Here is a 57,671-nt window from a genome sequence, read left to right as displayed (position 1 = left end):
TTTGAAGTGTTAAACCCCGATTTGGTGATTTGTCATTTAGATGCCAAAGCTTCATTGCAGATTGATCTCACCATTAACAAAGGCAGAGGCTATGTGCCCGCCGACGAGAATCGTGAGTTCTGCACCGATGTGAATGTAATTCCTATCGATTCCATTTACACCCCAATCCGAAACGTACGTTATTCGGTTGAGCCATATCGTGTCGAGCAAAAGACCGACTACGACAAGCTTATCATTGACGTAACGACGGACGGCTCCATCAGTCCCAAAGACGCGCTGAAAGAGGCTGCTAAAATCCTCATTTACCACTTCATGCTCTTCTCCGACGAGAAAATCGCCGTTGAGAACCAAGACGTTGACACCAACGAGGAGTTTGATGAGGAAGTGCTGCACATGCGACAGCTGCTTAAGACCAAGCTCGTGGACATGAACCTCAGCGTTCGCGCCCTCAATTGTCTTAAAGCGGCCGATGTGGAAACACTGGGCGACCTTGTGCAATACAACAAGACCGACCTCTTGAAGTTCCGCAACTTTGGTAAGAAATCGCTCACAGAGCTTGATGATTTGCTCTTGGGTCTGAATCTGTCTTTTGGAACCGACATTTCAAAGTATAAACTGGACAGGGACTAAATCTCAGCATAAGCGGGTGAAGGCTATTGCCTCACCCGCCCAGCTGATACTCGTCCGCATTTAAAGAAAACAAAAAATGAGACATAATAAGAAATTCAACCACCTGGGTCGTACTGCACCTCATCGTAATGCCATGCTTGCTAACATGGCCATTTCGCTGATTATGCACAAAAGAATCACTACGACCCTCGCCAAGGCAAAAGCCTTGAAGAAATATGTAGAACCACTTATCACACGTTCTAAGGAAGACACCACCAACTCACGCCGTGTGGTTTTCCGCTACTTGCAAAACAAGTATGCTGTTACCGAACTGTTCAAAGTGGTTGCTGCTAAGGTGGGAGACCGTCCTGGTGGCTATACCCGCGTTATCCGTTTGGGTTTCCGTAAGGGTGATGCTGCTGAAATAGCATTCATCGAATTGGTAGACTTCGACGAGAACATGGCCAAGACGCCTAAGGCAGAGGCTAAGAAAACACGTCGTAGCCGTAGAACCACTAAGGCCGAAGGCGATAACGTCGCAGCTGCTGAAGTGGCTCAACCTGCTGCTGAAGAAGCACCTAAGGCCACAGAGCCCAAAGAAGCTCCTAAGGCAGAAACCGCCGAAGAAGCAAAGGCTGAATAATCAACAATTATCGATTAATAAATTAAACGTCTCTATCCGTGAGGGTAGGGGCGTTTTTTTGTTCCCCTCTGTCTCTTCCATTAAGCTTTCATCCGTGTTAGTTAACTTATCGTGAGCGGAGAGATATACCCTAGCTTGTGTTACCATTCCATTTATATAATGCTACGCACAGATGCAAAACACCCATTGTACCATCAACCACAGAGCGATATCTCGCACAACATTCCACCCTTTTACACCAACTATTTCCACTTATTTGTTATTCCTATTTGGCGCATCATCTTCCACCGCATACCTAAAATGCATTTGTATAGCCTCATCTTACATCATGTAGTGTAACCATTAAATGTCCTGATGTATATCTTGGCTGAAACACATCAGCTTGTCAAAAGCTGCGCGAGTTCGTGACAAAACACAATCGTTATGCCAACCTTTCATGTAGCACTAGTTGGCGAGATGCCTATTCATTTACCTGTTCGGCCTTGTTCTAAAGACATCATGTCATATCCCGAACTCACCAATGAACCATTCCGTCGTTCGCATTTTCATCCTTCTGGAAATGCGCCCACTAAGCCCCGATTATGCATTGTTAGATTAACCTGCGTGCTATATATGTTTTGGACGGCAGTTCCATGTTATTTGGAATGCTGTTCCAGTTGAATTGGACCCCTGTTCCAACTTATCTGGAACAGGGGTCCAACTTAGCTGTAACAAGGCAGGAACTTCAAAAGCTCACTGCAAGAGCTTATAGGATGGAGAATGAAAGATGGTGGTTTTTACCTCGACAATTATAATGGCTCCAAAGAAAGATAAACAGGAAGTAAAGAAAAAACTCAATTTTCAAACACCAAAATGCGAGTTCTACAAAAGAATATCATAATTTTGTACTTGCTGGTTGACGCTACGACAAATTGTACACACAATGTTATTGTATAGATAACCCATGATTTAGTAGTAGCAATGAATGCATAGACAAATAAGACTGATATATGAATACGTTGTTTGAAAAATTAAATCCACGAAGCGGAACCATACAAACTAATGTTCCGCAAGATGAAGCGCATGCGTACTTTGATATCAGGTGGAAAGGCGACTTTCATTTTATCGTGAAAGTTTGGACGCATTATGGTTTCTATTATGTTCAGAGAGATAACCAGGCGATATCACCACTTTATCGCTTTTCTACGAACGACGATAAGCTGGTTGTATCTATGCAGCATCTCATAGATGAAATAGAAAGCGGCAAGTATAAGAACAAGCAGACCGGAAAAGAGAAGATTAAGGCGATTGTTGAGCAAAGGCGGTTGGGCTCTTTTATGAACAATACCAAGTGGAAAGAGCTAGTAGATGCCATCAGTAATGAAGTGGAAGACATACCTATACAATATAAAACGCTTTTTGAGGATGAAGAACCCAACGTGTTTTGGATACTAAATGGAGACGAGCACGTCCTATATATGGATATGGCTGCCATTGAATGGTTTAAAATTGGAAGTGAAATACGAAAGGTTGAACATAGGGGCAGGCTGATCGATGATGTAGTTTCGGTTACTGATAAGAAACAAGTAGTGGAAAACATACTTAGTAGATTTAATATTCTCTATGAGTATGATGATACCGATAAATGTTTTACGGTGTTTGGGTATAGATAAATCGATCTTTGTTCTACGTTCTCTTATGCTTATATCTGTGAGGAACGTTAGTCTCGTTTTTTACAATGTAGCATAAGACCACTTTCTCCACTCAAGTTTATGAAGTATATAAAGTTTGCGCTAGTTTAGCATAACAATCAATTTATAACAGCTTATGTGCATGCTATTGGCGTTGCGCCAACTTCTGCGTGGTAGTAGAAGTTGGTAACTTTGTTAGTTAGCTTGCTATGATGCGCTGTTTTTTATGCCTGCCTTGCATCTTTATTTTATGATTTCTTTTAATATTTTTCAAGTTTGCATCTTTTTAGTTGGTGATGTAAAATAAAGCCACTACCTTTGCAGTAACACTAAATTGAACTATGCGAGACAAGCCTTCTTGACATGGACATACCAGTGAAACGTTTTAAATATTAACTAATCAAATAAACAAAATGACAAAAACATTTACTCTTAAACGTGTAGGCTTAACGCTTGCAGCCTTCTTATTGACGCTCGTTGCCTCTGCGCAAACCGTGGTTTTCGACTTTAATAGTGAGAAATGGGTGAACGACGCCAATGGCCATACCATGGAATTGCCCGAAGGAGCTGAACTCGAAGTGGATGGGGTGAAGATGGTTAACCACAAAGTTTTTTTCAAAAAGGTAACCAATAAGTTGAAGAATCAGCATCTCTTTGTTCCACGAGGTAACTCTTTCGACTTTATTGCCCCCGACGGGAAACAGATAACGAAGGTGGTGTTCGAGGCTGAGGAGGGGTATTTTGAAATCTCTGCCGATGGAGATAAGGTTTTGCCGATGGTCAACAATAACGAGAACACCCGCATGTGGGAAGGAAACGCACCCAAAATAACCTTCTTTGGCTTGAACACACCTCACATTCGCAAAGCTACGGTTACGCTAGTGCCCAACGGAACTACCGCCATTAATGAAGTGATGCAGCAGCGCGCAGCTGTCTATAGCGTGTTTAACCTCAATGGCGTTAAGGTTGGCACGACGGCCGATTTCAATCGTTTGCCTGCTGGTGTATATGTTGTTAACGGAAAGAAAATGGTTAAGTAAGAAGGATGGGTTACAAAGGGGCTAGGTAATGTCACTCGTGTATGCTTTTCTAACAGCATCTAAGGGTCAAACCTATCTCATAGCCCATGAACCATCTTACTCTCAAACGATAAGTAAGATAGTATAATTACGTTGCCATCCTGTGGCGATAAATAAAAGAAGAGGGTATGCTTACGAGCGTACCCTCTTCTTTTTTAGTGGCCAACTTTAATAAATAAGCCGTTCGCCTCACCAAAGGCCTAATGCCATATTGTGTATGATTGAATTCTACCAGTGCGTGATGCTAATGGCCTTTACTACTTCTGGTTTTTGGTGGACTTAGGAGATTATCCTATATTGTCTATTCCCATGGCCAGACTCTTTATCGCTTTTGGTCGAAAGCCACAAACTCTTCGTATGTGGGTGTGCGACCCATTGCCACCTCCATCACCTTGTTATAGATGGCGCGACGCGAAGGAGCGTTGAACTCGATATGGTCTATGTCTGTGGTGCGCATGATACTGTTCTCGGTGGGTCGCCATACACCAGTGGCATAACGTGCACCACCCCCTTCGAAAAAGCCTAGCCCTTGATTGGCGTAACGTGAGTCGGCTAGGAACTGGGCCCAAGGTGCCTGTGTGGCATCGTTGGTTGTCGATACGTTCATCAACCAACCCAAGGTGTGTCCGTAAGCGAAACGTTCTCGGCCAGCGTTGTCAAGGTCGAGGTTCTGCAGGTCGTATTCGTCGTCGAGTTTTCCGATGGCATGCCCAGCCGTTTCATGTATAATCGTGTGGCGGAAGTACGCGCCGTCTATACCGCCATAAAGTGTGGTGTAGGCACAGGCCAATGTAGAGTTCCAATCGTGCCAAAATGTAATGCCGCCAGATTTAGAGGTGTTCATCACCACGCTGATAACCGAGTTTTCTTCTTTAAAGCTCGGAACAGCCGATGCGTAAACCATTGTCTTGTAGTCTAGGTTGTCATCGTTGATGAATCCACAAACCTTACCGTTCTTTATGGCGCTTGCTAAGGCCGTAGATCCGCTTAGGTCGCTGCTAAGCGAAACCTTTTGAACGAAGTAAACATTGAAATAAGGCCGAAGCGACTTCATCGGTTCGAGCGCGAAAAGGTGTTCGGCCGACTTTTTCATCACTTCCTCGTAGGTTCCGTTTTTAATCATGTCTACCGTAAACCCATCGCCCATCAGGATGATGTTATAGCCCTTGCCCTGCGTTGCCGTTTGAAGTGTGATCACTTTGCCATCTAAGGCAACGATGTCATCGTTTTGTTTAACTAGCGTTGTTTCTTCGGTATCGTCGCCACTCTCGTTACATGCCGTGAAGGTTAGTGCGAAAACGGAAAGCAGGAGAATGGTTAAGTGCTTGTACTTAAAGTGCATAGGTGTTGTTTTAATAGTTAAAAAGGGAGAGGCCATTAAGCTATGGCCCCTCCATGATGGTTTATTTAAGTTGGAAATAAAGGTAAACCCAATCCTCTTCTTCGCCTGTGCTGTACTTGGCATGTTGGATATAGATTTTTCCCCAAGTGCCGTTTGAGCTGTAAGAAGAATAGTCGGGACCTCCGTATAGCGTCAATTCGTTAATCCAAGGCTTATCGCTGGCTTTGCCAAGCGGATAGAGCGGATAGGGTTTCAGCTGCTTGTCTACAAGCTTTTGGAAATAATATGAGTAGCTGCCTGGTGCAGAAGTGTCTGCCACAATACAGCTTTTTGTCCACGAATCGCTCTTAACTCCTAGCACGCCTGTTGAACTGGTTATGAGCCAGAGGTTCTCTCCAGAGTGCATAAAGTCTTTGATGTAGAAGTTATTGTTGCCTAAAACCATCACCGTTTCCGTCCAAGCGTTGAACAGCGCATAGGTTTTCGAACTAGGATCGGCATAAAATTCGGCCTTCTTCGATATGGGGAAGTTAAGCTGACCAGAGAAAACAACGCCACCGTCGAGCTTAGAATAGGGGTCGACATCGTTGCCTTCTAGTCGAAGTTCGTAGCTATACACAGCTTTCAAGGCCACCTTTTCTGGGGCTTTGATGGCGAGCGTAGCCAACGAGTCGCCAGCAGCGAACGTCACCTCGGTGGGTATTTCTAGCCCAGCCGACTGCGAAACAACCTTCACGGGTGTTGTCAGTGCCGCGCCCGTGTTGTTTCGTTTAAGTGTTATTGTTGCCGTGCGGTCGTTGGTGTTGGCCGAGTCTAGCACACAGATGGTATTGTTTGTGTCTGCAAAACGCACTTGTTGGCAGCCGCTGGGCACTTCGGCCCCGGGCGTGTAGTCGTCCTTATCAGAGCAGGCTGCCAGTAATGCCACTACAACCAACGCTCCAAACAGACCAATATGCTTAATTGTCTTCATGTCTAATTGTTGTTATTTGTTCTCAAAAACAATGCTTTACTTCTTTTCCTCATGAACGCCCGAGGGGTCGGGATTGTTAACGATGTTCGCGTTGTACTGCCTTTCGTAGTGGCTGATACAAATGTTCATGCGCGGTGCAACGAAACCCGCCTTGGTGTTCCATTGATAGTCGGTAGGATGATTAGAGCCTTCGTAGTGACGGATGACAGCTTTTTCGAGCCGTTTGTAGTCAAAGAAAACGATACCTTCACCCCAGAACTCGATCCGTTTTTGGCGTAATATCTCATCGTTAAAGCCATCCATGGTTGTGGCGGTGCACTGATAAGAGTTGTCGTCATAACGATAGGTGTTCAGGTAATTGGTCAATGCCTGCTTGCCAGCTGCCAATCCCTCGTAATGGGCTTTGGCTTCGGCTTCTATAAGGAACATTTCCTCGACGCGCATCAATGGAATGTCGACGGCTGCCCCCACCTTGTAGTCCTTCATTTCACCGCTGCGTGGGTGGAACTTTAAGCCAGTATAGGCTGGTAGTTTTACCCAATCTTCGGCCTTATAGAGTGTGGTGTACTTCGAATAAGCAGCAGCTTGGCCAGCGTCTGCAGGTGCAATCCACGTGTTTTTACGCCAATCGCCATTCTCGATGCCTTTATATAAGCCTGCGTCTATCATGCGGTAAGCCTTGTATTCGAGGTTGTTTAGGCCGAAAGTATTTTCAGGCGACATGTTGCCAACAAAGTTTTTCCAGTTCCAGTTAGACCCATTCGTCATGTCGTTCGAGTTGATTTGCACGGCTAGCAGCCATGCATCATTGGCCGTATTAAAGCCTGTTGTGCTGTTAAACCATTCTGCCTTGGTAAGTGGGCGATGGCCTTCGCTAATGGCCAAGCGTGCATATTGGGCCGCCTTTTTAAAGCAATCGTTGGCCGTTGTGATGCCCAGCTTGTTGTATTTGGCTAGTGCCTCGTCGTTTTCGTGTGCCAATTGTTCCTGTAAGTCGGCGTTGTACTTCTCGAATCTGCTACCCATTTGCAACCACAGTCGTGCCTTAATGCCAAAGATAGCACCTTGGTCCATCATGTTTGCACCACTTCTTTTATAGCCTTGCAGATATTTTTCGGCTCGGTCTAGGTCGGTCATGATAAAGCGATACATCACGTAGAAGGGCGCGCGCCTATCTGTTGTAGCTTCTTGTTGCGTGGTGCTCTCGGTACGGATAGGCACAGTAAGGCCGTAGATTTTATCGATTCCAGCCTTATCGTCCAGTTTGGCGTACCCCGTTTTCTTATACTCGTAGGCAAAAGCCATATCGTAATAGGCAAACGCGCGATAACCAAGTGCGTTGCCAACATGGGCAAGCTCTTCAGTACTTGTGTTCTCGTTGATGGCCACCGCTCCCACAGTGAGGTTGGCTTTCTTAATAAGCTCGTAGTAGAAAGGCCACCAATCTATTGCCACATAATACTCGGGGCTGTAATTGCGGTCGAATCCCTCGTCTTGATAGTAGTCGTACAGCATATCGTATACGGGTATCTCGGCACACATAGCTTCTCTGTCCATAAATAGCCCTGCATATCCGTAATGGCCGTTACCTTTGCCCATGCGTAGCATAGCACCAGGGATGGCCTTGCTTAGGGCGGCTGCGGAATTGTCGGTTTCAAACAATTGTTCTTGTGTGAAACCCCGTCCAGGGTACGCTTCTTCTAAGCAGGCGGTTAAAGTAGGCGCAGTTAGGCTGAGCAGTATGATGTGTTTAATGAACCGTTTCATAAATGTTGTTCCTTTCTTTATTGTTAGAATTTAACAGATATGCCAGCGGATGCTGTGCGCATGGGCGAGTATGAATCGTCGCTTACATTACCTGTGAGACTTGTTCGGGGGTCGAATCCCTTGCGTTTGCTCCAATAAGCCACGTTGTCGCACGAGAGGAAGACTCGCAAACTGCTTAATTGCAGTTTCTTGATAAGCTGTGCTGGGAAAGTGTAACCCAAGCTTATCGACTTGAATGTGAGTGTGCTAGCATCTATTAAGAACCTGTCTGAGAAGGCGGTTGTGTTGATGTCGCCATATTGGAAACGTGGAATGTTGCTATTAGGATTCTCACGTGTCCAGACATTGAGCAGGTCTTTGTGGTATGCCTGCGGTGCAATCGAAGGTTCAGGGTTACGCATCATGCCTTCATATCCATTGTCGTAGGCCTTGCCTCCGAGAGAGTAGATGAAGCTAATGTTTAGGTCGAAACCGTAGCCACGTACTGAAGTACCGAAGCCGCCATAAACGTCGGGATGCGGACTACCACCTAAATAGTAGTCGGCCGAACTGTAATCGGTTGTGGGTTTCAGCTTGCCTGTTGCCTGGTCTGTATAATACCATGTGCTCAACCCTTCTTCGTTTACGCCTGCAAACTTCTTGATGTACCACGTATTGATGGGTAATCCCTCGCCGATATAGCGTGAACCGTCTGAATAACCTGCGTGCCCTTCTTTCTCTAACGTTTTATTTTCTTTGGGAAGATAGCTTATCTTATTGCGGTTGTGGGTGATATTGAAGTTCATCGACCATGTTATGTCCTTCGTGCGGATGATTTCGCCGTCGAGGTTTACTTCGATACCGCGGTTCATCATGTCGCCAACGTTGTCGTAATAACCATCATATCCCAACGAAGGAGGCACCGAGAACCACAGCAACATGTCGGTGGTTTTGCGTTGATAGAGTTCTACGCTACCTGTAAGTCGGCGCTTAAAGAGCTCAAATTCAAAGCCGGCGTTTATGTTGGTGTTGGTTTCCCACGTGATGTCTTGCTTACCTTTGTTGCTGAAAGCCAATGAACCCTCGCCGTTTACAGCTAATAGGTCATAGAAGTCTGAGTAGTAGAAATCGCCAATGGCATCGTTACCTTGCTGTCCAAAGCTGGCTTTAAGCTTCAGCATGTCCACCCATTTAGGTTTGAACCACTTTTCTTTGGTCATTATCCAAGCACCGCCAAACGACCAGAAGTTACCCCAACGATGTTTGGGATGGAAGCGAGACGAGCCGTCGCGACGAAACGATGCCGATGCAAAGTATTTGCTATCGTAGTCGTATTGCCCGCGGAAGAAGAAACCTTCGATGTTATAGAGGTCCTTATAGCTATTTGCCGACACCAGCGTAAGGGCGCCCGATAGCTCGGTGTTCATCTTATAGGCAAAGATGTTGTTCTTTCTTCCCGTGAGCGTTGTGCTGATGTTGCGTGTGTATTCGTGGCCTAACAATGCCGAAACGGTATGCTTTCCGAACTCCTTATTATAGTTAAGCAGCTGCTGCGTGTTGAAAGCGAAGGTGCGATAGTGCGAAACACCAACCTGTCCGCCACGCGTTTTGTCGAATCCGTAGTAGGGGTTGGCGGCATCGTTGTCGCGGTTTTCGGTGTTATAGATGCTTACGTTGGTTGTCAACTTAAAGTCTTCGAGGAACGAAAAGTCTGCATACCCCTGCATGCCGTAAGCGTTGCTGCTGTTGGTCGATATGTTCAGCAGGTCGTTTTGCAGCGGTGCTTCGTTCAAGAAAATCTCTCTCGTTACGCCGTTAACCGCTCCGTTGCCATAGTCGTACATCTTTCCGTTGCGGTCGTACATGATATTGCCTTTGCCGTCACGAAGGTAGACGGGGTAGATAGGCGGTACCTGGTGGGCTGCACCAAATGCATTGCCCGACGAATTAGACTCGGAGTGCGTGTAACTGATGTTTCCGCCGAAGGTTAACCATGGGCGTGCCTGATACTCTGACTTTAAGCGAGCCGAGTAGCGCGTGTAGTCCGAACCGTAGCAGATACCATTATTCTTCATATAACCAATGCTGGCGTATGTCTTGAAGATGTCGGTTCCACCGTTAATACCAATGTTATATTCTTGGCGGAAGCCTCTGCGTAGTCCTTCTTTCTTCCAATCGTCGGGATAAAGCATGTATTCCTTGCCGTTGTGTTGTACCACATTGCCCAATGTAGCATGTGGGTTTAGCTTGCCGTTTTGTCCTATAAGGTATTCGCCTTGTGGCACACTGTACACTATACTGCCCAGTCCGCCCTGGCTTCCAGGCTTGTAAATGGTTTCGTTTGCTTTGAGGTAGGCCGAGTAAGCATCCATTCCGTCGCCGTAATGAAACTTGTTGTAGATGGCCTTATAAAACATCTCGTAGTACTGTCCAGGGCTGGTAACGTGGTCGTAGTCCACTTTGGCGTCTTCGTTAAAGCCCCATTTGGCGTCTACTGAAATAACGGCATTGCCGCGTTTGGCCGTCTTGGTGGTAATGAGAATTACGCCATTGGCACCGCGTGCACCGTAAAGTGAGTTCGAGGCAGCATCTTTCAGCACGCTGATACTTTCAACATCGGCGGGGTTGATGTCGCTGTAATATCCCGAATAGGGCAATCCGTCGACAACGATGAGCGGACCGTTGCCTGCGTTGAGCGAGCTAATACCACGGATTTGAATGGTTGGCGACGATGCCGGACCATTTCCTTCGATCATCTGCACACCCGAAACCTTGCCGTTAAGGGCCGACAAGGGGTTGTTCACTTGTCGTTCGGCAATTTTATCGGCATTAAGAACGCCAGCCGAACCAGTGAACGCTTCGCGCTTCTGTTTACCGAAAGCCACCACGATAACGTCGTCGATCTGTTTCGAGTCCGACTTCATTACGATGCGCATTTCAGGCTTGATGGTTGCTGTTACGGGTGTCATACCAATGTACGAAACGATCAACTCGCGTGCCGTTCTTGGTACGTTGTCGAGTGTAAACTTTCCTTCTAGGTTGGTAGCCACGCCCAGCGTTGTGTCTTTAACCTTTACCGAAGCACCGATAATAGGTTCGCCAGACTCGTCTACCACCGTTCCACTGACTTTCATTGTCTGAGCTGCGGCGAAGAAAGCTACCAGACAAAGAATCATTAATGTTGCAGTTCTTTTAATCATAGAGTGAAGCCAATTGTTAATAGTGTGTATTTAGTTAGGTTGGAGGCGTATTCTAAAAACTCTCTGATTAGGCATAGGAAACTCTCTTTAAGGGTTGCTCTTAAATGTCTTTTTGCATCTATCCAGTTGTTTTCGTTTACTCTCCCTATTGTATAGCGTATTATGCTCTTTTTATAAAGCAAGTGAGGTCTGTTCGGATATCGTTTAGTTGTCGTTGAAGGTGGCTTTTAAAACCACCTTGGGCTAAAACTTATGGTTCAATTCTTTCACTGGCAAATGTAATTAAATTCCATTAAAGGCACAAACTTTTCTAAGAGAAAAAGATAAATTGTGATAAACTGTTGCTGCTTGCTTGTGCGAACGATTTTTTGTAATTTGTTACATTTCAGGCATTTGCATAATTGTTAAGGCGCACAGAAAAAGTTGTTGCTCCGCTTCTTTTGTGCAAATAAGAGCAACGATAACGCTTATATGTACGCATGGTTTATGTGTTCGCTGCGTTACGGCGCACATCCCCTCTTCTCGTCCTCGAAATAGGTGTTCCTCGTATGCGTGTATATGTTGAACGTGTATGGCTGTTTCTCACGTAAAAAACATAATGTGGGGGAGGCGTTTGGGCGTGAAACGAAAAGTCATCTACGAGGAAACGAACTTCAATTACATACCTTTGAACATCAGCTTTTTGTGCTTTCATGGTGTTATAGTTGTTTTGTACTGTTGTTCCGGCTTATTTGGAATGGTGTTCCAACTTATATGGAACAATGTTCCATGTCGTTTGGAATCGCGTTCCATCTTATGTGGAACAAAACCGTTGACCAAAGAAAGCGGTACAATCGTTGAAAAGTGCTGATGCATTATCTGTTATATTGTTCTTCAAAAGAACTGAAAGCGTGTCCCCAATCGTAACCTTTGCTTGCGTGTGCGCAAAGTGCCAGCATGGTGAAAGAATCTCTTCGAGGTTGTTACGTGCTTGTTACGCGCATACATGAATACTTAAACCGCCACTTGTTGCAATACGTTTCTATATCTTGCAGTCACTTTCTGCCATTGATGTAATGTGTAAATCGCTGCAGAGGGAAGGAGACGAAGATTGATGATAACATCTAATTATTGTATGTAAGTGTTTTTTGTAAATAAATAATCGTACTTTTGCAGGTGTGCTGTATATAACGAATATGCCCAATTTTAGTAAATAACTTCACGTTGGAATGGAGAATATAAGGGAGAGGTCATTGAAGAAGTAAGCCCAAAAAGGAGAATGTTGCGTATGAAAAATATACTCTTAAAGATTTTGTTTATAATAAGTCCACTGCTTATTCTTGCTATATTGGGCACCATACAAGGGGCCTGGTTCGACGTAGAGGAATTTATTGAGATGGAAGATGCGGAAGTTCACCATCCCACAACCGTTCAATACACATTGTATTATTTGGTTAGTGCAATTCTCCTTGTGCTTTCTGCGTTGCTGTTGAAGTTGCAATACAAGGGTAGTTCCGCTGTTTTGGGCCAAATAGCATACGTCAGCCTTTGGACATTAGACCTCGTTATCGTATTGATATGCGCGCTTGCTCTTTAATGTATAAGTGAGTTTTGGGGAGAATTTCAATCGTTATCGCCATATCGGCGACGCTCTTCGGCAGCCATCAGGGGCTCTTCTTCGTTGGGTTGGGGTAGTACGTAACGTAGCTGATAGTCGGTTAATAAAATGTGGTTAAGGGTGTGGGCAATGGCTTGCAGTGTGGCTTGGCGATGCTGTGGACGTAATTGGCACTCCCAAACCACTAGGCAATGCCAGCCCATACGTGCTAGCTGGCGTTGCGTTTCGGCATCGCGCTGTTGGTTTCGTTTCACTTTCTTCTCCCAAAAGGGGGTGTTTGTTTTGGGTAAGGTCCATAGTTTGCAGCCCTCATGACCATGCCAAAAACAGCCGTTAACGAAAATGCAGGTGCGATATTTGCGTAAAACAAGGTCGGGATGCCCTGGCAGTCGGTCGGAATTAAGCCTATATCTGAACCCCTGCGCCCACAAAAACTTGCGTACGAGCAACTCTGGCTTAGTGCCTTTCGACTTAACCGAGGCCATGATGCGATGACGTTGTTGAGGCGTAAACTTGTCCATGAGGCAAAGTTAACGAAAAAAACGGGTAAAAACACTTGCTTATTTGTTATTTTAAGCGTAAAGTTGGTAAGTTGTCTGCATAGCTTGGAGATGCCAATTTACATATTTGCACTTTTTGCAAAAAGAGCTGCAATGAGCATCAAATTAAACAAAATTGCAACTGCTAAGAAAATAATTTGTCGTTTTGAATTGTTTTTATGAAAATATTGCATATATTTGCAGCGCAGTAATGCTCAATGGCTGATATGCTACAAGCACTAAAACAAAATAGCCTTTAATGCCGATGCGACCAACCTGACTAAACATACGGATGCGTAGGCTTATAGGAAAACTATAATCAACCTAAATAATTACATTTATGAAAGTAAGAATTTGGATGTTGACCCTTTGCTTGCTAACCGGATTGAGTACGGTTTTGGCGCAAACGATCACAGTGAAGGGAAACGTCGTAGATGAAAACGGGGAAGCCTTGCCTGGCGTAAGCATTGTCCCAAAGTCGGCCCCGAAGACGGGCACCGTGTCTAACATAGACGGTAAGTTTACTATCAGCGTGCGAAGCGGAGAGAAACTTACGTTTAGTTTCATGGGCTATAACAGTCAAGAGTTGGCTGCCGCACCCCAAATGAACGTGCGGATGGAACCCTCGGACCTGACTTTGAACGACGTTGTTGTGGTGGGTTACATGGAACGAAAGGTAACTAACACCTCGGCCTCTGTGGTGAAGGTGAGTGCCAAAGACCTAGCCATGAAGCCCGTAGCCAATCCGTTGGATGCCGTTCAGGGTAAAGTGAGTGGCTTGCAGGTGTTTTCTTCGTCGGGCGAACCTTCTTCGCGCCTGTCGATGGCTTTGCACGGACAAGGCTCGTTGGGAGCAGGCACGGGCTTGCTCATCATTCTCGACGGCATGCAGGTTAGCATGGCCGTGTTGCAATCTATGAATTCGAACGACATTGAGAGTGTGCAGTTCCTGAAAGATGCTGCTGCCACCTCTATATATGGTGCGCGTGCAGCCAACGGTGTTATGTACGTAACCACCAAACGCGGACGAACCGAAACGCGCCCAACTATCAATCTCAGGGCACAATATGCCGTTTCGTCGTTGGCCAACACCGATTATTTCGACCAACTGATGTCTGGCCCCGAACTGTTGCGCTATTATCAGGAGACAGGTATTTACACCCCCGACCAAATAGCAACGCTAAAAGACAAGTATTTCAAGGAAACCGACTTCCAATGGTATAAGTATGTGTACCAGCCTGCACCAATGTACACGGCCGACGTATCTGTATCGGGCGGCACATCGGCCGTAAGATACTACCTCTCGGGTGGTGCTTTGAGTCAAGACGGACTGCGTATGGGGTCGAGTTATAAGAAAGCTTTCGGGCGTATTAACCTTGATGCGAAGCTGGCCGAGTGGGCTCGTGCTGGCGTAAACACACAAATCGCTTACGACGATACCCGCGTTTCGCCCTTCGGCAGCAACAATGCGGTGGGCGGAGGCTTAGCGGCCATGAACGCACCCTTTGCATCGCCCTACGATCCTAATACCGGAAAGGAACTGGAACGTGTGCCACTGCTCGACATTACCACGCCTAGGCACGTTATCTCAACCAATCCCGCCAAGACCAACGCCTTTATCCTGTCGACCAATGGAAGCCTAACGCTCACCCCGATAAAAGACCTCACCCTGCGTTCGCTTGTAGGTTTGGAGTTGAATTACGGTGATAGCCGTTCGCGCACCTTACCTAGCTATTATCGCGCATACGGCAATGGTAGCGCGGAGCGTGGCTACTCGATGGTGTCGAACTTCACCATCACCAACACCGCAGCCTATAACATGGGCTTTGGCGACCATCATATCACGGCTTTGTTGGGTCACGAATACACCAATTACACAGACGATGGCTTCTCGGCATCGGGTTCGGGTATCTTAGACGACCGTCTTACCCTGCTTAATAACGCCACCCAAAAGAAGAATGTGGGTGAAGAAACCAACAGCTACGCTTTCCTTTCGTTCTTCACCCAGCTGTCTTACGACTTCTCCGAACGTTATTTCGTCGACTTGGTTTTACGTAACGACGCTTCTTCGCGCTTTGGACGCAACAAGCGCAACGGCCTATTTTGGTCGGTGGGACTGTTGTGGAAGGTTAAGCGCGAAAACTTCCTTAAAGACGTTTCGTGGATTAACGAACTAGACTTCAAGACCAGCTACGGTACGCAAGGTAACTCTTCGATACCCCCTTACAGCACTTCATCGTACGTAGGAAAGGTTGGACAGAAGAAAGGCGGCATGAGCTTGGGCTTCGTTAGTCTTGGAAACCCCGACCTAGGATGGGAACATCAGAGCAAATTTACTGTGGGCGTGAAAACTCGCTTGCTAAATAGACTGGACCTAAACTTAGAATATTACAACCGTATAACGAGCAACATGCTCTTCGAAGTTCCGTTGCCCTACACCTCGGGTATGCCTGTTGGCAAGGAGGGTTATGCCACTCGTTATGAGAATGTTGGTCGCTACCTGAACCACGGTATTGACTTCCAACTGGGCGCAGACATCCTTCGCGGGCGCGATTGGGGTGTTTCGGCCAACGTTAACTTCAACTACAACCGCGATAAGGTGCTTGAACTGTTTGAAGGACGTCAATCGTGGCACGAGCCAGGCGGACAACTCGCCTACATGGTAGGTAAACCTGTTACCTTTGTTCTTCCGCTTTACAAGGGCGTGAACCCCGAAACTGGTGTGCCCGAATGGTATAAACCAGGTGCCGACAAGAATCAAACGCGTCGCGACGACAACGACGTGGTGTCCGAATATACCTCTTCGCTTAGTCAAAACACAGGCATAAACGCCTACACTCCCTTTACGGGCGGATGGGGAATATCAGCCTATTGGAAAGGATTTTACCTCAACGCCGACTTCTTCGTTGCCCTAGGCAAGCACATGATTTCGATGGATAAGCAGTTTTACGAGAACGATTACCACGTACGTAACCGCGAAGGAAACTACAATGGGTCGCGTAGGCTGTTCGACTATTGGAAGAAACCGGGCGACAACACTGAGTATCCCTCGTTGGCTTGGGTGCGCCAAGCCAACCACCAAAGCAACTATGTTGACTCGAAGATGCTTGAAGACGCCTCGTTCATGCGTTTGAAGAACTTCACTTTGGGCTACGACATCCCTCGAAAAAGCCTCGGACGTCAGAACATCGTTCGTACGGCGAAAGTGTTTTTCACAGGTCGCAACCTGCTGACCTTTACCAAATTCCGCGGCATCGACCCCGAAGTGAACCGCAATGTTTCGTATGGCGTCAATCCCAACACCAAGCAATTGAGCGTGGGAGTGGAGATAGGACTCTAACAACAACACACAAATAATGAACACGTATATGAAAACAACGAAGATATTATTCTGGGCGTTTACGTTCGCAGCTATGCTCCAAGGGTGCAATCTCGACCGCGAACCAGCCGACTATATAGACTATGGCGTCTCGTTTAACAATATGCAAGACGCTGCCAAATGGGATAACGGCATCTATTCCACCCTTCGTGGCAAGTTCGGAGGTGGCTATGTGTTGCCCCAAGAGGCACAAGCCGACATGCTTAACGCACATGCGGCCTTCGGAAACCTTTATGGCGAGTTCCATGGATGGACCATTTTGCCCGAAAGCAACGTGATACAAGAAATCTATCACTCGTATTATTCGGCCCTTGTAGATGCCAACGTGGTGATAACTAAGTTGCCTCAGTTGCCCGTTAGCGAGTCCGAAAAGCCCATGCAACGCCATTATCTGGGTAACGCATACTTTGCTCGGGCCTTCTATCATTTTAGTTTGGCCTTGCGATGGGGCATGATTTATGAGCCTGCAACGGCCGAAAAAGACCTCGGAGTGGTGTTGGCGCTAGTGCCTGGATCGTTAGACAAACCGGCTCGAGCCACCAATGCGCAGACCTACAAACAGATATTAGACGACTTGAACGAAGCCGAAACGCTGTTGGCCGATGTTCCTACCAGTCCAGGAAACACCGAAATAAACGCCGATGCAGTGCGAGCACTTCGCGCACGCGTGTACCTATATATGGGCAACATGGATAAAGCCTATCAAGAAGCTAAGCAACTGGTAGACCGAAACACCTATCCGCTTATCGCGCCATATACCTCGAAGCTGAACAGCGAGGGTAAAATAACCCCCAGCGAAGACGCTTTTGCGCAGATGTGGTTCTACGATAAGGGTACCGAACAGATATGGCAGCCCTACGTGGCCAAAGAAAACGAAGTGCCTACGGTTACTTCGCTCTATGGTGCCGACCTCTCTACGACCACCTATTGGGATGAATCCAAACAGTCAAATAAGGTTGGCGACTACAACAAACCTCCCTATGTGCCAACGCGCGAAGTGATTAACGACCTCTTCGCCAGTGGAACCGACCACCGCGCACAGGTTCATTTTGAGTTTGTAAACACCACGGTGAACGACAAGAACGTGTCTACCCAACTCTATGTAGTGTCTAAGTTTAAGGGCAACCCTAACTACGCCACGCTCACCAGCACACATTGGGGTGGCTATGTGCCTAATGGCAATCAGGCTCCCAAGCCTTTCCGCATAGCCGAACAATACCTCATCGTGGCCGAGGCTGCCTACAAATTGGGTAACACTGCTGATGCCCAAACCTACCTTAACACGCTTCGTCAATCGCGTGGTGTACCAACCACGAACCTAACAGGCGAAGATCTCTACGAAGAAATAAAGAACGAACGCGCCCGCGAACTGGCTTTCGAAGGTTTCCGACTTTGGGATTTGCGTCGTTGGAAACGAGGTGTACGCAAGCGTACGTTCCAAGGTGCAAAGGGCTATTACCAAGTTCCAGGCTCGTTCTACGCAGGTGGCTACAAGGTAGACATACAACCCGACAACAAGATGTTTGTGTGGCCGTTCCCCGATAACGAAGTGCAGATAAACCCGAACGTTAAGCAAAACCCTGGTTGGGATAAGCAATGAGACATACGTTAACAAAAAAACAAATACGCTATGTATAAGAATATAAAGATATGGGCTTTGCTCATCGTGGCATCGTTGGCAAGCGCATGCCAGAAAGATCTTACCTTGGGCGGAACAGAAGACATCGTTCAAGGCGAGACGCAGACGCTCACCCTCAAGCAAGAGGGCGAAACTAAGATGGTAAGCTTTGCTACACTTGGCCATGAATGGCAAGTGGAGAAGGGCTCTTACGATGCTTGGCTCACCGCAAAGAAAGTGGGACAGGCACTCGAACTAACGGCTATGGCTAACGAAGGTGCCGATGAACGCCAGGCCGAAGTGGTTCTGGCCACGCCCAGCGGTAAGCAAACGGTAACGGTTACGCAGTTTGGCACAGCACCTTTCATCTCTGTAGACGGTAGCAACGGTACGGCAATCTTCAACCATGAAGCACATACGGCCGTAGAGTTGAACGTTATTTCCAACTCGGATAACTGGCGTGTGGAGCAGGTAGACAAGGAAAAGAACACCTGGCTCACGTACGAAGTCGACCAAAAGCAACGCAAGTTGAGGCTAACCCTTACCTCCATCGACCGCAATAGTCCATGGGCGCAGAGCAGTCGAACCGAAAAGCTGTTCCTATCTAACGGCAATAAGCACTTCTTGCTCAACGTAACACAAAACGGATATGTGCAATTTCAGCTACCCGTATGGGATCTCGACAAGTTTGATTTAGCACGAGTTACCCAGCTGGAAGGCGAAAGAAACAACAGCCGAGATAGAAAATTCGAGATCGATTCTCTGTTGCCGTACAAGGAAGACTTGGATAAGGTATACTATGCGTTCCATTCTCCTGGCGAGCAATCTCCTCGTATATTCTACTATCCCAATTATCACACCAAGCAAATAGTAAGTGCTTGGCTGAAAGCACCTAAGGGGAAGGAATTCCAAAAAGAATCATACGACCCTTGGTTGAGGCAACAGAACTTCAAGTTGGGTAATAAACAGCGCGTTGCAACCGAAACACAGTACTACTGCGAAGAGGAAAATCAAACGCGATTGATGCACGTTTACGACGATCCCAACAACCTTAAGATGTTTGGTGGCATTTACAAGAGCCCCTGCATGAAGTATGTTGTGAGCTCGAACGAATTGAAAGTGGGCAGCAATGGCAAGGCTACATGCTTCCCCGTGTTTATTTCCGACCGCATGCACAACAAGTCGTTCAAGCTGAAAGAGGTGATCGAGTTCGAGAAGAAGCGAGGAATGAAGCCCGATTTCGAAAACCAATTCAACAGCGAAAAGATCACTACCACCACCGAAGACCCGAGTTGCAAGTACTCGCGCTTGCTTTTCGTACCCGAAAACGCTAGCTACGATGCGGGCTCACTGGCCAATGTGATTTACTTCTTTAACTGGCGAGGCGTTACACCCGAAGATATCGATGCGGGTTTGGTGGCCGATGCCGACCTCAGTGGTACCGTTGGCTCGTGCCAAGTGTTCTATATGGGTGGCGAAGTGCTATATAATCGCGAGGTGGAAGGCACTCCTGGCGTGTACGAATGGTACACCTATACCTTACCAACCAGCACAAGAAACGCCATCGAAGAGAAAGGTTACAGCTACTTCCGTGGCGACAATAGCGGCTTTGTTACCTACTTCCGTGGCGAGGCCGACCTCATCGACATGCGTCCGCAGCAAACGCGTACGGTCATCACTTACTATAAGAGTAAGCATTATGTTGACCTCATCAAGAAAACCCTCAACCTTTAGACATCCCATTCAATGAAAAAGTTCAGAAACATATATGCACTGGCGGCTTGCATGACGCTGGCGGTAGGCATGTTTTCGGCCTGTAACGACGACCTGCTATCCACGCAAAACAACCCTAATGCAGCCCAAACCACGGCCGACGATGCCTTTCCTTGGCAACCAGGTATGGCCTTTATCAAGCTGAAAGCTAGCGTAAACCCCAGCACGCGCGCAGCAACGCAGAGCGTAACACGTGCAAAGGTGTTCAACAACACCGACGTAAAGGTGGAGCAAGTGTTCGACATGACCAACGATTATGCCGATTTGAAACGTGCAAGAGGCCTCGACCGCTGGTTCGTCGTGAAGTTCGACAGCACCAAGAACGTTGAAGAGGTGATCAACGAACTGCTTCGCGACCCTGCCATCGAGAAGGCTCACGGCAACGTGCAGATTTCGCCCAACAAGGTGAAGTACACCTCTGCCACCCGCGCACCTATTCCCGAAAACAGGCTAAGGGCTGCGAACGACGGCACTGGATTCCTAAACTTCAACGACCCATACCTGAAATATCAGTGGCATTACACAACAACTATCCCCTCGTATGGCATGTTTAAGGAGGGTGCAGACGTAAACCTGTTCCCCGCTTGGCAAAAAGAGACGGGCGACCCCCATGTGGTTGTGGCCGTAATGGACTCGGGTATCGACTTCGAACACGAAGACTTGGCTGCCTCGGCATGGCAAGGTGTCGACTCGAAGACGGGTGAGAAAATACATGGACGTAACTTCTACGCTGCCGAAAGCGGTAAGGGCAGCCCCAACGTGATCGTCGCAGGCGGACACGGAACGCACGTGGCCGGAACCATTGCCGCACGAAACAACAACGGCGTTGGCGTTAGTGGTGTGGCAGGAGGTAATGGCGACAACAATTCGGGCGTACGATTGATGAGCTGCGAAATATACGGACGCGACGGCTACAACGAAACCGCCTCTACCGCCTACATCGTTAAGGCTTTCGAGTTTGCTGCCGAAAACGGTGCTTCCGTATGTAACTGCTCGTGGGGATATGCCTTCGACCGCAAGAAATATCTCAACAACGAGAACTTCCAAGCTATCTTCAAGAAGCAGTTCGACTTGCTTAAAGAGGGCATTAACTACTTTACCGACTATGCAGGATGCGACCCTCAGGGCAACAAAAAGCCTGGATCTTACATGAAAGGTGGCCTTGTTATCTTCGCATCGGGTAACGATTCGCAGTACGATATCGAAATGATACCTGCCTCATATCCCCGCGTGGTGGCCGTGGGAGCTACCAACAGCATGGGCATTCCCACCGATTACATGAACAAAGGACCATGGGTTGACATCCTTGCACCTGGTGGAACCACCGAGACGGGAGAAGTAATGAGGGGCGTATTAAGCACTGTGCCTAAGAATTTCGCCCAGTCTAAAACTGGCTCTACACCCAATACCGACTTCATTCTGCCCAACGATGGCAACTATGCATACGCCCAAGGCACGTCGATGGCTGCGCCCCACGTGTCGGGTATTGCCGCGTTGATTGTGTCGAAGTTCGGTAAAACCAACCCCAACTTCACCAACGAAGACCTTCGCCGACGCATACTCGGGGCTGTAAAGGCCACTAGTCCCTACGCCGTTAAAACCGATGCCAACCTCGCAGGCAAAATGGGTGTGGGCTTTATCGATGCCGATTTCGCCCTATCCGACCCAGAAACGCAGAAACCCGACGCACCCCAGGTGACCGTAACCGACTATTCAACGGATGCTACTCGTGGTTATTACGATGCTCGTATAACGTGGAAGGTAACCGCCGATGCCGATGCGCTGAACCCACAACACACGGCATTTGCCTACGATATACACCTATATAAGAAGGCCGACATGAGCAAAGCCGAGCAAAGCTTTACCCGTTATTCGTACGATAAGCCTGTTGGCACCGAGCTGGAGCAAGAGTTTACGGGGCTAGATACCGATGTAGACTATGTGGTAAAGATGTCGGCGCGCGACCGTTTCAACAATACTTCGGCCGATGTAACGGCAAACTTCAAGACGCGCCTTAACCATGCGCCCGTACTTGGCGGTGCAATGACCGACACGTTGCGCCTACTCGACACCCAACCTTACTACCATCAGGTGCTACCCGTAACCGATGAAGACGGCCACACATGGACCTACACCACCACGGCGCTGCCAAGCGGCGTTGAAATGAAACGTGTAGGCAACGCCTTAGACCTCTTTATAAAGGTTGGTTCTGTAGGCTCGTATGGCTTCGATGTGACACTTACCGACCAACTTGGCGGTAAAACCGTGCAGAAATTCGCCTATAAGGTGGTTTCGCACACAGCTCCAAAGCCCGCAAACACGCTTGGCGACGTGTCGTTGTTCGAGCAGGGCGAGGCCACACAAATCAATTTGGCCAACGCCTTTACATCTATGAGCGGTGGCGAGATGCAATTCTCGGCCACATCTAGCAACGATGCGGTGGTGAAAGCCACAGTAACGGGCACGCAACTAACGCTAACCCCTGGCAAAAAAGGCACGGCCACGATAACCCTCACGGCCATCGACGGTGGCAAACGCACCACAACAACCGTTCAGGTGCGTGTAACCGACAAGAACGCACCTGATGTGCACACCATCTATCCCATACCCGCGCACAGCTATATCAAGGCACTTATGCGCAGTGGAGTGGGTAAGGTGCAGGTTATCGTTACCTCTCTGCGTGGCCAAAAGCTTATCGATGAGACCTTAACGCCCGACAGTCGCACGCGCGAAATAACCTTGGGCATCGACCGACTTGCCCCTGGCACCTATTATCTGCTGCTCAAAACCGAGCGCATAACAAGCAAACACACCTTCATCAAGAAATAAACAGCACGCTATGAACAAGATATCAATGGCACTCCTCGTCCTTGGCGCAAGCCTTGCGATGAACGCCACGGCGCAAAGTCGCATACTCCCTGTGCTAGAAGCCACGCCCGATGCACGCAGCGCAGCCATGGGCGGTGCCCTGCTAGGCAATGCCAATCAAATGCATATTTACTCTAACCCCGCCGCCCTTTCTTTTGGCGAAAAGCGTTTTGTGGCCGACCTGTCTGCCGAAGCGCAGCCTAAGACCGACGATGGCCGACTGATGCAATACAACTTTGCCACGGGTTATCGCTTCGCCAATCGTTCGGCATTGATGGCAGGCGTGCGTTACCTTGGCGGATTAACGGTTCCCTCGGTGAATGCAGTGGGCGAACCGGATAAGGTTTCACCCTACGATATGGCCATAGACTTAGGTTATTCGTTCGCTGTAACACCCGAAGTGGCCGTGTATGCCACTGCCACCTACGCCCGAAGTTATGCTGCAACCAGTGCTAACGCCTTGGCTTTCTCCGCAGGTGCAGCCTATCAGAAGGCGTTTAACATCTGCCCAGCCGTGCCCACTACGTTAACCGTTGGCGCGCGACTGATGGATTTCGGTAAGTCGGTGAAGTTCAACGATACGGGTATACCCCAAAGTCTGCCCACTTCGGTAGTGGTTGGTGGAGACTGGGCCGTGAATTTCGCCCCGCAACACGCCCTTACCTACGCCCTTTCGTGTCGTTATTTCACCCCGAAAGATGCTAGCGAAACCTTGCTTTCTGGTGGTCTGGAGTACAGCTACAACCGTATGCTCTCTGCCCGAGTGGGTTATCAGTACGCCGACAAGGGTTCTAATGCCCTCACTTTCGGTGCTGGTGGCGAGTTGTCGGGCTTTAAGCTCAACGTGGCCTACCACCATGCCTTTGCCGATTATGGTGTAGATGCCCTGATGGTAGGCGTAGGTTACGCCTTCTAGCATCATTCAACGACGTGCGTTGTATCGGAAACAACGTGCAATAATCACAATAAGCGAAAGCCATGTCTTGCCCCAATTGCGGTAAAGATGTGGCTTTCGCTTTTGTATGATGTAAGTTTGGTGGTTCGAAATAGCAGACGATTGTGTGGGCTGGATTTCGGATTGCCATTGGCGCACGTGTGTGTTTTAGCCCTTATCTTTAATCGCCTTCGATTTGTTCTTTTTGTTTTAGAATTCTAAAACATCACCATTTGGAGAGCCACAAACATGCCTTTGCAGCATGCTTTTACGTAAAACACTTTGTTATCGCTAAGATGTACGCCTGTTCCATGTCATCTGGAATCCTGTTCCAGTTAAGATGGAACCCCGTTCCAGATGATATGGAACAGGCGTCCAGCTTAGCTGGAATGCCACATGCAGTGTAAAATGGTAATTCAATAGCATAAAAACGGCATTTTGAAAGGTGGTTTTGCGTTTCGTGGTTAGGTGGTATTGACAAAGTGTTTTCAGGTCGGGTGGGGGAGAGTGGCCTTGTTGTTGCTTTGCTTGTTGCTTGCAACCTACCTGAAAGAAGAAACGGTTTCTTGGCATGTTCTTACACGCGCGTGCACGCGTTCATCTTTATATAGGCTGGGAATTTTGTGCGGTAGATACCCACTTCGCTAGCTAATGAGAGCATGATGCAGCGATCGTCCAGGGTGGTTTTCTTTTCTCGCTTTGCGTAAACCATGTTCTTATGCACGTAATCTGCGTGTTTCGTGAAACGGATAAATCTTAGCCTTCTGTCATTTGGTTGCTGATAAATACGCTGTTACACAGCCTTTGGCGTTCTGGTTGTTAAATTTTAAGGACGATTTATACAGGCTTTATGTATTAAATAATATTAAAACTATAAACTAAATAGTGTACTTATGCTTTCGTTTGCTTTCTTTTTGCTTATCTTTGCATCATAAACAATCAGTTAAAGCGATGTCGGATACGGCCGACATAAGCTTTTAACCTGCCACAAGGCCTATCGTAGGACGCCATGGACAAACCGCATGACATGTATAACCTATAAACGGAAAAAACGCAACGCGCATTTACCTACGTTTCCTACCCACGGCTACAAGGCAATGACAATAATCAAACTTCATCCCCAGCAATGGGGAAACATAACTTAATAACATGACCGTTATGAGAGGAAAAGGGTTTTATCTCGCGGTGCTTCTTGCACTGCTGCTCTCGCCCTTGTGCTTGCAGGCGCAGCAAACGGGCGAAAGAACAATCGTGGGCTCGGTTATCGACGCTGCCACCAATGAGGCCTTACAGGGCGTTACGGTGCTGGCGAAAGGCAGCGGAGCAGGAACAACCACTGATGTCAATGGTAATTTCTCGTTGCGATTGGCACGAACAGACAACGTTTTGCTGTTTTCGTATGTGGGTTATGCCTCACAAAGCGTGAACGTAGCTGGCAAACAAAACATCACCGTAACAATGAGCGAAACGGCAAATGCCGTTGGCGAAGTGGTTGTGGTGGGCTACGGAACGCAGAAGAAGAAAGACGTGACGGGCGCCATTTCGGTGGTCGACATGAAAGAGGTGAACAAGCTGTCGGCATCTACCTTGGCCCACGCCTTGCAAGGACAAGTGGCAGGTGTAGACGTAACTAGCTTTTCGGGTTCGCCTGGTTCGGGAATAACCGTTCGCGTGCGTGGAATTGGCACGCTAAACGATTCTGATCCGCTCTTCGTGGTAGACGGAATGATGGTGGGAGATATCAATTTCCTCAACACTTCCGACATTGAGAGCGTGCAAGTGCTAAAAGACGCTTCGGCAACAGCCATCTATGGCGCGCGCGGAGCTAACGGCGTGGTGATTATAACCACTAAACGCGGCTCGCAAGGCAAAGCTACCATCAACCTTTCGGCCTATTATGGCATACAAAACGTATGGCGTAAGAACAACGTTTGCGATGGTCCCACGTGGGGAATGTTGCGTAACGAGATGCAGGCAGCCTTGGGACAGGTGCCACTTTTTGAAGACGTGCGCTCGCTTCCCACAGTAGACTATTTCGATGCCATACTACACAAGAACGCACCCGTAAAGAATGCCGACCTATCTGTACAAGGTGGCACCGACAAAGCTAACTATTACCTCAGTCTGAACGGCTTTTCGCAAGACGGATTGATGATGAAGACGGCCTTCGACCGCGTTACGCTGCGTGCCAATGGCGAGTTTAAGGCCAACGATTGGCTAACGCTTGGCGAAAATATCACGCTGGTGCGCACCCGCCAAAACGGTACATTGGAGAACGACGAGTGGACGAGTCCGATGATGACGACCTATACTCGCGACCCGATAACACCCGTGCGCAACGAAGACGGCAGCTTTACCAAGTCGACATTTAGCGACATTCACAACCCCGTAGCCACTATCGAATATAACAATCCCGAAAACCTTGTCTATCGGGTACTAGCCAATGTTTACGCCGAAGTTTCGTTCTTCAAGGGACTTAAGTGGCGTTCAACCTATTCTACCGAGTACTCAAACAACGAGTACGCTAACTATACGCCCGTGTACTACGTGTTCGCGGCACAGCAAAATGCCAAGGAAAACAGCATAACCAACTCTACATATAGCACCTATATGCGCCAATTTACCAACACGCTTACCTACGATACGCATCTGGGCGATCACGCCTTGCAAGCCATGATAGGCTGCGAGAGCTACGCCGTTACGTATAAGAGTTTACAAGCATCGGTAAAGAACGTGCCCAGTAACGATCCCTCGGTGATGTTTATCAACAACGCGCGCAACAAAGACGCAGCGGCAGCCGCCAAGGGCATAACTACGCAACACAAATTGTTGTCGGGTATGGCGCGAATAAATTACAACTACCTGGAGCGTTACCTCTTTACGGCCAACATGAGGCTAGATGGTTCGTCGAAATTCTTACGCGGACACCGCTGGGGTGTTTTCCCCTCAGTATCGGCAGGATGGCGAATAACCGAAGAACCCTTTATGAAAGACCAGAAAGTGTTTAACAACTTGAAGCTGCGTGCTGGCTGGGGACAGATAGGTAACGAGGGTAGCGTAGACGCCTACTCGTATGCCACGTTTGCATCAGCGGGTTCTAACTACGTGTTTGGTGGAAAGCTGATGCCAGGATTTAGCTTTAACAGCACGGGTAACAGCGAATTGAAGTGGGAAACGTCGACAACGGCCAACCTTGGACTTGATTTCGCCGTGCTAGACGGTAAGTTGTCGGGTACAATTGAAGTGTTCGACAAAACCACGAGCGACATGTTGCTGCGCGTTCCTGTACCTGGACAGGTGGGAATTGCTGAACCGCCATTCCAAAATGCAGGTAAAATGCGCAACCGCGGATTAGAACTGTCGTTGCAATATCGCAACTACGACCATCCCCTGGGTTACTCGGTGGGGGCTAACTTCACCACCATCTCTAACCGCGTGTTAGATCTGGGCGCTGATGCCTATATCGAAGGGGCGCATTTCATGAACTCGGTGTACCTTACACGTACCATCGTGGGCAAGCCTATGGCACAATTCTATGGTCTAAAGACCGATGGACTGTTCCAAAACTGGGATGAAGTGAATGCCCAAACGGCACAAAAGAACGTGGCTCCAGGCGATGTTCGCTACAAGACCGTTAATAAAGACGACCTGATGGCACCAGAAAACTACACCTATTTAGGAAGTCCGCTGCCCAAGTTCTCTTACTCGCTCAACGGCAGCTTATCGTATAAAGGATTCGACCTAAGCCTACTTCTACAAGGCGTTTACGGCAATAAGCTGTACAATGGTCCGTCGACTTACAGCCTTTCTACGGGTAACTTGAGCTATAACTTTTCGCGCGACATGGTTAATCGCTGGCATGGCGAAGGCACGCAGAACGACGCACGCTACCCACGTATGGGTGGAACAGACAGCAACAACTCTATCTTGCAAAGCGATCGCTATCTGGAAGACGGTTCTTACCTGCGTATAAAGATGCTGCAAGTGGGCTACGAGCTGCCAGCAGCTTTGGTGCGCAAGGCCAAACTTACCAAGGCGCGGGTGTATCTCAATGCTCAGAACCTATATACGTTTACCAAATATACAGGACTTGACCCCGAAATAGGCATGCGGGGCGGAGAAGATCCTCTCGATATTGGCGTGGACCGCGGTTATTATCCTACACCCCGACTGTACTCTGTGGGGTTGGAGGTATCGTTCTAAACCGCGGTTCAGCCTCCCTTTTACATCCATTATATTACACAATAACCTAAACCGCAACGAAAATGAAGCGATACCTTATATATATAATGATGCCGATGGCAATGGGCTTTGCAGCTTGCGACCCCGAAGGTTTTCTCGATACGCCAGTGCCTAGCATCGACCAAAATACGTTCTTTGCTAACGAGAGCGCGGCCAAAAGCACGCTTGTGGGGGCATACGACCCTGCTGGCTGGATGGGTTACATACAATATTTAGAGTGGGCCATTGGTGATGTGGCCTCCGACGACGCAATAAAAGGCGGCGGCGGAGATAGCGACCAGCCCGAGATGTACGACATCGAGCACTTCCGTGCCTCGCCCGAGATGGAACAACTATCAACGGCGTGGCAACAACAATATGAAGGCATCAACCGCGCCAACCGCGTTATCCAAGGCGTTAAGGGAAATACCAACATCAGCGAGGCAGCACAACGCCGCTTCATAGCCGAAGCCCGCTTTATGAGAGCTTATTATCACTTCTGCCTAATGAAGGTTTTCGGCCCCGTTCCGTTGGTAGACCATCTGCTGGAACCATCCGAATACAAGGGCGGAAGGGCCTCGATGGAGGCTTGTTGGGCTTTTTTGGAGGACGATTTCAAGGCTGCCATGCAAGAATTGCCCCATAAGAAAGACCAGCCCGCAGAGGATTTGGGTCGCGCGACATGGGGTGCGGCTGCCGCTTTCCTCACCAAATGCTACATCTGGCAAGAGAAATGGAAGGAAGCCGAAGCCTTAGCTAAGGAGATTGTAGCATCGGGCGATTATAGTTTACAGCCCAATTACGGCGACCTCTTTACCATCGCTACCGACAATGGCGTAGAGTCTGTGTTCGATATTCAGCTTAAAGACTTCAACATGACGCAATGGGGCGACGAGAACGAGGGTAGTATGATTGAGATATACCAACGCTCGCGCGACGACCGCAACGGCGGATGGGGTTTCGATCAGCCAACGCAGAACCTTTATGATGAGTTCGAAGCAGGCGATCCACGTCGTGAATGGACCATCATTAAGCATGGCGATGTGCTGTGGAAGGGTACTGATGACGAGGAAACCATTTACACCAACTACGACCCCGTGCATAATCCCGATGCGCCAGCTGTGGGCTATTGTCGTCGTAAAGGTACGTTGCCCAAGAGTCAGCGTCCGTCTATGGAAGATGCGGCAAGTCTTAACGTGCGGGTGATACGTTATGCCGACGTGCTACTTTGGCAAGCCGAAGCGGCTGCGCACAATGGTAGCGATTGGCAAACGCCACTTAATGCCGTGAGAAAACGTGTGGGATTGGGCGAAAGTCCTTATAAGAGCGACCCCTTGAAAGCCGTTTATCATGAGCGACGCGTTGAGTTGGCTATGGAGAGTCATCGCTATTGGGACCTCGTTCGAACAGGGCGTGGCAACTTGATAGAAGGCTATACCGACAACAAACGCTATCTGCCCATACCGCAATCGGAAATAGGATTGAATCCGAACCTTACACAGAACCCATATTAGGGGCAGGAGTTAAGGAGTTATGGAGTTAAGGAGTTAAGCCAGAAGCTTTCTAGTGAGTAGTAAAGGAGTAAGGAGTAAAGTAGTAAGGCTGTTAAGGAGTTAAGCCAGATGCTTAGTTGCGTTAGCTATTTTTTACCTTTTCACACTTTCATCCTTTCAACTTTCCACCTTTTCACCCTTTCACTTCACTCCTCGTTTCCCCTTTGAAGAGGGGGCGAGGGTGAGGTTAAAAAATACATTAATCCAACCAAACAACACATACGACAATGAATGCCAAACATAGTATATTCGCTCTTGCGGTGGCTGCGATATGCTTCGCCGCTTGCGAACCACAAGAAAGTAAAACGGGGAAGATGGGGCCAGGCCCCTCGAACCCGCGTATAACGATAAACGATAGCGACCCCTACAATCCCGTTTTCAAGGCATGGGCCGACAACGGCTTTATTTATAGCTGGGATATGGGTAACGGACAGGTTATTGCACCTGGCCGCGACACCGCAACGGCTTATTACCCGCTGCCAGGAAACTACAACGTGAGCGTTACCATCTATGGAGAAGGGGCGCAAGAGGTTAGCGCCGATACGACATACACCATCACTTCGGCCGACCCCACTATGGCAGAGAAACCGCTTTGGAAAGAACTGACTGGTGGAGGAAAGGGTGCGACATGGGTGTATAACACCGATACGCAGACAGGAAAGCCTGATTATTGCTATCAAACCACAGGCGACTTGGTGAATTATCCCAACAACTGGATGCCATCGTCTAGCTGGGGACAGTGCGATAGGATAACGCCCGACATCAAGGGAGAAATGGTTTTCGATCTCAATGGTGGCGTTAACTACACCTATCATCATGTGGCGGGCGACGCTGGCGTAAAAGGCACGTTCGTGTTAGATGTTGAAAAGCGCACGCTAACAGTGAAAAATCCCTACATCCTAGACCATGCCGCAAGCTGTACGCAGGCTGCCGCAACGGCTACGGGCGTATATCGGATAATGAAACTTACCGAAGACGAACTTGTTCTTTGGCAAATGCAGAAGGCGCCAACCTCTGATCCCGGATCGGGAGAAGGCTGGGGATGGAGCTTCAAGCGAAAGAAATAATCTCTAAATCCAAACGATAACACCGCAATCGTTGAAAGTTATCGTGCCAAATGGGCACAGAAGGACTTGTAAACGACATGCGTTCTTTGACATCTTGCACAACAACCACACCCCACAAACATTGCAGAAGAACAGTTGGAGTTGGCCCTCACATGACCGTGTAGCAGCCGAAAACGAAAACAAAAACAACAAATCCGAAGCAAAAACAAACCAAATTGTGTATCTTTGTGAGGTAGAACAATATCATATCATCGAATTATGGAACAGCATAACACACAGGCAGACAACATCGTTTTTCAGGAAGAACGACTGCGGACGATTGCCGAGAAGCTGGAACGAGAGGGTAGAATTGTTACGAAAGACTTGGTAGACGAACTCAATGCCACGCCCGTGACACTGCGAAAAGACCTCTTGTTGCTAGAAAAACGTGGTTTATTGAAGCGCACCCACGGTGGAGCGGTGAAGGTAAACAGGCTTTATCCAGGTCAGGCACTTAACGAGAAGGAGAAGATTAACCTCGAAGAGAAAATCAGGATTGTGCGTAAAGCCGCCACTTTTGTGGCCGAAGGCGACACCATCATCCTCGATTCGGGGTCTACAACCAGTCTTTTGGCCAAAGAACTACGCAACTTTAAGCGCCTTGTGGTTATCACCAACGCCCTAAATATTGCTAGCGACCTGAGCGATACTAATGTAGAGGTTATCGTTGTGGGTGGAAATCTGCTCAAGATGGCCGCTACAATGGTGGGCCCATTGGCTGATGACACGCTCAGAAAAGTGTCGGCCGACAAGCTTTTCATGGGTGTCGACGGCGTAGACATGAACATCGGGCTAACCACGCCCGACATCAATGAGGCCAAAACAAGTCGGGTGATGATGGAATCGGCAGGCGAAGTGTTTCTTTTAGTAGACGCTTCCAAGTTCGGTAGGCGCAGTTTGGGCGTTATTTCGCCTCTAAGCGCCATCGACAAGCTTATCACCACCAAGCACCTAAGTGAAGAAGAGTTCCAGCAATTGAACGAAAACGAAATCGACGTATTCATGGTGTGAGGCCCTCCAACTGTTCTCAGGGGTGGTTGTGTGCGAGATGCAAGGATGAAAGAATTGCATTTAACATAAAAACAACGATAAGAAATGAGAACAATGAAAATGTTTTTGGCTGTGGCTTCACTTGCCGTGGTCACGGTTGGGGCTAAGGCCCAAAGCAAGGTTTATCCCCAAGCCGTAGACGACCAGCTCGTTATCCAAGGCGACAAATGTGGTTGGGACGCTGGCACTGTGCACACTTTCTCGGTGGTTGAAGCCAACAAAGACGGCTACAAGTATTGGGGCTACTATGGCCTCGACCATTACGAAAACGACGTGCACTTCCGTAAGGCGGGACTGGTGCGCAGCAATAACCTCACCGATTGGGTGAAATACGAGGCTAATCCCATAATTGCAGCCAACTGCCGATGGCCCACTGTGGTGATGAGTGACGGCAAGTTCTACATGTTTTATGCCGAGTATAAGGGCCCAAATAAGGATAGTCGCGTTGTGATGGCCGAGAGCGAGAACGGCATCGACTTTGATAACAAGCGCGTAGTGGTGCCTTATGCCGATGGGCAACAAAACCAAAACCCCTTTATTTACTTTAATAAGAACGACGGCTTTTTCTACCTTTTCTATTATAATGGTACCGAAAGGGCGAAGACCAACCCACGTTGGAACGTGATGGTAAAGAAAAGCAAACGTGTGGCCGACCTGCCACAGCAAAAGAGTTACGAAGTGGTTACATCCAACAAAACCTTAGCCGCACCATCCGTAGCCTACCATGGCGGAACATATTACCTGCTCGTAGAGGAGTTTAGCGATGATACCCACACCAAATGGGTTACAAATGCTTTCTCGTCTAAGGAGGTAGACCGTGGCTACCAACGCGTAACCAACAACCCCGTGCTTTACAAAAACGACGCCTGCGCATTCCAATATGTGCTCGACGGACAGCTTTACGTAACTTATTCGCACTGCACCGACCTTTCGAAAGGCCAATGGGTTATGCGCATGATGAAAACCAAATAAAGGCGAAACGCCATCTGTAATGTATCATTGCAGGCATGTACGCCTCGCATGTACATGCCTGCACAATAGCTAATGAATATGTCAACCAATAAGTTTCTTACCGAAATACTGGAACAACCTGCTGCCATTGGCAACATTCTCCACTTCTATACCGCCCCCGAAGGCCTAGAACTCTTGCGCAAAATCAAGGAAGCCATCGCCCAACGCAACATTCGCGACGTGGTATTTACGGGTATGGGCAGTTCGTTCTTTATCTCTTCTGCAGCTGCAAGCTTGTTTAATCAGCGGGGCATTCACGCCCATTACATCAACACAAGCGAACTATTGCACTACAATCTTTCGTTGCTCAATCGCCCCACGTTGCTGGTTTGCGCCTCGCAGTCGGGCGAAAGCTACGAGATAAGAGAGATTTTAGAGCGTCTGCCACAGTCGGTGTTCTGCGTGGGCATTGTTAACGAAGAGGATAGTGCACTTGCTCACAAGGCCGATGTTGCCCTGTTGTGCAAGGGTGGACGTGAAGAGATGACCTCAACCAAGACCTACGTGCTCACCTCTTTGGCTGCTTGCATCTTGGGATTATATCTCAGCGACCGTTGGAACGCCCATACGCAACGCCAGTTGGCGGCCTTGCAGACCAAGTTTGAAGACATGTTGGCAAGCCATGACGAGTGGTTGGGCAAGGGACTCGACTTCCTTGGCGACCTCACCACACTGCAAATCATCGCCCGTGGCCCGTCGTTCTCCACTGCCAGTCAAAGTGCCTTGATGTTTAAAGAGGCCACCCATATTGCCGCAACAGGTATCTTGGGGGGCGAGTTTAGGCACGGACCGATGGAAATGGTTGCCCCAGGCTTTAAGTCGGTGCTGTTCGCGTCCGAAGGACGTACGTTCGAACAAAGTCTGAAGATGGCCGAAGACATTGCAGGCTTTGGCGGACGCGTGTGGCTTATCACCAATTCGCGCGACACGGCGCAGCATGTTACGGACAAGATACTGCCCGTTTACGTAGACGAACAAGACGAATTTCTGTTCTCCATATTAAGTATCGTACCCTTGCAACTCTTCATCGACGAGTATGCCAAGCGTCACGGCTTCGAGGCGGGCAGTTTTTCGCGTGGTGCAAAGGTAACCGTAACCGAATGAAAGGAGGGTGCACGATGAGCAACAATGGACAAAGGCAAACCGTTCTATTGGGCATCACGGCCTTGATATACGTGGTGTTTGGCCTTCTAACGTCGGTTATAGGCGTGGCCATCGACCGTTTTCAGGTGCAGTATGGTGTGTCGCTAGGTGTGGCCGCCCTGTTGCCCTTGGCCTTTTTCTTGGCCTACGGACTAACGTCGATACCTTTTGGCTTGCTCACCGACCGCTTCGGGGCAAAGCCTGTGTTGCTTTTGGGTACGGCGTTGATGGGCACTGGTTCTGCCCTTTGCTACCTCAGTGCCGAGGCGTGGGCTGTTATCGTGTCGGTGTTTCTCATCGGTACGGGTGTAACGGCTGTGCAGATAGCGGGCAATCCCTTTATTCGGGTGCTCGATCAACCAGCTCGCTACACGTCTAACCTAACCCTCATCATCGGCATTGGTGCTTTAGGTTACGCCCTTAGTCCGCTCATCGTGCCCATTTTGCAAGCCAACAACCTAAGTTGGACCACCATTTACTTGCTTCTGGCAGTGGTTAATGCCGTGATATTCGTGGTGGTAGCCCTCGCGAACTTCCCAAAAGCCACCACCAATGCCGACGAACGGCTGAACCTCGGTAAGCTTTTCCAGCTCTGTCGCAACCCTTTGGTGCTGGTTTATGCCTTGGGCATCTTTCTCTACGTAGGTGGCGAGGTGGGCGTTTCGTCGTACATCATCACCTTTATGAACAACGTTCACCACCTCAGTAACGATCAATCGTTTTGGCCCGAACCAACATTTATGCACCAACTATTCCCTTCAAAAACAGCCCTTATTGTGGCTTTGTTCTGGCTTTTGCAAGCCGTGGGCAGGTTGGTAGCGTCGGCCTTGATGCGTAGGGTAAGCGAACGTGCGGTCTTCATCGTGCATAGCGCCCTCACCGTGGTGGCATTGGTGGTGGCCATGATGGGTAGCGAAGGCGTGGCCTTAGTGTCGTTTGCCTTTGTGGGTTACTTCACTTGCGTGTCGTTCACAGCCATATTCAGTGCCGTAATCAACAGTTTTAACCACGATCACGGCATGCTCTCGGGCATTTTAGGCACAGCCATTGTGGGCGGAGCCTTCATTGGCTGGCTTGTCGGTGTTGTTGGCAACGCTCATGGCATGGTTTGGGGCATGGCGGTAAATGTCGTTGCCTTTGCATACGTTATGGCTGTGGCCGTGTGGGGAAAAGGAAAACATCTAAGTTAGGCCTCACTCACGCCCTCTTGGAGAGGGGTTGAGGCTTTCTTTGGTCAATTCTCATAAACTTAAAACAACAATGAACAATATCATTATAGGTGTAGACCTAGGCGGAACGAAGATAATGACGGGTGCCATCGATGCTGCCGATGGTCGTGTTATCGGTACGCCGATTAAGATTGCAACGCAAAGTCATCTGCCGAAAGAGCAGATTGTGGAGAACATCGCACAATCAATTAGACAAGTGATGACCGATAACGGACTTCAAAAGCAAGACGTTATGGGCGTTGGTGTGGGGTCTACAGGACCGCTCGACCTAGACCTTGGTTTGGTTTTAGATTGTCCGCAGCTACCCACCATGCAGCATTTCGCCTTGCGCGAGGCACTGCAACAGGCTGTAGACTTACCTGTGGCCCTCAACAACGATGCCAATTGCTTGGTGTTGGGCGAGGCCGTGTTTGGCGCCGCACGAAATAAACGCGTTGTTCTAGGCTTCACCCTTGGCACAGGTATTGGCTGTGCGCTGGTGGTAGACGGTAAAATATGGAACGGTGCCACAGGTACGGCGGGCGAGATATGGTGTTCGCCCCATGGCACAGGTATCATCGAAGATGCTATTTCTGGGCAGGGCGTGGCCAAAATCTATAAGCAGATAGCCCATGTCGATGCCTCTTCGCTGGAAGTTTATCAGCGTGCGCAGCAAGGCGAACGTCATGCGCTCGATGCTTGGGAAACCTTTGGCCAACATCTGGCCGTGCCTTTGGCCTGGTGCATCAACCTCATCGACCCCGATGTGGTTCTGCTTGGCGGGTCTATCGCTACCGCCCATCCCTTCTTCATGCCTGCCATGATGCGCGGTTTGCATGCGCACATCTGTCCGTTGCCTGCCCAACGCACCCCCATCGTGATGGCTTCGTTGGCCGACAATGCAGGTTTTGTGGGTGCGGCATGTCTTATGCGCCCTTCGTCTAACCCTTAACCCAACCCCATTTTGATAATGAGAATAAAGTCTTTGCTCGTATGCCTGTGCTGCTTCATGGTGGCGCACGCTTCCAACAACAACCTGAAAGATGGCAAACAGTTGCTAACGCAATGGCAAATGCAGTCTACTATGCGTGTGCCACAAGCGGGTAGCGTGTTGTCTTTACGTACTTATAAGCCCCAACGTTGGCACAATGCCACCGTGCCCACAAGCGTATTGGGGGCTTTGGTGAAAGAGAACGTGTACCCCGATCCACACTTCGACCTCAACGACCTTCGCATACCCGATGCCTCCGACGACCTAAACCGCCGATTGGGACTTAGTAAGTACTCGCATATTAAAGGTGTGTCAAACCCCTTTAAGCATCCCTATTGGTTCCGCACGCAGTTCTCCATACCCGCAAGCGAGCGCGGAAGACGCGTGTGGCTCAACTTCGACGGCATCAATTATCGGGCCGATCTATGGGTGAATGGCAAGCAAGTGGCCAACAAAACGCAGATGGCGGGCATGTTCTTGCGCTTTAAATACGATGTCACAGCCCTTGTTTCGGCAGACAAACCTAACGTGGTGGCCGTGAAGATATATCAGGTAGACAACGTGGGTACACCCCGTCCAGGCTATCTCTTCACCCCCTTTGGCCCAGGTAGAGGTCAGGGAGAAGAGATTTTCAGAGATGTCACCCTCAAATTCATGGCAGGTTGGGATTGCTCGCCCGTTGTACGCGACCGCAATATGGGACTTTATCAAGACGTGTACTTAACTTACACCGATGATGTGAAAATTGAAAACTCCTATATCGTTACCAACCTGAACCTACCCGATACCACAAAGGCCAGCATATCGGTGCAAACCGAATTGCGAAACGCGGGTAACAAACCCCAAACGGGTGTGTTGCGCGGACGCATCAACCTGCTAAAAGAAATAGACTTTCATACTTATAAAAAGCAGATGCCAGGCCAAATGCCCACCATCGCCTTTGAAAAGCGCGTCACCATACCCGCTGGCAAAACCCTCACCGTTAACTTTTCGCCCGAAGAGTTTGCACAGCTCAACGTGCAAAATCCCCACTTATGGTGGCCCAATGGTTATGGTTTGCAACATCTTCACCGCCTAGATCTCTCGTTTGAAGTGGGCGGTAAGGTGTCCGACACGCAGTCCACCACCTTCGGCATACGCCAAATAACCTCCACCTTGAAAGAACGCGATGGCGAACATGGCCGTATTTTCTGGGTGAACGGCCAGCGCATATTCTGTCGTGGCGGCTTTATTCAGCCCGACATGCTGCTCGACATGAATCCCAAACGCATGTACGACGAGGCCCGACTACTGGCTAATGCTGGCGTAAACATGATTGCCAACGAAGACATGCCTTCGCCCCCAGAGGCCGTTATGGAAACTTACGACAAGTATGGACTGCTGATGTGGGAGGTGTTTTTCCAATGCTGGACTAGCTATCCTGGCGAACCATCTTTCAACAATCCCACCGATACGCGCCTTGCACTGCGTAACATGTACGATGTGGTGAAGCGTTATCGCAACCATCCCTCGTTGGCGCTGTGGTGTATGCAGATAGAAACCATCGTGCGCGAAGAACTCTACGTGCCCCTACGCACTTATATCAAGCAGCACGACCCAACTCGTCCTTTCATTGCAACGTCTAGTCATGGTTGGGATGTAGACAAACTTACGCCCTACATCAAGCCCGACTTGCCCACAGGCATGACCGACGAGAACGAACCCGACTACACTTGGTATCCCCATCCTTACTATTATAATAAGGTGTTGGAGGTGAAAGACCAGATGTTCCGCAACGAAATGGGTGTTCCTGCCGTATCAACGCTCGAGAGTATGAAGAAGTATGTGTTTGATTTAGGTAAGGGGCCGCGCAACGCACACTACCCGCTCGACAAGGTTTGGGCCTATCACGATGCTTGGGATTCTATCTGTTGTCCGCCGTCAAGCTACGCCTTCAAACCCTACGACAACGCCATTCGTCAGCAGTTTGGTCAGCCCTCGTCGGCCGAAGACTACATCCGTTGGGCGCAATACATCAACGCGGGCAGCTATCGGGCCATGTTCGAGGCAGCCAACCACCGTATGTGGGACATAACCACGGGTGTAATGCTTTGGAAACTCAATGCTACATGGCCACAGGTGTTATGGCAAATCTACGATTGGTTCCTCAATCCAAACGCGGGGTACTACTATACCAAGAAGGCATTAGAGCCCTTGCACATACAGATGAACGAACACAACCGTATGGTGAGCGTTATCAACACGATGCATAAGCCACAAACCGACATCACCGTGAACGTGAAAGTGTACGACACCAACCTCAACGTGGCTTGGCAACAAACGGTTCCACAGCGTGCGTTTGATTCCGACTGCTTTACCGAACTCTTTGCCGTGCCTGTGCCGCAGGGTGTTAGCAACGTGCACTTCGTTCGCCTACAACTCGTAGACAAGCAAGGCCGCATCGTGTCGGACAACTTCTATTGGCAAACGGCCGATGGCAAAAACGATTTCCGCGAACTAACGCGCATGCCCAAGGTGCCCTTGAAGTTCGACACGCGAACAACACAACGTGACGGCGACATGATCATGACCATTAAGGTAAAGAACCCCTCTACACAGCTGGCCTTTATGCATCGCTTATACATTGCCAAAGGCGAGGGTGGGGCAGAAGTGCTTCCCACAGTGTGGAGCGACAACTTTATCACCCTCTTCCCTGGTGAAGAACGCGAGCTTACTGCCACCTTTGCACGGCAAGACCTCGATGGCAAGCAGCCCGTTCTTGTGCTGGATGAGATGCAATAAAAGAAGGCCTCACCCCCAACCCCTCTCCAAAGGGAGAGGGGAGTGAGTGCTCTTGCCGCTTGGGTCGTAAGATGGAGGTTTGTAAGTCGATTTACTGTTCCAAGTGAAAACTCTTAAAAGTGAAGGGGTGAGTGGGTGAAAAGGTGAAAAAATGACTAACGCACCGATGCCTTTGGCTTAACTCCATGGCCTCTAAAAGTGAAAGAGTGAAAAGGTGAAAAAATGACTAATGCCACCTATACATTTGGCTTAACTCCTTAACTACTCAACTCCATTACTGCCTTACTCCTTTACTCCTTACTCCTTTACTACTCACTAGAAAGCATTTGGCTTAACTCCATTACTGCCTTACAGCTTTACTCCTTACTCCTTTACTACTCACTAGAAAGCATTTGGCTTAACTCCTTAACTCCCCCTAACTCCTTAACTCCTCAAAAATAACTCCTTAATTAAAATAATATGCATAAATCAATTTTAGTTCTATTGCTGTCTTTACTGTTCGCCGCATGCGCCAAAGACAGCGGAATGGCACCGTTAGACGAAACACAATACCCCAAACCCGATGCCAAGAAAGTTCTTACGGGTTCGTTCGTTACCTTCTACGACAAAGATAATTGGGCACCATACCAATGGAGCAGTTTGCTAGAAGGCATGAAGAAGATAGGCATGCGTACCGTTATCGCCCAGTTCTCGGCCCACGACCAACAAGTGTGGTTCGATACGAACGAAACTTTTGTTACGCAAAAAAGTAAATATGCCTTGGGTAGGTTGCTCGCTGCCGCTGCCGAAAAGGGTATGGAAGTGTATGTTGGCCTTTATTTCGACGAGAGTTATTGGAAAAATCAAACCTCCGAAACATGGCTCGACGAACATGCCAACCGATGCAATCGCATGGCAACTGAGATTAATGCGCTCTTCGGTACACAATCTGCATTCAAGGGTTGGTATATTCCGCACGAGCCCGAGCCCTACGCCTACAACACCGAAGAGAAGATGAACCTCTTCAGAACGCACTTTGTAGACCGCATTTCAAACCACTTGCACCAGCTTAACAATAAGCCTGTGTCCATCGCTGCTTTTTGGAATAGCGAACTAAGCACACCCGAACAGCTGAAAACCTTCATGTCGCAGTTGGGCAAATGCAACCTGCAAGTAATTATGTTGCAAGATGGCGTAGGTGTAGAACATGTGTCGCTCGACCGTCTAGAAACCTATTACAAGCATGCCGAAGCGGGTTTGTTTGGTGATGGCTCTGCCTTTAAGGGCGAATTTTGGACCGACCTCGAAACCTTTAACAAGGATAATACTCCTGCACTCATCTCGCGCGTGGCACAACAGCTAAGCATCGAAATGTCCATACCACGCATAACGCGTGCCGTATCGTTCGACTATTACTCCAACATGTGCCCCACTGGTCCCTTCGGACGTAAGGCCCAGAAGCTTCGCCAAGATTATTTAAACTTGGTGAAGACAGGTAAATAAAATGCTCAATACCTCAAAATAGCCTCACTCCAATCCCCTCCAAGGGGGTGGGGTGAGGCTTTTTATGTGCGCAAAAAAGGGAAATTAACCAATGGGAAAAGGACCAAGACCTACGGCCTTGTAGGGTTAAATGGTCCACTTAGGCAGGGTAGGTCGCTTTGGCTCCCAACCCTGCCTAAACGATGATCCCCACTTCACAAGGCCGTAGGTCTTGGTCCTTTTCCCGTTGAGCACGTCTCTATGTAAAGAATGGGCATGTTGCTCTCCTCGTCGCCATATCATTCGGTCTGTTTATCGATGGCATTTATTATACCAACAGCTACGCGGCAGTTGACATAAACAAGCTTTTCTTAGCCCTTAACCTTGCTCAAAAACGTGTGGCGCTTTATCTAGAAATGGCAAAATATAGGCCCATTTCTTGTAAGAGACAAGTCGTTTTTTCGTGTTTTGATTTCCCGGTTATATGCTCTAGTAATGAACTTTATGGTGAACTGTCGCGTTATCGCTAAGATGGAATCGTGTTCCAGATGATATGGAACATTGTTCCAGATGATGTGGAATGAGGTTCCATCTTGTCGGGAATGGGAGTACAGATGGTTGGGAGCGAGCCGTGTTTTATATTCTGATGGTGTAATAGGTAAAAAAATAAAAGCCCTTCAATGGGCTTTCGGTCTTTATCTGAATATGTCTTCCACCTTGTTTGCAGGTTAGCAAGTTAATGGATTAACAAGTTAACAGGCTTTTTATTATGATGTATAGCACGCTATACCTTTGCAAGGGGAAAACAAAATGAAACCAGATAAAGCCCAAAAGGCATTGAGGGGCTTAGGTGGATAACTGTTTCGAGGTGATGAAACAGGAATAGACGCTTAACGCAAAGCGAAAAATTGCAATGCTTTAATTTGGTTGTTGATTAATTTGCAACCTGCCAATTCCCGCTTAAATGCAGTCGTCGTAAAAACGAAAGCGATATTCATAGCCGTCGAAATTTACCTCTTCGTTGTAGCCATAATCGAGAAAGAGGTCGCGTATCCACGTTTGTTGTTCGGGCGATAGTGCACGCTCGCCATGCAAGTAGCGGTAAAATGTACTCTTTCCGCCAAGGTAATAGGCCATCTCTGCACGCATTCTAGCTATGTGACAAGCTTTTACGTCTCTGAAAATCTTGCTAAAACCAAGGGCCACGTGTACTTTTTCAACCTTTCTGAACATAGTGCATGCATCTTGTTTTACCATGGCCGGCATCACGGTTTCGATTGTTTTCACGTCGTTAGGAACTGTTTGGCCTGCCAAATAACGCAGACATTGAGCCTTAAACTTGCATTCGTTGAGGAAGCAAACAGGCCACCCGTTTGGGATTTGTTGATAAGTGATATTCATATTATTGATGTTTGGTTTGCAAAGATACATTTTGCTGTGACCGAATGCAAGAGTTTATGGGATAGTCTTAGGGATAGTCTTGTGGATAGTAATATGTCTATCCTACCTCGAAACAGGCATTAATTCAGTCCAAAGTCAGCCTCGCACCCAACCGCTTTCCATGAGGAGAAGGGAGTGGCATGTGATGTTTGTTTAATAAGCGGATAGGGATTACGTCTGCTATGACAAGCCAAGCAAAGCCGCAAACGAAAGAAATGACTAAGCTTATCACTCCCATTTTCCCTTGGAGAGGGGTTGGGTGCGAGGCTTTTTTGTTGATAGCTCCTAGCCCTTTCCTCCTTTTTTTCTTACCTTTGCATCTCATAAAACCCAATACATACCACATCTATGACCCCGAACAATACCTCTGCGGCAGCCTTTGCCGATACCAAACCGCACTATCACTTGCTAGACGGATTGCGTGGCGTTGCTGCCCTCGTGGTGATTTGTTATCATATAGGCGAAGATTTTGCCACAAACTGCCTCACGCATTATTTCAATCACGGCTATTTGGCTGTCGATTTCTTCTTCATGCTGTCGGGTTTCGTTATCGGATATGCCTACGACGACCGCCGAAACACCATGGGCATTATGGCCTTTGTTAAGCGAAGGGTTATCCGCCTGCATCCCATGGTGGTGATAGGTGCCCTTTTGGGTGGACTGTTGTTTTATGGGCAAGCCACCGATTACTTAAAGGTGTCTGACGTGCCGGTGGCCCTTTTAGCCTTCGCCACATTGTTAAACATATTTCTAGTGCCTGCATGGAGTGGGGTAGAGGTGCGTGGATTTGGCGAGATATTTCCCCTAAACGGTCCCACGTGGTCGTTGTTTTTCGAGTATATAGCCAACGTGCTCTACGTGTTGGCCATTCGTAAACTGTCTACGCGTAGGCTCGCCCTATTGGTGTTTGCTATGGCAGGCGCGCTCTTTGGTTATGCCGTAACCAACGGGAGTGGCACCTTGGGCGCGGGATGGACCTTTGCCGACTACGGTTTTTGGGGCGGATTGCTCCGCGTGATGTTTGCTTTCCCCGCAGGTTTGTTGCTTTCGCGCGTGTCGCGTAAGTGCAAGATACGGGGTGCCTTTTGGTGGTGTGCCCTGCTCATAGTGGCTGTTGCGGTGGCTCCGCGCCTAGGCGGAGAAAGCCAGATGTGGGCAAACGGCATCTACGAAGCCCTTTGTGTGCTGTTGGTTTTTCCGCTTGTGGTGTGGCTGGGCGCATCGGGTGAAACCACCGATGCCCTTTCTACGCGTGTATGCAACTTTCTTGGCGACATCTCTTATCCTCTTTACATCGTTCATTTTCCCCTTCTCTACACCTGTTTTGCCTATGCAAAGCGCAACAACCTGCCTTTCTGCGAAACCATTCCCACAGTTCTAGCCCTCGTATTTGCCAGCATTGCCCTGGCTTGGATATGCCTTAAATTCTACGATGTGCCTGTAAGGCGGTGGCTGCAACGGAGGTTCGTGTGAGGAAAAAAAGGTGGTAATGCTGATTGTGGCCATCATCTTTTGTTGAAAAGATGTAAAGAAATGCTTAAAATGTGTTGGCCATTATCGTGATTATGTGTAAATTTGCCCTACTGCATGGCAATGAAAAGGTGTGGTTAGCCATATCCCTGTGTGTCAGGGACTAGCGAATGGCAACCAATAGCCTGCCAAAACCGTTACCATCTTACTGACTTATGGCATTATGGAACAGACTTTGGGGAGCAAAACGCAACGAGGATGCAGCAGACATCATCGGGAGTGAAGGTGTGCCACAAAGCAACACCCCTCTGCGTTATGCCTTTGTGGATGCAGAAGTGGGAGAGAAAAGCCATCAGGTGCACGACATTGGGGCGTTGCGAAGTGATGGGGCAATCTTCCATAGGGCCTCGAAAACTGAGTTGTTAAGCTTTCTTGGCGATGTTGATTTTGTTTGTGGGCATAACATTGTGCACCACGATGCTAAATATCTCTTTACCAAGGGAGAGGCTAAACGGTGGCATTTGGTAGATACGCTTTATCTTTCGCCGTTGCTTTTCCCTGAACGTCCATACCACAAGCTTGTGAAAGACGACAAGCTAATAGTGGAAGAACTGAACAACCCTGTTAATGATTGCGAGAAAGCTAAGGCGTTACTCGACGACGAAATAGCCCATTGGCTGGCATTACCAAGCCACAAACGCAGTGTGTTTACCTCGTTGTTGTGGGGGCAAAGTGAGTTTGAAGGGTTCTTACGCATGGTGGGCGCAGAGCCAAAGCAAACCAACGTGCCCCAACTAATAGTCGAACACTATGCCGAAAAGATTTGCGGTAACGCCCCTTTGGCAGACGTCGCGGCTAAATATCCTTGCGAACTGGCTTATGCACTGGCGCTTATCGACACCACCGACCAGCGTTCGGTTACGCCAGGATGGGTGTTGTACACCTATCCAATGGTGGAACATGTGATGAAGCTTTTGCGTAGCACGCCTTGCAAGCAAGGTTGCCAGTATTGCAACGCCCATCTGGATGCGGTAAAGGGGCTTGAAACCTACTTTGGTTATCACGAATTTCGCACCTACGAGGGTGAACCGCTACAGCAACAAGCCGTTGAGGCTGCTGTAAAAGGGCAATCGTTGTTGGCCATTTTCCCCACAGGCGGTGGCAAGTCGCTCACCTTCCAGTTACCTGCACTTATGGCCGGTTCGGCTGTACATGGACTAACGGTGATTATTTCGCCCTTGCAGTCGCTCATGAAAGACCAAGTTGACAATCTTGCCGAGCGTGGAATAACCGACGCCGTTAGCATAAACGGCCTGCTCGACCCCATAGAACGCTCCTTGGCTATCGAGCGCGTGCAGAACGGCGATGCCTCGTTGCTGTATATTTCGCCAGAGATGCTGCGTTCTAAAACCATTGAGCGCATATTGTGCATGCGCCATGTGGTGCGCTTTGTGATAGACGAAGCTCATTGCTTGTCGTCGTGGGGCCAAGAATTTAGGGTGGATTATCTTTATATAGGTAAGTTTGTGAGCTGGCTTCAAAAGCAACGGCTGAACCAGCAGCCTATTCCTATATCGTGTTTCACGGCAACGGCCAAGCAAAAAGTTGTGCAAGACATCTGCGACTACTTTCGTCAGACGATGGATTTAGAACTGGGGCTGTACACATCATCAGCAACAAGAACGAACCTGATGTACAGCGTGATACACACCGAAGACGATAATGACAAGTATTTGAAGCTTCGCGCGCTGATGACGGCAAGCACGTGTCCTGCTATTGTGTATGTGTCGCGTACCAAACGCACAAAAGAGCTGGCCCAACGACTTACTCGCGATGGCTTCGAGGCACTGCCTTTCAACGGAAAGATGGAGGCCGACGAAAAGACAAACAACCAAGAAGCCTTCATGAACGATAGCGTGCGCATCATTGTTGCTACCTCGGCATTTGGTATGGGCGTAGATAAGAAAGACGTGGGATTGGTGGTTCACTACAACATATCCGACTCGTTGGAAAATTATGTTCAAGAGGCAGGACGCGCCGGACGTGATCCAAGCCTTAGCGCAAAATGCTATGTGCTGTATAGCGATAGCGATTTGGAGAAGCATTTCATTATGCTGAACCAAACAAAGCTTAGCATTAACGAGATACAACGGGTGTGGAAGGCTGTGAAAGATCTCACTAGGATGCGCATGGGGGTGAATTGTTCGGCCTTGGAAATAGCCCGACAGGCAGGTTGGGACGATTCGGTGAGCGATGTTGAGACGCGTGTGCGCACTGCATTGTCGGCCTTAGAAGAGGCTGGTTTCCTGATTAGGGGAAACAATGTTCCACATGTTTATGCCACTGGCATCACTGTTTGTAATATGGACGAGGCACGTAAGCGCATCGATGCCTCGATTCTCTTTGATGAAGAGGAAACCGAAAAGGCCGTGCGCGTTATAAAATCGCTCATATCAAGGAAGAATACGGTGAAGTCGAGGGATGCCGAAGGCGAAGCTCGAATAGACTATTTGGCCGACACACTAGGTATAGCTAAGGCTGAAATCGTGTCGGTGGTGGGGCGTATGCGCCAAGAAGGTATCCTAGCCGACACCAAAGACATGCTTGCCTACTTGTACGACAGTGGCGAAACTGAACGAAAGTCGAATGCCCTGCTCGACAAGTTTGCCAAGCTAGAACGCCACATCCTTACCCAATTGCCCCACGACCCCTTGCTTACAACCTATAAGCAGCTTAATGATAATGCCGTGAACCACGGCATCGACCAAGCAAAAGAGAAAGATATACGCACGTTGCTCTACTTCTTAACCATCAAGGGCTACACGCGCAAGAAAGAAAATGCGGCGCATCATGTGGAGTTACGCCGGATGGTTGAGGCAGATGTGTTGATGAAACGCTTTGAAAGGCGGTTGCATATATGCCGCTTTGCGGTGGAATGGCTGTATAAGTTGATGCAGAAAACAGGTCCAGAAAATGCGCCAAACAAGCCCGTGACATTCTCGGTGGTTAGTTTGCTCAACGACATGAAGGCTCAAGGAGGGTCACTCTTTGGCTCGTTTGCCGACTTACAGCTTGAAGAGGTGGAAGAGTCATTGCTCTATCTCGCTAAGATTGGTGCACTTAAGCTGGATGGTGGGTTTCTTGTGATATACAATGCCATGAACATTAAGCGCGTGAAAGATAACCGGGCGCGATTTAGTAAAGACGACTATCGCGTGCTTGATGAGTTTTATCGCCAGCGAATACAGCAGATACATATCGTGGGCGAGTATGCAAATATGATGGTGAAAGATTACAATGCGGCGCAACAGTTTGTTAAAGACTATTTTCAAATGGACTATCGCCGATTTGTTTCTAAATATTTTAAGGGCGAAAGAGTGAACGAGATACAGCGAAACCTTACCCCAAGGAAGTATAAGGAGCTGTTTGGCGAACTGTCGGCATGCCAAAAACAAATCATAACTGATAAGGATACACGTTGCATCGTTGTTGCGGCAGGTCCTGGAAGTGGAAAAACGCGGGTGTTGGTGCACAAGTTGGCCTCGCTATTGCTACTTGAAGATGTGAAACACGAACAGCTGTTGATGCTTACTTTCTCGAGAGCAGCTGCCACCGAGTTTAAACAACGGTTGATGAAGTTGGTGGGTAATGCCGCCCACTTTGTTGAGATTAAAACCTTTCATGCCTATTGTTTCGATCTGCTTGGTCGAATAGGCAACCTAGAAGACGCCAAAGATGTGGTGAGAAAAGCTGCCCAAATGATTAACGAAGGTGAGGTTGAGCCCAATAAAATAGGTAAGGCGGTGTTGGTGATCGATGAGGCACAGGACATGGGAGAGGCCGAATTCGCCTTGGTTGAGGCCTTAATGGCGCAGAACGAGGACATGCGTGTGATTGCAGTTGGCGATGACGACCAGAATATCTACGAGTTCAGAGGCTCTAATTCGGCATACATGCAACGCTTGACACACGTCGAGGGGAGTAGACTGATAGAGATGACGGAGAACTATCGTAGTGATATGCACCTCGTGACCTTTGCCAATGATTTTGTGAAAGCTATGCCTGGGCGAATGAAAACAGCGCCAATCACTGCCATCTGTAACGAAAATGGCTGGGTGGAGGTGGTTCATCATCAGACTAAATACCTTTACCAGCCTGTGGCAGAAGAGTTGGTGCAACGTAAAGATGGTGGAACAACCTGCTTGCTAACCCAAACAAATGAAGAGGCGGTTATCATGTTGGCTTTGTTGAGACGTAAGGGCATAAATGCAAAGCTGATACAATCGTTGGATGGATTTAGGTTTTGGAACATGGCGGAGACCAGATATTTCTTGCGGAAGCTAGATAAACGTGGCCAAACGGCCATTATCCCCGATGAAATTTGGCAAGAGGCCAAACAGAAAACATACGAGACATACGCGAGAAGTGAAAGCCTTGCATACTTGAAACGATGCATAGAGGTTTTTGAACAAACCAACAGGGAGAAGTATGCAACCGACTTTAAGGAGTTTGTATTCGAGTCGGCTGTGGAAGATTTTTGTGATGTCTCGCGTGCAGACGTTGTTGTTAGTACCATCCACAAGGCTAAAGGTAAGGAGTTTGATAACGTTTATCTGCTTGTGGCAGGGCGTTACCCGAAGGAATCCATACTGTTGCGCCGTTATTATGTAGCCATAACTCGGGCGAAGAAAAGGTTGTATGTGCACACCAACGGCAATTGTTTCGATAGGTTAACTGCAGATAGGCACACTTCAGACACCAAAGATTACGTCATGCCCGATGAGGTCGTGCTGCAATTGTCGCATAAAGACGTGTATCTAGATTACTTTAAACAACGCAAGGCAGATGTGTTGGTGTTGCGTGCTGGCGATGAATTGTTGGTAGAGGACAATGTGCTGTACACACCCAATGGGCACAAGCCTGTGGCCATGTTGTCTAAAGGTATGAGCCAAACATTGCAGATGTGGAGCGGAAAGGGCTATGATGTGCATGGCGCAAAGGTGCGGTTTGTCGTGGCATGGCGGCCCAAGGATGCGGAAAAAGGTGATGAAGAAACGGCTGTGGTACTGGCAGACCTGCGGTTAGTGTCGAGAACTAAGTTTGAATAGTGATGAAAAATCTAGGTAAATGAATGCTGGGTAAATTTATCTTTTATTGAACTATATAAGGAAGGAGTTGGTTATTTTATGCGTGTATTTAAAGAATATTCATGGTTATACCTTCTGTCTGTGCTTTTTACGATCGTTTTTTGCTTCATTGCAGGAGAGACCATGAAATGCGATTGCCCCGATTGGTTACCCGTGGGGTTTGTCGGTTGTGCCTGTGTTGCATTATTGGTGCAATTGTATTATCTGATCAATGCGGTTCGAATGCGCGATTGGACAGCCGCTATGGTTGTTGTTGGGTTAATCGCTCTCTCGTCTTTGATTGGACTTTCGCTGCTTATACTAGCGTTATCTGAAATGCTTAAAAGCGCATAACGTGGCCCAGTTAAGTGGGCAACAACGTAAAAGCCGCCACGAATAATCATCGTGACGGCTTTTGCTTGCAGACTTAATCCTGCTTGTATGACTTTTTGTTATGGGCAAAATTAGAAGATATAGCCAAACCCAACATTCATATATATGGGGTGCATGGTAAAGGTAATGGTGTGGAAATCGCTTTCGAAGATGTTGTTAAAGCCGTAGGTGAGGTCGGCATTAACCGTGAAATGCTTGAAAGCACGCCACGAACCGCCCATCTGAAAGCCCCAAAGCCAGCGTCGAAGGTCGGTAGAGAAGTTGTAGGCAGCTGTCTTTCCGTCGGTGAAACTAACCTTTTCGCCCACGGGCGACCCACTACGCAGATAGCCTTCGCTAACGAAACCCGAGAATTCACCATCCATTCTATACGATACATACAGGCCTGCGCGCAACTTCCAGCTGTCGCCCAGCTTGTATGCACCTAGCACGGGCAGTGTAACGAACGAACTCTTGTACACCGTGTTCACGTTGCCCGTCCAGTTTCCGGCCACGCGCTGCCCGCCGTCTATAATCTCCATGCCATAGTTTTTCACTGTGGCGCCGGTCTGCATGCCCTTCTCTTCAAGTCGTAGACCGACTGTTACGCCAAAGTTTCGGTTGCAATTCAGCCATTTGGTCATCATACCTGCGATACTTCCGTTAAACTTCGGGCTGTAACTGTTTATCTTCCTTATCTCCTTGGGCAGTGGCATCGGACTGGCGCCGCCTATGTTAACGCCAGCGCGCACTTCGTATTCCCACCCGTTTTTCTCAGATTGTATCAGGCTTTCGTTGCGTTCGTTCTGTGCAAAAACCGTTGTGGCAGGTGCAAAGGCCACGAAAGCAAGGGCCAATAGGATATGTTTTCTTTTCATCATTAAGCTTTATTCGTGAAACAATTGCATCTCGTCTACCCACAATGTGCTACCAACGGCACCGCGGAAAAAGGCTCCGCCCTGGCTGGAAGACATCACAATGGCCAAGTTATATTTGCCATTGCGCAGCTTTTCGGGGTCGAGCGTACGTCCCGCAACTGGTTCGAAAGTCATGGAGAAGTGTGTCCACTTGTCCGTTGGCTTACGTTCCTTTACTTGTGCAATCATCACAATGTTGGGATGCGTTTTGATATTGGTGCCGTCTAGATGGGGAACCTCCTTCGTGCTCTCGTACATCACGGCGTAAATGTCGAACGTATCGCGCTCGTTTGGCAACACCGTGTTGTTCTTATCGGTAAAATCCTTACCCGGTTGGTACTTATAATAGCCCGATATGGCAACGGGTTTGCTGCGATAGGGTAGACCGAAATGGGTGGATTTGGCCATGTTTATGATGTTGATTTGGAAGTCGCCCAAGAACAAATTGCCTGCTGCGAGTGGCGCGCCAAAACCAATACCGATGGGTCCAGTGCTTCTTGTCACTAGCTTTGCACACTTCCCCACATACCCTTCATCGTCTTGCATGGTGGGATAATCCTTTGGCGAGGCATCGGCGTTCGTTATCATGAAGCCCGCATTGCCGCTGTTCCACTCAATTTTTGAACCGTTGGCAAGCTGTTCGTATAGCTTTTCAAACTTTTTAATTTCCTTGCCCGTGTTTTCATCCTTATATATATGATAGTCTAAGCCCTCGAAATGATATGCCGTTGGCACGTCGTTAGAGATGAAAGTCACAGTGTATGTCTTCTTCCATTGTCCGTCTTGCGAAGTAACGGTGTACTTTTGTGGTGTGGTGAAGTCTCTTTCTGTTCCGCTGGCAGGCGAAATGGTTGCGCCAGGGGTAAGTTCGAAGCGTGGGGCAAGCTTGCTTCGGTCTTCCCATCCATTGACATAGAGGCGCACTTCATCGTTGGTTATCACCGGTTCGCGTATTAGCAGGTTGCCATCAAGCTGAAAAGCAGTGATGTCTGCTTCGGTATTGAGCGCTTCTTCGCGTATGCAAGCCGTGGAAATCGTTGCCAACGCGAGGGCGGCAACAATGGCTTTAAATGGTTTTAGAAATGTCATAAATGCAGTATTTGTTAATGTTTCGTGGCATGGGGCAGTGCGTTGCCCAACCCAACGTTTCTTGCCAAAAGGCAAAACACACTGCAAAAGTACGACTATTATTTTAAAATGCCGTGGGTTTCAGTGGGATTATGATGGTGAGTGATCTATATTCACTGGGGCAGAAAACACAAATAACGGCATGAGATATTGGAATTTAGGAAAGGATTGTTTATCTTTGCTTTTGGTTAAATATTGAAATCATGCAAGTTATAACAATGCGAGAGTTTACGGCCAATCAAGAAAAGTATATGGAATTGGTGGATAGCGACGTTGTAGTTGTCGCTAGAGAGAACGCACGCCCTATTATCATTCGTGTCGCTAACGATGAAGACAACCTCTCGGAGGCTGAATTGAGAGCCATACAGAAGGGTCTTGAAGACATTAAAAACGGTAGAACGTACAGAATGCGCGAAGGGGAAAGTTTGACGGAGTTTTTAGAACGAACTGAGGAATGTATCAGATAGAATTTTCGGAAGAGGCTAGAAAGGAACTTTTTCGAATGATGAAGTCCGACATAAAGGCCTACAAAAAGTTTGAAAGTCTTATACCTGAACTTCGAGCACACCCTTACACAGGCACAGGACATCCACACCAACTACGCCATGTAAATGGAGTTTGGTCGAGGAAATTAGATAAAAAGAATCGTTTGAGATATATGGTCAATGACAAAACAGTAGTTGTGTTCATTGTTTCGGCATTGGGTCATTATGACGATAAATAATTGCAAAACCTCTAATGTTGCTGTTATACCATGAAGTTTTATCACGATTAAGAAGGCTTTTACTATGCACAGGGTGCGGTATGTATAAGTAAAACCCGCCTATACACAAAAAAAACACGCTGCTTCTCTCAACGAGATGCAGCGTATCATTATGTTTAACTAAAAATTCTTTCTAAACAAATGAAAGCCTCACGGTTTCCATTGTCATCCGTTAAACAATCTAACAATCTACCTTAATCTAATAACTAAAAACCTAAATCTAATATTACTAACCTAAACAATCTATTAACCTTTTGACATTGCAAAGTTACGACGACTTTCACAATCCCACAATAGTTGGCACATACTTTCGTTATAAAATCGCGTTATTCTTGATATAAATCAACATTGTGTGTTCGAACACAGCCATATTAATGCTTTTTATTCGTCCTTTTTGCTGTCGTTTTGTTGCCGTTTTCTATGCTTTGGCTACGTATTCGCGCTGTTCTAGGCTCGAATATGGCCTATTTCGTATTTATTCCTTATTACACAACCCCATCTTGGCCTTTGGTGTTTGGAGATTTTTCAGTAAGTTTGCAGTGTCATAGCGATGCGCAATGCTTAGTAGGCACACCGCCAAGCACCCACCCAAAAACCAATACACATATTATATATATAGAAGATGCGAATACTGATTGTTAACACCAGCGAGCGTAATGGCGGAGCTGCCGTGGCCGCAGCAAGACTTGTTGCAGCCCTAAACAACAGTGGCGTGCAGGCCCGAATGCTAGTGCGCGACAAGCAAACCACCAATCCCGTGGTGGTAGCACTGCCCAAAAGTGTGCGCAATGGTTGGCGTTTCCTTTGGGAGAGGTGGACAATCTTTTGGCATCTACACTTCAAGCGTCGCAACCTTTTTGCCATCGACGTGGCCAATACGGGAGCTGACATCACCTCGCTACCCGAATTTAAGCAAGCCGACATTATCCACCTGTCGTGGATTAACCAAGGGATGCTCTCGCTCAACGACATCCGAAAAATCGTGAATAGCGGTAAACCTGTGGTATGGACCATGCACGACATCTGGCCTGCAACGGCCATTTGCCACCTCACACTTGGATGCAACAACTTTAAGCAGCAGTGTAGGCGATGCAAATACCTACCTGGCGGAGGTGGCGACAACGACCTTTCCACCAAGGTTTGGAACAAGAAGAAGCGCATTTACGAGAAAAGCGACATCCATTTTGTGGCATGCAGCCGATGGTTGGCCGACCAAGCACGCCAAAGCCAACTGCTACGCGGTCGCCATGTGTTTGCCATTCCCAACCCCATAGATACGCGTATGTTCACCCCGAAGAACAAGGTTGAGGCTGCAAAAATAATGAATCTGCCCATAGACAAACGTCTAATACTCTTCGCCGCACAGCGCGCCACCAATGCCAACAAAGGTCTGGCCTATCTGGTTGAGGCTTGTCAGCTGCTGGCAGCACAATATCCCGAGATGAAAGACAACACCGCGCTGGTGGTTCTCGGTGGAAAAGCCAACCAAGCTGTGCCCGAACTGCCTTTCCCCATTATCCCCATCGACTACGTTAGCGATACCTCTACCATGGTTTCGCTCTACAATGCGGTGCACGCATTCGTTCTTCCGTCGCTATCCGAAAACCTCCCCAACACCATTATGGAAGCAATGGCCTGCGGTGTGCCCTGCGTAGGATTTAACGTTGGTGGCATTCCCGAAGAGATAGACCACCAAAAGAACGGCTATGTGGCACGTTATCGCGATGCGACCGACCTTGCGCAAGGCATCAGATGGGTGCTTTACGAGGCCGATTATGCCGAACTTAGCGCCCAAGCAGTACGTAAAGTGCTGGCCAATTACTCCCAATCGGCCGTCGCCCTTCAATATATAGAGGTGTATAATCAGGCACTTGCCTTTAAAAAATGTATGTTATGATCAGCTTTTCGGTTATCACCTGCACCTATAATGCCGCCACCGAGCTGCCCCGAACACTTAAAAGCGTGGCCGAACAAACCTATCCGCACGTTGAACACTTGCTCATCGATGGGTTGTCTGCCGACAACACGCGCGCACTTATCGACCAATACGTGGCCGACATGGCCGAAATCAACACCCCACACACCATAAGGGTGAAGGCCGAAGCCGATGCGGGACTGTACGATGCCATGAACAAGGGCATCGACATGGCCACCGGCACCTACCTTGTTTTTATCAACGCAGGCGACGTTTTCCCCTCGCCGCAGACCCTCGAAGTCGTGGCCAACGCCGTGGGCGATACCGAAACGCTGCCCGCGGTGCTGTATGGCGACACCGATATTGTAGATGCCGACGGCCGTTTTCTTCGCCATCGCCGGCCCGTTCCACGTCGAGGGTTGTCGTGGCGATCGTTTAGTCGTGGCATGTTGGTATGCCATCAGGCCTTTTACGCCCTCACTTCGCTGGCCAAACAAACGCCTTACAACCTCGAATATCGTTTCTCGGCAGATGTAGATTGGTGCATACGTGTGATGAAAGCGGGCCAAATGGCTGGTCGTTCGCTAAAAAACGTGCAAGCCGTGGTGGCCAATTACCTTGATGGAGGTATGACCGTGAAGAACCATCGTGCCTCGCTAAAAGAGCGCTTTGCCGTTATGCGCACCCATTATGGCCTGTTTCTCACCCTGGCGATGCATGCCTGGTTTGTGTTGCGGGCCATTGGTCATAAACTCAAAAGCTAGCCTTAATATGGGTGTTTCATGGTGGGTTCGGCATATAAAAAGAGCGTTAAACCCACTATTGCCAAACATTTTTTCTGCAAATTGTTTGGCCAAACGCAAAAAAAGCCATACCTTTGCATCGCTTTTAGAAACAAAGCACGGGCGTTTAGCTCAGCTGGTTTAGAGCATCTGCCTTACAAGCAGAGGGTCGGCGGTTCGAATCCGTCAACGCCCACAACGCAGAAGTCCCGCAATCTAACATGGTTGCGGGATTTTTTGTTTAACGAGCGTGCGATGTAAAAAGGCCGATTGACGGGGCAGGGTAGACCAGTTCGTCAAGCCCCATTGGTTTAATTAGCCCAACAAGTCCATCACAACCTCCCGACGGACTTGCATCCCACGCCTTTTTTGCAATCTTCGCCAATTGTTGTAACTTTGCATACACATTATTAAATATCGATAATCAGCATAATCAAGCATAAAGATGGAAAAAGTAGTAAGCGGAATTAGGCCCACAGGAAATCTTCACTTGGGCAACTATTTCGGAGCAGTAAAGAGTTTCGTGAAGATGCAAGACGAGTACGAAAGCCTGTTTTTCATTGCCGATTGGCACTCGCTTACCACCAGTCCGAAGCCCGAAGACATCCAACGCAGTGCTCGTGTGATCCTGGCCGAATATCTAGCGTGTGGCATCGACCCACAAAAGGCCAAGATATACGTACAAAGCGACGTGAAAGAAACACTCGAATTGTACCTGTTTTTTAATATGAACATGTACTTGGGCGAACTAGAGCGTGTCACAACCTTTAAAGATAAGGCGCGTCAACAGCCCGACAACGTTAACGCAGGTTTGTTGACGTATCCCACTTTGATGGCTGCTGACATTCTGCAGCATCGTGCGCAGAAGGTGCCAGTGGGTAAAGACCAAGAACAGAACATGGAAATGGCGCGCAAATGTGCACGTCGCTTCAACCATATATATGGCGTTGACTTCTTTCCCGAACCGCAAAACTTCTACTTTAACACGCAAGCCGTGAAGGTTCCAGGGCTAGATGGCACAGGAAAGATGGGTAAGAGCGATGGCAACTGCATCTATCTGTATGAAGAAGACGCAGCTATCCGTAAGAAAGTGATGAAGGCTGTAACCGATATGGGGCCGCAAACGCCCAACAGTCCTAAACCCGAAGTGATTGAAAACCTCTTTACTTTCTTGCGCATTTGTTCCGAACCAGAGACCTACAACTACTTCGACGAGAAGTGGAACGACTGCTCCATTCGTTATGGCGACCTGAAAAAGCAGATTGCCGAAGACATTATTAAGACTGTTTCGCCCATTCGCGAGCGCATTAGGGAGTATAGTTCAAACACCCAATTGTTAGACCGCATCGCACAAGAAGGGGCCGAAGTGGCGCGCGAAAGTGCTAGTCAAACGCTTAAAGAAGTGCGTAAGATTATCGGGTTTAGATAAATCGCACATCCCTTACAGTGCTTCTGCACTGCAAATAAACGCCCGATGCACCTTGGTGCACAACATCTATGGGCACAGAAACCAAGCCTGCCGAACGCGGACAAGTATCGAGCGCATCGCCGCTTTATCTTGTTTACGTTCGGCAGGCTTGCTGTTTATAGGGGAATGGCGTAGCTTCTTGGTAGGAGATAGAGGTTTCACTTTGAACGCTTTGGTACTGTCTTTAAAAGTGTGTAAGTATACCTTCTACTCTATCCTCTCTTTCCATTACGCCTGAAATGTTCGTATCCCTGCAAGGATTTCATCTCTTTGTTCTCCAAGGAGAACACTTCTGCTAGTTCCTGAGCCATTGCCAGCTTGTCCTTATGGGATACGCTATTGAGTATCTGTCGCTTGACATGTGCCACGCAGAACTGGTGGGCAGCCTGCGGAAAGGCAGCACAGACGGCATTCTCTATGCCTTGTAGCGCATCGGAAACGACTAGGTCAATCCTTTCGACGCCCCTTTCCTTCAACGCCTCAAGCTCCTCTTTCCAGCATACGGCCCCTTCCGTGGGATGGTTGACTAGGGTGAGCACTTCCCTGCTTCCGTCCTCCAACACCCCCAGCATGGTATAGTAAGCCTCCTTGGATACCTGCCCGTCCCTGCGGGTGGAGATAAAGGTGGCGTCAATGTAGACGGCCAGGTAATGCGAGGACAAGGTGCGGCCGAGCCACAGCTCAACGTCCTCACGGCAACTCCTGGCTAGATGCGAGACCTGTTGCTTGCTGTAAGCGCGACCGTAGACGTAGTCGGAGATCTCGCCTATCTGCTGTGTAGTAAGTCCCTTGGTGTAGAGGAGGTTGAACAGCCTCGCACGTTCCTCGCTCTCATTGCGTATCAGGCCCAAGAGAACGGGATAGAAGTTGCCGCTGCGGCTGCGGGGAACGCGCAGGGAAAATTCAAAGCCGTGACTGTACCAACGTCGGGACGGAAACCGTTGCATTGCTCATCAGCGTTCTCGCTGACGAAAAGCTCACGCTCATGAAGCATCAGGGAATTCATAATTAACGTGAGTTCGACGAATTCAGAACAACGTAAGTTGTGTGTCAAAAGTCCTATTGAGATTGATGCACGGTTTCTTTGGAAACAGGCAATAGGCTGCAATGGCACCTAATAAGTTGACGATGAAATTGTCAAAGCATCTATGCCTGGAGTGTTCTACCTGTGCGATGTTTTTAAGTTCATCATTCACAGTTTCTATAATGGCTCTTTTTCTGAGTAACAGCTTGTCAGAAACGCTCATTAATGCTCCTTTCATGTTACTTTTCAACTTGGTAATAAGCTGTATTCCGTCAACGAAAAGCCTTTGAAAGAGGTTCTTGCTGATGTAACCTTTATCACCGACCAGCTTACCATAGATGAAATCTATGAATGCCTTGTACTCCAAAGGCTTACGGTCATCAACATCTCCCGGCGTTATCATAAAGTTGAGAAGCTCTCCTTTTTCATTGCAAATCAAGTGCAATTTGAAACTGAAGAACCAACCCATAGAGCATTTCCCTCTTTGGGCTATGCCCTTGAAAACTTTGTGAATATGTATTCTTTGATTCTTGCAGACACGCAGTGGTGTACTGTCAACAAAGCTTATGCCCGTGCATTTGCCCAGCAGGACCTTCTTGATAAACAAGGTTAAGGGTACGGCTACCTCCCTTTCCAATTCCACTAAACGGTTATAAGAAACAACATTGGGAAACAGATGGCGAAGATGCTTGCATACTTTTTCAAGATAGAAATGCTTAAAGCAGTGATAACCGGAAGCATGGAAAAGAATCATTATCAGCATGACTTCGG

General features: G+C 48.3%; 38 protein-coding genes, 1 tRNA gene and 1 pseudogene (1 of these 40 running past the window's edge). 29 read left to right on the top strand and 11 right to left on the bottom strand.

The genetic code is table 11. From position 1 onward, the window contains the following. The 5 genes from F453_RS0109860 to F453_RS0109840 all read left to right on the top strand — a co-directional run. Positions 1-630, top strand: the 3' portion of a protein-coding gene (locus F453_RS0109860; protein ID WP_009237640.1) for a DNA-directed RNA polymerase subunit alpha. 363 nt of this gene lie to the left of the window's left edge; 630 of the gene's 993 nt are visible here — the last part of the coding sequence; its start codon lies off the left edge, out of view; its stop codon occupies positions 628-630. A gap of 76 nt (positions 631-706) precedes the next feature. Further along, the gene (gene rplQ / locus F453_RS0109855) at positions 707-1,252 is read left to right on the top strand and encodes a 50S ribosomal protein L17 (protein WP_018967878.1); all 546 of its coding nucleotides are present in this window, start codon (positions 707-709) and stop codon (positions 1,250-1,252) included. Between the two features lie 632 nt (positions 1,253-1,884). Beyond that, positions 1,885-2,046 (top strand): thioesterase, encoded by a 162-nt coding sequence (locus F453_RS16510; protein WP_081619155.1) that lies wholly within the window; start codon positions 1,885-1,887, stop codon positions 2,044-2,046. A gap of 195 nt (positions 2,047-2,241) precedes the next feature. Then, positions 2,242-2,904 (top strand): DUF6678 family protein, encoded by a 663-nt coding sequence (locus tag F453_RS0109845; RefSeq protein WP_018967876.1) that lies wholly within the window; start codon positions 2,242-2,244, stop codon positions 2,902-2,904. A 431-nt stretch (positions 2,905-3,335) separates the two neighbouring features. Then, a complete protein-coding gene (locus F453_RS0109840; protein ID WP_018967875.1) occupies positions 3,336-3,962 on the top strand; it encodes a hypothetical protein in 627 nt (208 codons plus the stop codon). Positions 3,963-4,323: 361 nt separating this feature from the next. On the opposite strand, the gene F453_RS0109835 is transcribed toward F453_RS0109840, so the two are convergent. The 4 genes from F453_RS0109835 to F453_RS0109820 all read right to left on the bottom strand — a co-directional run bounded on the left by F453_RS0109835 (position 4,324) and on the right by F453_RS0109820 (position 11,238). Next, positions 4,324-5,343, bottom strand: coding sequence for a M64 family metallopeptidase (locus tag F453_RS0109835; RefSeq protein WP_018967874.1), 1,020 nt, complete (start codon positions 5,341-5,343; stop codon positions 4,324-4,326). A 61-nt stretch (positions 5,344-5,404) separates the two neighbouring features. Beyond that, the gene (locus tag F453_RS0109830) at positions 5,405-6,316 is read right to left on the bottom strand and encodes a hypothetical protein (protein WP_018967873.1); all 912 of its coding nucleotides are present in this window, start codon (positions 6,314-6,316) and stop codon (positions 5,405-5,407) included. Between the two features lie 36 nt (positions 6,317-6,352). Then, positions 6,353-8,083, bottom strand: coding sequence for a RagB/SusD family nutrient uptake outer membrane protein (locus F453_RS0109825; RefSeq protein ID WP_018967872.1), 1,731 nt, complete (start codon positions 8,081-8,083; stop codon positions 6,353-6,355). A gap of 23 nt (positions 8,084-8,106) precedes the next feature. After that, complete coding sequence (locus F453_RS0109820; protein WP_026292542.1) at positions 8,107-11,238, bottom strand: SusC/RagA family TonB-linked outer membrane protein; 3,132 nt, start codon at positions 11,236-11,238, stop codon at positions 8,107-8,109. 1,291 nt (positions 11,239-12,529) lie between these two features. Between F453_RS0109820 and F453_RS0109815 the strand changes: the two genes are divergently transcribed. Further along, complete coding sequence (locus F453_RS0109815) at positions 12,530-12,838, top strand: hypothetical protein (protein WP_025790014.1); 309 nt, start codon at positions 12,530-12,532, stop codon at positions 12,836-12,838. Between the two features lie 26 nt (positions 12,839-12,864). Here the strand turns inward: F453_RS0109815 and F453_RS0109810 are convergent, their stop codons facing one another. Further along, complete coding sequence (locus F453_RS0109810) at positions 12,865-13,380, bottom strand: very short patch repair endonuclease (RefSeq protein WP_018967869.1); 516 nt, start codon at positions 13,378-13,380, stop codon at positions 12,865-12,867. A gap of 358 nt (positions 13,381-13,738) precedes the next feature. Between F453_RS0109810 and F453_RS0109805 the strand changes: the two genes are divergently transcribed. From F453_RS0109805 to F453_RS0109785, 5 genes are read left to right on the top strand one after another with little or no spacing between them, the layout of a single operon-like run. Beyond that, entirely contained in the window at positions 13,739-16,738 is a 3,000-nt protein-coding gene (locus tag F453_RS0109805) for a SusC/RagA family TonB-linked outer membrane protein (protein ID WP_026292541.1), read from the top strand. Positions 16,739-16,754: 16 nt separating this feature from the next. After that, the gene (locus F453_RS0109800) at positions 16,755-18,377 is read left to right on the top strand and encodes a RagB/SusD family nutrient uptake outer membrane protein (RefSeq protein ID WP_018967867.1); all 1,623 of its coding nucleotides are present in this window, start codon (positions 16,755-16,757) and stop codon (positions 18,375-18,377) included. A 30-nt stretch (positions 18,378-18,407) separates the two neighbouring features. Next, entirely contained in the window at positions 18,408-20,129 is a 1,722-nt protein-coding gene (locus tag F453_RS0109795; protein WP_018967866.1) for a BACON domain-containing protein, read from the top strand. A gap of 12 nt (positions 20,130-20,141) precedes the next feature. Beyond that, the gene (locus tag F453_RS0109790) at positions 20,142-22,997 is read left to right on the top strand and encodes a S8 family serine peptidase (protein WP_018967865.1); all 2,856 of its coding nucleotides are present in this window, start codon (positions 20,142-20,144) and stop codon (positions 22,995-22,997) included. A 10-nt stretch (positions 22,998-23,007) separates the two neighbouring features. Continuing rightward, a complete protein-coding gene (locus F453_RS0109785) occupies positions 23,008-23,952 on the top strand; it encodes a PorV/PorQ family protein (RefSeq protein ID WP_025790015.1) in 945 nt (314 codons plus the stop codon). 595 nt (positions 23,953-24,547) lie between these two features. On the opposite strand, the gene F453_RS16450 is transcribed toward F453_RS0109785, so the two are convergent. Next, positions 24,548-24,682, bottom strand: a complete 135-nt coding sequence (locus F453_RS16450; protein WP_018967862.1) for a hypothetical protein — start codon at positions 24,680-24,682, stop codon at positions 24,548-24,550. A 437-nt stretch (positions 24,683-25,119) separates the two neighbouring features. On the opposite strand from F453_RS16450, the gene F453_RS0109775 reads away from it, so the two are divergent. From F453_RS0109775 to F453_RS0109730, 10 genes are all read left to right on the top strand, one after another. After that, entirely contained in the window at positions 25,120-28,173 is a 3,054-nt protein-coding gene (locus tag F453_RS0109775; protein WP_018967861.1) for a SusC/RagA family TonB-linked outer membrane protein, read from the top strand. Positions 28,174-28,235: 62 nt separating this feature from the next. Continuing rightward, positions 28,236-29,705 (top strand): RagB/SusD family nutrient uptake outer membrane protein, encoded by a 1,470-nt coding sequence (locus tag F453_RS0109770; protein ID WP_018967860.1) that lies wholly within the window; start codon positions 28,236-28,238, stop codon positions 29,703-29,705. 266 nt (positions 29,706-29,971) lie between these two features. Beyond that, positions 29,972-30,811, top strand: coding sequence for a PKD domain-containing protein (locus tag F453_RS0109765; protein ID WP_018967859.1), 840 nt, complete (start codon positions 29,972-29,974; stop codon positions 30,809-30,811). Positions 30,812-31,069: 258 nt separating this feature from the next. Further along, the gene (locus F453_RS0109760; RefSeq protein ID WP_009237674.1) at positions 31,070-31,861 is read left to right on the top strand and encodes a DeoR/GlpR family DNA-binding transcription regulator; all 792 of its coding nucleotides are present in this window, start codon (positions 31,070-31,072) and stop codon (positions 31,859-31,861) included. Between the two features lie 84 nt (positions 31,862-31,945). After that, complete coding sequence (locus tag F453_RS0109755; protein WP_026292540.1) at positions 31,946-32,872, top strand: glycoside hydrolase family protein; 927 nt, start codon at positions 31,946-31,948, stop codon at positions 32,870-32,872. Between the two features lie 72 nt (positions 32,873-32,944). Continuing rightward, entirely contained in the window at positions 32,945-34,015 is a 1,071-nt protein-coding gene (locus F453_RS0109750) for an SIS domain-containing protein (RefSeq protein WP_018967857.1), read from the top strand. After that, positions 34,012-35,244: an MFS transporter gene (locus F453_RS0109745; RefSeq protein WP_018967856.1), complete on the top strand. Its 1,233-nt coding sequence runs from the start codon at positions 34,012-34,014 to the stop codon at positions 35,242-35,244. Before F453_RS0109750 ends, F453_RS0109745 begins: the two co-directional genes overlap by 4 nt. 70 nt (positions 35,245-35,314) lie before the next feature. Further along, positions 35,315-36,214 carry an ROK family protein gene (locus F453_RS0109740; protein ID WP_018967855.1) on the top strand — a complete coding sequence of 300 codons (900 nt, stop codon included), beginning with the start codon at positions 35,315-35,317 and terminating at the stop codon, positions 36,212-36,214. Positions 36,215-36,271: 57 nt separating this feature from the next. Beyond that, entirely contained in the window at positions 36,272-39,034 is a 2,763-nt protein-coding gene (locus F453_RS0109735) for a glycoside hydrolase family 2 protein (protein ID WP_018967854.1), read from the top strand. 459 nt (positions 39,035-39,493) lie between these two features. Beyond that, positions 39,494-40,516 carry a DUF4434 domain-containing protein gene (locus F453_RS0109730; protein WP_025790017.1) on the top strand — a complete coding sequence of 341 codons (1,023 nt, stop codon included), beginning with the start codon at positions 39,494-39,496 and terminating at the stop codon, positions 40,514-40,516. A 939-nt stretch (positions 40,517-41,455) separates the two neighbouring features. Here F453_RS0109730 and F453_RS0109725 read toward each other — a convergent pair. After that, entirely contained in the window at positions 41,456-41,896 is a 441-nt protein-coding gene (locus F453_RS0109725; protein WP_025790018.1) for a DUF6078 family protein, read from the bottom strand. A 387-nt stretch (positions 41,897-42,283) separates the two neighbouring features. Here F453_RS0109725 and F453_RS0109715 point away from each other — a divergent pair, with 387 nt between their 5' ends. Then, a complete protein-coding gene (locus tag F453_RS0109715; RefSeq protein ID WP_018967850.1) occupies positions 42,284-43,408 on the top strand; it encodes an acyltransferase family protein in 1,125 nt (374 codons plus the stop codon). 212 nt (positions 43,409-43,620) lie between these two features. After that, complete coding sequence (locus F453_RS0109710; RefSeq protein ID WP_018967849.1) at positions 43,621-48,513, top strand: RecQ family ATP-dependent DNA helicase; 4,893 nt, start codon at positions 43,621-43,623, stop codon at positions 48,511-48,513. Positions 48,514-48,995: 482 nt separating this feature from the next. Here F453_RS0109710 and F453_RS0109700 read toward each other — a convergent pair whose 3' ends face one another. Both F453_RS0109700 and F453_RS0109695 read right to left on the bottom strand, forming a co-directional pair. Next, a complete protein-coding gene (locus F453_RS0109700; RefSeq protein ID WP_018967847.1) occupies positions 48,996-49,784 on the bottom strand; it encodes a porin family protein in 789 nt (262 codons plus the stop codon). 6 nt (positions 49,785-49,790) lie between these two features. Next, positions 49,791-50,909, bottom strand: coding sequence for a PCMD domain-containing protein (locus F453_RS0109695; protein ID WP_025790020.1), 1,119 nt, complete (start codon positions 50,907-50,909; stop codon positions 49,791-49,793). 242 nt (positions 50,910-51,151) lie between these two features. Between F453_RS0109695 and F453_RS0109690 the strand changes: the two genes are divergently transcribed. The 6 genes from F453_RS0109690 (at position 51,152) to trpS (ending at position 55,837) form a co-directional block, all read left to right on the top strand. Further along, positions 51,152-51,415 (top strand): hypothetical protein, encoded by a 264-nt coding sequence (locus tag F453_RS0109690; RefSeq protein WP_018967845.1) that lies wholly within the window; start codon positions 51,152-51,154, stop codon positions 51,413-51,415. Continuing rightward, positions 51,403-51,672, top strand: coding sequence for a Txe/YoeB family addiction module toxin (locus tag F453_RS0109685; RefSeq protein ID WP_018967844.1), 270 nt, complete (start codon positions 51,403-51,405; stop codon positions 51,670-51,672). Before F453_RS0109690 ends, F453_RS0109685 begins: the two co-directional genes overlap by 13 nt. Before the next feature lie 661 nt (positions 51,673-52,333). Further along, the gene (locus tag F453_RS0109680; RefSeq protein WP_018967843.1) at positions 52,334-53,608 is read left to right on the top strand and encodes a glycosyltransferase; all 1,275 of its coding nucleotides are present in this window, start codon (positions 52,334-52,336) and stop codon (positions 53,606-53,608) included. Next, entirely contained in the window at positions 53,605-54,390 is a 786-nt protein-coding gene (locus F453_RS0109675; protein ID WP_025790021.1) for a glycosyltransferase family 2 protein, read from the top strand. The genes F453_RS0109680 and F453_RS0109675 overlap by 4 nt, the downstream gene beginning before the upstream one ends. A gap of 139 nt (positions 54,391-54,529) precedes the next feature. Then, positions 54,530-54,604 (top strand) — tRNA-Val (locus F453_RS0109665). A gap of 249 nt (positions 54,605-54,853) precedes the next feature. Beyond that, positions 54,854-55,837, top strand: a complete 984-nt coding sequence (gene trpS, locus F453_RS0109660; RefSeq protein WP_009237693.1) for a tryptophan--tRNA ligase — start codon at positions 54,854-54,856, stop codon at positions 55,835-55,837. 275 nt (positions 55,838-56,112) lie between these two features. Here trpS and F453_RS14595 read toward each other — a convergent pair. Both F453_RS14595 and F453_RS0109650 read right to left on the bottom strand, forming a co-directional pair. Beyond that, positions 56,113-56,903, bottom strand: a pseudogene (locus F453_RS14595) (IS256 family transposase); the annotation flags it as partial. Between the two features lies 1 nt (position 56,904). Then, the coding region (locus F453_RS0109650; RefSeq protein WP_018967840.1) for an IS982 family transposase at positions 56,905-57,671 on the bottom strand (767 nt) is incomplete at its 5' end.

It is taken from the genome of Hoylesella loescheii DSM 19665 = JCM 12249 = ATCC 15930, from assembly GCF_000378085.1.
Lineage (GTDB): Bacteria > Bacteroidota > Bacteroidia > Bacteroidales > Bacteroidaceae > Prevotella > Prevotella loescheii.
The sequence above is the reverse complement of the archived record's forward strand: the minus strand, read 5'-3'. Positions and strand labels throughout refer to the sequence as shown.

Bases quoted from the DNA above. Each gene is read 5' to 3' on its own strand.
- F453_RS0109800 (WP_018967867.1), top strand. From the start codon at position 16,755: ATGAACACGTATATGAAAACAACGAAGATATTATTCTGGGCGTTTACG.
- F453_RS0109810 (WP_018967869.1), bottom strand. From the start codon at position 13,380: ATGGACAAGTTTACGCCTCAACAACGTCATCGCATCATGGCCTCGGTT.
- F453_RS0109690 (WP_018967845.1), top strand. From the start codon at position 51,152: ATGCAAGTTATAACAATGCGAGAGTTTACGGCCAATCAAGAAAAGTAT.
- F453_RS0109685 (WP_018967844.1), top strand. From the start codon at position 51,403: ATGTATCAGATAGAATTTTCGGAAGAGGCTAGAAAGGAACTTTTTCGA.
- F453_RS0109840 (WP_018967875.1), top strand. From the start codon at position 3,336: ATGACAAAAACATTTACTCTTAAACGTGTAGGCTTAACGCTTGCAGCC.
- trpS (WP_009237693.1), top strand. From the start codon at position 54,854: ATGGAAAAAGTAGTAAGCGGAATTAGGCCCACAGGAAATCTTCACTTG.
- F453_RS0109845 (WP_018967876.1), top strand. From the start codon at position 2,242: ATGAATACGTTGTTTGAAAAATTAAATCCACGAAGCGGAACCATACAA.
- F453_RS0109805 (WP_026292541.1), top strand. From the start codon at position 13,739: ATGAAAGTAAGAATTTGGATGTTGACCCTTTGCTTGCTAACCGGATTG.
- F453_RS0109710 (WP_018967849.1), top strand. From the start codon at position 43,621: ATGGCATTATGGAACAGACTTTGGGGAGCAAAACGCAACGAGGATGCA.
- F453_RS0109795 (WP_018967866.1), top strand. From the start codon at position 18,408: ATGTATAAGAATATAAAGATATGGGCTTTGCTCATCGTGGCATCGTTG.
- F453_RS0109835 (WP_018967874.1), bottom strand. From the start codon at position 5,343: ATGCACTTTAAGTACAAGCACTTAACCATTCTCCTGCTTTCCGTTTTC.
- F453_RS0109675 (WP_025790021.1), top strand. From the start codon at position 53,605: ATGATCAGCTTTTCGGTTATCACCTGCACCTATAATGCCGCCACCGAG.
- F453_RS0109830 (WP_018967873.1), bottom strand. From the start codon at position 6,316: ATGAAGACAATTAAGCATATTGGTCTGTTTGGAGCGTTGGTTGTAGTG.
- F453_RS0109715 (WP_018967850.1), top strand. From the start codon at position 42,284: ATGACCCCGAACAATACCTCTGCGGCAGCCTTTGCCGATACCAAACCG.
- F453_RS0109820 (WP_026292542.1), bottom strand. From the start codon at position 11,238: ATGATTCTTTGTCTGGTAGCTTTCTTCGCCGCAGCTCAGACAATGAAA.
- F453_RS0109755 (WP_026292540.1), top strand. From the start codon at position 31,946: ATGAGAACAATGAAAATGTTTTTGGCTGTGGCTTCACTTGCCGTGGTC.
- F453_RS0109825 (WP_018967872.1), bottom strand. From the start codon at position 8,083: ATGAAACGGTTCATTAAACACATCATACTGCTCAGCCTAACTGCGCCT.
- F453_RS0109750 (WP_018967857.1), top strand. From the start codon at position 32,945: ATGAATATGTCAACCAATAAGTTTCTTACCGAAATACTGGAACAACCT.
- F453_RS0109760 (WP_009237674.1), top strand. From the start codon at position 31,070: ATGGAACAGCATAACACACAGGCAGACAACATCGTTTTTCAGGAAGAA.
- F453_RS0109745 (WP_018967856.1), top strand. From the start codon at position 34,012: ATGAAAGGAGGGTGCACGATGAGCAACAATGGACAAAGGCAAACCGTT.
- F453_RS16450 (WP_018967862.1), bottom strand. From the start codon at position 24,682: ATGGTTTACGCAAAGCGAGAAAAGAAAACCACCCTGGACGATCGCTGC.
- F453_RS0109730 (WP_025790017.1), top strand. From the start codon at position 39,494: ATGCATAAATCAATTTTAGTTCTATTGCTGTCTTTACTGTTCGCCGCA.
- F453_RS0109785 (WP_025790015.1), top strand. From the start codon at position 23,008: ATGAACAAGATATCAATGGCACTCCTCGTCCTTGGCGCAAGCCTTGCG.
- F453_RS0109770 (WP_018967860.1), top strand. From the start codon at position 28,236: ATGAAGCGATACCTTATATATATAATGATGCCGATGGCAATGGGCTTT.
- F453_RS0109740 (WP_018967855.1), top strand. From the start codon at position 35,315: ATGAACAATATCATTATAGGTGTAGACCTAGGCGGAACGAAGATAATG.
- F453_RS0109765 (WP_018967859.1), top strand. From the start codon at position 29,972: ATGAATGCCAAACATAGTATATTCGCTCTTGCGGTGGCTGCGATATGC.
- F453_RS0109700 (WP_018967847.1), bottom strand. From the start codon at position 49,784: ATGATGAAAAGAAAACATATCCTATTGGCCCTTGCTTTCGTGGCCTTT.
- F453_RS16510 (WP_081619155.1), top strand. From the start codon at position 1,885: ATGTTATTTGGAATGCTGTTCCAGTTGAATTGGACCCCTGTTCCAACT.
- F453_RS0109775 (WP_018967861.1), top strand. From the start codon at position 25,120: ATGACCGTTATGAGAGGAAAAGGGTTTTATCTCGCGGTGCTTCTTGCA.
- F453_RS0109680 (WP_018967843.1), top strand. From the start codon at position 52,334: ATGCGAATACTGATTGTTAACACCAGCGAGCGTAATGGCGGAGCTGCC.
- F453_RS0109735 (WP_018967854.1), top strand. From the start codon at position 36,272: ATGGTGGCGCACGCTTCCAACAACAACCTGAAAGATGGCAAACAGTTG.
- F453_RS0109725 (WP_025790018.1), bottom strand. From the start codon at position 41,896: ATGAATATCACTTATCAACAAATCCCAAACGGGTGGCCTGTTTGCTTC.
- F453_RS0109790 (WP_018967865.1), top strand. From the start codon at position 20,142: ATGAAAAAGTTCAGAAACATATATGCACTGGCGGCTTGCATGACGCTG.
- F453_RS0109695 (WP_025790020.1), bottom strand. From the start codon at position 50,909: ATGACATTTCTAAAACCATTTAAAGCCATTGTTGCCGCCCTCGCGTTG.
- rplQ (WP_018967878.1), top strand. From the start codon at position 707: ATGAGACATAATAAGAAATTCAACCACCTGGGTCGTACTGCACCTCAT.
- F453_RS0109815 (WP_025790014.1), top strand. From the start codon at position 12,530: ATGAAAAATATACTCTTAAAGATTTTGTTTATAATAAGTCCACTGCTT.